Below are 48,719 nucleotides of genomic sequence, written 5' to 3'. Positions count from 1 at the left end.
CGATCCTGATCCCCAAGCACGCCCGGCGTTTTACGGGGTTTGATGACAAGATCATCGCGATGTACGCCCGTGGCATGAGCGTGCGCGAGATCCGGGCATTTCTGGACGAGCAATACGGCACTGATGTGTCGCCGGAATTCATCAGCTCGGTGACCGATGAAGTCATGGAAGAGGTGCAGGCCTGGCAGAACCGGCCGCTGGATCCGATGCTGCCGGTGGTGTTCTTCGACGCACTACGGGTCAAGATCCGGGATGAAGGCCTGGTTCAGAACAAGGCGGTATATCTGGCGCTGGGCGTGCTGCCGGATGGCTCACGCGAGATTCTAGGTTTGTGGATCGAGACCACTGAAGGCGCCAAGTTCTGGATGCGGGTGTTCAACGACCTTAAAACGCGAGGCGTGCAGGACATCCTGATCGCGGTCACCGACGGTTTAAAAGGGATGCCGCAGGCGCTAGAGGTCGTGTTCCCGGCCACGACGCTGCAGACCTGCATCGTGCACCTGATCCGCAACAGTCTGAGCTACGCGGGCTGGAAGGAGCGGCGCACCATCGCCGCGGCACTGCGCCCGATCTACGCCGCCGTGAACGCTCAGGCCGCGCAAGAGGCGCTCGATGAGTTCGCTGCGAGCCCATGGGGACTGAAATACCCCATGATCGTTAAGGCCTGGAAGGACGCGTGGGAGCAGGTCATCCCATTCTTCGTGTTCCCGCCCGCGATCCGCCGCGTGATCTACACGACCAATGCGATAGAGAGCGTAAACGCGCAGCTTCGCAAGATCATCAAAACGCGCGGCCACTTCCCCACCGACGATGCAGCTATTAAGCTGCTCTGGCTGGCGCTCAGAAGCATCGCCGTCAAATGGGGATCGGCCACACACCATTGGACCGAGGCCATGCAGCAGTTCGCCGTCCTCTATGAGGAACGATTTACCCGGCCCCGTATCGACTCGCAGGCGGCTGGATAGCTAATGATGCAACGTCAGAGCAAACGCCTAGAACACAAAAATTCTGACACTCCCACGCGCCGGGCGTCTTAAGAACCACAATCGACACCTAAAACACCCGCCGAGCGCCACAAGAACCACAATCGACACCTAAAACACCCGCCAAGCGCCACAAGAACCGCAATCGACACCTAAAACACCCGCCGAGCGCCACAAGAACCGCAACCGACACCTGCCCCCGACTTTCGCCGAAAATCGATGCGCCTGCCGGCAGACAGCCTCACATCCGCAGCCCATCCCCCTCAACAGCCACCACATCATCCCCGCCAAGCGCCTGATAAACCGTGACCTGATTCACCAACCGATTCAGCATATTCTCATCGCTGGCCACCTCAGCCACCCGCCGCTTCTCCTGCGCATCCAGCCAATCCCGCAGCGGCACCGCCCCCGCCCGATACCTGACTTCGTACAGCCGCTCAGCCTCCCGAGCCGCCCGCAACGACAGATCCAGCTGCTCAGCACGAATCGACAATTGCGTCCGATTCGACAGCGCATTCTCCACATCCGCCATCGCCTGATACAGCGCCTGCCGGAACGTCACCACCCGCTCCTCAAAATCCGCTTTCGAAATCCGGATATTGAGCTGCATCTGGTTCCATTGCAGAAATGGCAACGTCAACCCCGCCCCCAACGTCCCGATCGGATTCTTCAACACATCCGACAACGTCGGGCTAGAAGTGCCCAGCGCCCCCGTCAACGTCACCGGCGGATAAAAGCTAGCCCGCGTCGCATCCACGGTAGCCAGCGACTCCCGCAACCGCAGCTCGGCCGCCCGCAGATCCGGCCGCCGCCCCAGCAACTCCGCCGGCACCCCCGCCCGCGCCTCCGGCAACGCGCTCGACGGCAACCGCATCGGATCCGCCGTGATGCGATCCGGCGGCCCATCGAACAGAATCGTCAACGCATTGATGTACTCCACCCGCTGCTGCACCAGCAGCGCATGCGCCGCCTCCTGGCTGGCAACCGTCTGCTCCGCCTCAGCCAACTCCAGCGCCGACGCCCCGCCCGCCGCGTACTGCGCCCGCACCAGATCCTGCGTGCGCCGCGCGTAGGCAATGCTCTCCTCGCTGCTGGCGATGCGTTGGTTGATGAACGCCGTCTGCCAATACAACGTTGCCGTCGTCCCCACCAGCGACAGCGCCGCGGCCTGGCGGTCCTGCTCCGTCGCCAGCGCCTCCCACTGCGCCGCATCCCGCTGGCGCGCCAGCTTGCCCCACAGATCCACCTGATAGCTCACCGTCAGCTCGGCCGAATTGGCCCGCGTGATTGCGCGATCCCCATACAGATTGCGCACCCGCGACACATTCGCGTCCCCGCCAAACTGCGGCATCAACTGATCGTCCGCCAGCCCCGCCTGGTACTGCGCCCGCCGCACGCGAATCGCCGCCGCCGCCAGATCGTTGTTGCGCGCCAGCGCCGTCTCCACCAACCTGTTCAGCACCGGATCATCGAAATTGCGCCACCAGTCGCCTCCATCGGCCAGCGAAGCCTGCGCGCCCGCATCAGCGCCCGCCCCCGCATAAGTCCAGGACGCCGGCACACTCACCGCCGGCCGCTCGTAATCCGTACGCAGCAGACCGCACCCGCCCAGCGCCAGCAACAGCGCCACGCCCAGCGGCTTGCACACCAGAGAAACTGCTTTCATCTTCCTCATTCCCGGGCCAACGCCTCGACGGGATCCAGGCGCGCCGCGTTGCGCGCCGGCAGATAGCCAAAAATCACACCGATCAGCGTCGAGCACGTGAATGCCGCCACCATCGATGCCGTGGAATAGATCATCTGGAACGAGCCGCCCGTCGCCTTGCTGACCAGCACGCCCAAGCCCAGCGACAACAGGATGCCCACCGCGCCGCCGATCAGGCACACCAGCACCGCCTCGATCAGGAACTGCTGCATGATGTCGCTGCGCCGCGCGCCCACCGCCATCCGCACCCCGATCTCGCGCGTGCGCTCGGTCACCGACACCAGCATGATGTTCATCACCCCGATTCCACCCACCATCAGCGAAATCAGCGCGATCAGCGACACCAGCAGCGTCATCGTCGCCGTCGTGCGCTCGATCGTCTTGCGCACCGCATCCGTGTTGAACACGAAAAAGTCCTTCACCACGTGCCGGCGCGTCAGCACCCGCACGATGGCCTGTTCGGCGGCCGCCGGCGGCGTTGCGTCGTTCACGCGCACCGTGATGCTCTTCAGGTGCTGCTGCCCCAGCACCCGCGACAGCGCCGTCGTATAGGGAATCCACACGTTCAGCGAATCGTTGCTGCCAAACACCGTGTCCTTCTTCTGCGTCACCCCGATCACGCGCGCCGGCATCGATCCCAGGAAAATCACCTGCCCGATGGGCTCCGTATGCGACCCGAACAGCGCACGCCGCGTGCCCTCGTCGATCACCACTTCCTGCGCGCGGCGCGCCACGCTGGTCTCGTCAAAGAACTTGCCCTCGGCCAGCTTGATCGCGCGCACCCGGAAGTATTGATCGCCCACGCCCTGGATCGACCCATTCACCGACACGTTGCGGTAACGCAGCGTATTGCTCGTGCCCACTTCCGGCGTCACGCTGTCCACATAGGACTCGCGCGCCAACGCCTCGGCGTCCGCCGCCACCAGCGTGCGGATGTTCACCGCCTTCTCGTCGCCGAAATCCTTACCCGGAAAAACCTCAACCGTGTTCGTGCCGATTGCGCTGATGTCTTCCAGGATCTTGCGCCGCGAGCCCTCGCCCAGCGCCACCACCGACACCACCGCCGCAATGCCGATGATGATGCCCAGCATCGTCAGCGACGTGCGCAGCCGATGCGCGTTCATCGCCAGCAGCGCCATGCGCAGCGCCTCGCCGCAGCGGTCCAGATACGCCTGCCAGGCCGGCCGCTGGGCCATCGCCGGGGCCTCGTCCAATGCCGTCTGATGGCGCGGCGCGTCCGGATTGCGCTTGTCCGCGACGATCTCGCCGTCACTGATCTCGATGATGCGCTGCGCGTGGCGCGCCACGTTCATATCGTGCGTGACGATGATGATCGTGTGTCCCGCCGCGTTCAGTTCTTCCAGGATGCGCAGCACCTCCTGGCCCGTATGCGTGTCCAGGGCGCCCGTGGGCTCGTCGGCCAGGATGATGTCGCCGCCGTTCATCAGCGCCCGCGCGATACTCACACGCTGCTGCTGACCGCCGGACAACTGGCCGGGCCGGTGTTCGGAACGATCGGCCAGGCCCAGGCGCGCCAGCAAGGCCGAAGCCCGCTCCAGCCGCGCCTCGCGGCGCTTGCCCGCGTAGACGGCCGGAACCTCCACGTTGCCCTGCGCGCTCAGGTCCGCCAGCAGGTGATAGCGCTGGAAGATGAACCCGAAGTGCTCCCGGCGCAGCTCCGCAAGTTCGTCGGGATCCAATTCGCCCGTGCTGCGGCCGTCGACCTTGTAATCGCCGCGCGTGGGCCGGTCCAGGCAGCCCAGGATGTTCATGAGCGTCGACTTGCCCGAACCGGACGCCCCCACGATGGCGACCATCTCGCCCGCCTCGATCGTCAGGTTGACGTCTTTCAGGACCGCGATCGTCTGGTCGCCCGCCGGAAACTCGCGGCGCACGCCCGACAGGGAAATGAGCGGACCGCTCATGTCAGGCTCCCGGCTTGGCGGCGGCCGGCGACGAATCCGCCGACACGACGCGTTCGCCCACCTCCAGGCCTTCCAGCACCTGCGCCTGCACATTGTTGTTCATGCCGATGCGGACCTGGCGCGTCTCGGTCTTGTTGCCTTCCCCCACCACGCGCACTTCGTAGCGCCCGTCCGCGCCCCGCTTGCCCAGCGCCGACGCCGGCACCACCACCGCCCCCTTGGCCTCGCCCAGCACGATGAAGACCTGCGCCGTCATCGAGATGCGCAGCTTCTCGTCGGGGTTGGGCACGTCGAACAGCCCGTTGTAATAGACCGCGGCGCTGGTGGACGTGCTGGTCGAGGACGTCAGCGACGACGCCGCGTCATCCTTCTGGATGGAATCCGGGGCCGGTTCCACCGCGCGCAGCGTGGCGCGGTAGCGCTCGTCCGGTTCGCCCAGGATGGTGAAGTAGACCGGCAGCCCGGGCTTGACCCGCGTCACATCGGCCTCGGAGATCTGCGCCTTGATCGTCATGGTGTCCACCTGCGCCACCTTGATGATGGTGGGCGCGCTCTGGATGGAGTTGACCGTCTGGCCTTCCTTGGTCACCACCGCCACCACCATGCCGTCGATCGGCGACACGATGCGCGTGTAACCCAGGTTGACCCGGGCCGTGTCCACCTGGATCTCGGCCTGCGCGATCTGCGCGTCGAGCGACGCGATCTCGGCACGGGTCACGGCCAGCGTGGCCTCGGCGGTCTCATAGGCCTCGCGCGAGCTGGCGTCGGCCGCCAGCATCATGCGCTGGCGCTTGAACGCCAGTTCGGCCTGCTTCAGCGTGGCGACCTTGGCCGCCCGCTCGGCGCGCCGCGTCTGCAGCGCCGCTTCGGCGTTGCGCAGCTCGTTCTGCTGGGTCAGGTCATCGATCTCGGCGACCAGTTGTCCTTTCTTGACGCGATCGCCCAGTTCCACCTTCAGGGACTTGAGCTGGCCCGTGGCCTGCGCGCCGACGCTGACGCGTTCGATGGCGTCGATGGTGCCGCTGGCCAGGACGCTGTCTTCCAGATCGGCACGGGACACCTCGGCCACGGCGAAGGTTGGCGGCGGCGGGGCCGAGAAGAATGCGGCGCGCGCACCAAAGACAAGAAGCAGGAGGATGACGGCTATCAGGACGTAGCGCTTGAACTTGCTGCGGGACTTTTTCATTGAACCTGGACGATGGGAACGGCAAGGCGCCACGGGCGGCGCCGGTAATGCTGCAAACAAACGGCGCAATTCGCTGGTGAATTGCACCGGGCGGACGTGTTCCGTTGCGTGAACGATACAACGATCCCAGGACGGTTGCGGAACCGTTTTACCGCACCTGCCGCGAACGTGCCGTCATCTTGCCGAATAAGCGCGAGACTTGTCCGGTAGAGACCGTTAACTTCGCAATGTGACTAGTCACTGTCCGCTGCAGCGCAAAATCGCATCGCCTCGACATAGCCGGACGTTACGAACAGAATGAATGCAGTTAAGCCGTGTCTACCTCCAACAGATCCCCCTCCTCGCCATCCAGTTCCCCGGAATTTTCCGGGGCGGTGCTTTTGTGCCTGCTGGCAATGATGAATCATGTGGCGCTGACCGGGGGACGGATCACCGTTTCCCTGACGGCGCTGCAGATGGGGCTGTCCACATTCACGGTGGGCACGCTGGTGGCGGTGTTTGCAGTGCTGCCCATGCTGTTTTCGGTCCGCGCGGGTCGCTGGGTGGACCGGGTCGGCATCGTCCGTCCGCTGGTCATCGGCACCACATTGGTGGCTTTCGGCACGCTACTCCCCGCTATTTCACAAACCCAGTCCGCGCTGCTGGTGGCGTCCTGCTGCATCGGCATCGGCTTCATGCTGCATCAGGTCGCCACGCAGGATCTGCTGGGACACGCCGAACCCGAGAAGCGGCTGCGCAATTTCTCGTTCATGTCATTGGCCCTGGCAGGGTCGGGATTTTCCGGTCCTTTGATCGCCGGTCTGGCCATTGACCACCTGGGTACGCGCACGGCCTTCGGCCTCCTCGCCGTCGGGCCCCTGCTCTCGGGAATCGGCCTGTATGCGCTGCGGCATCAGTTGAAGGCGGTCGACGCTGCCATCACCGGCGTGCGAGAGGCCCAGCGCCGCCGGGTGACCGAGTTGCTCGCCGTGCCCGCCTTGCGCCGAGTCCTGATGGTGAACACCATCCTGTCCGGCGCGTGGGATACCCACCTGTTCGTCGTACCGATCTTCGGCGTGGCGATTGGCTTGTCCGCCACCACCATCGGCGTCATTCTTGCGTCGTTCGCGGCGGCAACTTTCGTTATCCGGCTGGCTTTGCCGCTGATCCAGCGCCGGGTGCGATCCTGGACGCTGGTGCGCGTGGCCATGGCCACCGCGGCAATCGACTTCGTGCTTTACCCGCTGTTCACCGACGTTACCGTCCTGATCGTGCTGTCTTTCATCCTGGGACTGGCGCTGGGCTGTTGCCAACCCAGCATGCTGTCCCTGCTGCACCAATACTCACCACCGGGCCGCGCCGCCGAAGCCGTGGGCCTGCGCATGGCGCTGATCAACGGTTCGCAGGTGTCCCTGCCGTTGACCTTCGGCGCGCTGGGTGCGGTAATTGGCGTTGCCCCGCTTTTCTGGGCCTATTCCGTGGCACTGATGGCCGGGGGCTGGGCCAATCGAAATCCTCCGCACGAGCCTGAACGGAAAACGTAGTTGTGAACAAGCAGTCCTCCCCCTCCGACATCTCCGGCGCGTCCTTGCCCTTCCGGCTCTGGACGGCAGAAGAACGCCAAGCCTCGCTCGACGATGCGCTCAAACACTGGCAGGCCGGGGAAGACGTATGGGTATTCGGGTACGGATCCCTGATCTGGCGGCCGGATTTCGACTTCCAGGAACGGCGCCTGGCCACGCTGCGCGGCCACCACCGGGCGCTTTGCCTGTGGTCGCGGGTGAACCGGGGCACGCCCGAATGCCCGGGCCTGGTGTTTGGACTGGATCGCGGCGGTTCCTGCCGGGGTGTGGTCTACCGCCTGGCCGGCGACCAGGTCCCCAATTACTTTCCCGCCCTCTGGGAACGCGAGATGTCCACGGGCGCCTACCTGCCCCGCTGGATCAACTGCGCCACGGACGAAGGGGTCGTCCGCGCACTGGTCTTCATCATGAACCGCAGCAATCCCGCCTATATCCGCGCACTGCCCGAGCCGGAACTGCTGGAGATCGTGCGCCGCGCGGCGGGACGCTACGGCCCGTGCACGGACTATGTGGTGCAGACCGCCCAGGCCTTGCGGTCCGCCGGCATCCACGACGCCCGGCTCGACGCGATCGCACGCCGGCTGGAACTGGACGGCCACCCGCTGCCCGAAGGTCCCTGACGCCCAAGGGGCGAGCAGGCCCGGCGAACTTGTCCGGGGCCTGCGCGGGGTCAATGAGGGGCCGGTCTTCCAGGCGGTATAAACTCCCTGTTATCAACGCTGAACCCCTAAGACCATGTCCGTCTCTGATCTGCGTCAAAGCTACGAAAAGAATGTGCTCCTGGAAAGCCAGGCCGCCCGCTCCCCGTTCGAGCAATTCACCCGCTGGTTCGACGAGGCCCTCGCGGCCAAGGTGCCCGAACCCAACGCCATGACCCTGGCGACGGTGGATGCCAGCGGCCAGCCCAGCGCCCGCATCGTCCTCATCAAGGGCTTTGACGACCAAGGCTTCACGTTCTTCACCAATTACGAATCGCGCAAGGGCCTGGACCTGCTGGCCGAACCGCGCGCCAGCCTGCTGTTCTTCTGGCAGCCGCTGGAGCGCCAAGTCCGCATCGAGGGCGTGGTGGAAAAAGTGGCCGCCGAAGAGTCGGACGCCTACTATCACAGCCGCCCGGCCGGATCGCGCATCGGCGCCTGGGCTTCGCGCCAGAGCCAGCCCATCACCCGCGAAGAACTGGAAGCCCGCGAAAAGGAATTCCGCGAACGCTTCGGCGAACAGCCGCCCCGCCCGCCGCACTGGGGCGGCTACCGTCTGAAGCCCACCGCCTTTGAGTTCTGGCAGGGCCGGCCGTCCCGCCTGCACGACCGCCTGCGCTACGTCGCGGACGGCGCGGACTGGAAGATCGAACGCCTGTCTCCCTGATACAGGCGCCCCCGACGTGGGGCGTCCCCACGCCGGGCGCCTCCCGCGCCCGACCGAACTGTCTACTGCATGTCCGCCTCCTCCCCTGATTTCGATTCCGTCTTCTTTCGCACCGCATTGGGCCGTTACGCCACCGGCGTGACGGTCGTGACGACCGCCGGCCAGGACGGCGCGCCCATCGGCCTGACGGTCAGCTCGTTCAATTCGGTCTCGCTGAACCCGCCGCTGGTGCTGTGGAGCCTGTCGCTGGGCTCCTCGTCGCTGGAGGCCTTCGAACAGTGCGAGCGCTACGTGGTAAACGTGCTGAGCGCGGATCAGATCGCGCTGGCGCGGCGCTTCGCGACCGGCAAGACGCCGGACCGCTATGCCGGACTGCAGGTGCATTACGCGCCGGGCGGCACGCCGATGCTGGACGGCCACTGCGCCGCGTGGTTCGAATGCCGCAACCGCAGCCGCTATGTCGAGGGAGATCACGTCATCATGGTCGGAGAAGTCGAACGTTGCGGTCATAGCGGCGAGCCGCCGCTGGTGTTTCATGCGGGCGGATTCGACCTGACGCCGGCCGGCACGCGCGCCGAGAAGGCCAAATCATGAGCGTCGACGTCGATTGCGTCGTCATTGGCGCCGGCGTGGTCGGGCTGGCAATCGCCCGCGCGCTGGCCCAGTCCGGCCGCGAGGTGCTGGTGGCCGAGGCCACCGAGGCCATCGGCACCGGCACCAGCTCGCGCAACTCCGAAGTCATCCACGCCGGCATCTACTACCCCGCCGGGAGCCTGAAGGCGCGGCTATGCGTGCGTGGCAAGCATCTGCTGTACGCGTACTGCGCCGAGCGCGGCGTGCCGCACAAGCGGCTGGGCAAGCTCATCGTCGCCACCAGCCCCGAACAGGCCACGCAGTTGGAAGGCATCGCCCAACGCGCCCGAGCCAACGGCGTGGACGACCTGCAGTACATCTCGGGCGAAGAAGCCATGCGCCTGGAGCCCGCGCTGCAATGCACCGCCGCGCTGATGTCGCCGTCCACCGGCATCGTCGACAGTCACGCGCTGATGCTGTCCTTTCAGGGCGACGCCGAAAACGCGGGCGCCCAGTGCGTGTTCCATACGCCGCTTGTGTCGGGGCGTGTGCGCCCTGAAGGCGGCTTCGAGCTGCAATTCGGCGGCGATGACGCCATGCAACTGACCTGCAACGTGCTGATCAACTCGGCCGGCCTGCAGGCGCCGGCCCTGGCGCGGCGCATCGAAGGCGTGCCCGCAGACAGCATCCCCACCGATTACCTGTGCAAGGGCAGCTATTTCACGCTGTCCGGCCGCGCGCCGTTTTCGCGCCTGATCTATCCCGTGCCCCAGCATGCAGGCCTGGGCGTGCATCTGACGCTGGACATGGGCGGCCAGGCCAAGTTCGGCCCCGACACCGAATGGGTCGGCACCGAGGACTACACGCTGGACCCGTCCCGCGCCGAGGTGTTCTACGAAGCCGTCCGCAGCTACTGGCCGGCCTTGCCGGACGACGCGCTGGCGCCCGGTTACACGGGCATCCGGCCCAAGATCTCGGGGCCGCACGAACCGCCCGCCGACTTCGTCATCGCCGGCCCCGCCGTGCATGGCGTGCCGGGCCTGGTGAACCTGTTCGGCATCGAATCCCCCGGGCTGACCTCCAGCCTGGCCCTGGCGGAAGAAACCCTGGCGCGCCTGTCCGCCTGATCTCCGCCCGCTCCCTCTTTCTTATTCATCCATTTCCGCCATGCAGCACAACGACTACATCCTGACCCTGTCCTGCCCCGACCGCACCGGCATCGTCTACCGCGTCAGCGGCCTGTTGTTCGAACTGGGTTGCAACATCCTGGATTCGCAGCAGTTCGGCGACGAAGAGACCGGCCGGTTCTTTCTGCGCGTGCACTTCGACCTGCCGGTCGGCGCCTCGGCCGACGACCTGCGCGCCCGCCTGGACGCCATGTCCGCCGACTACGGCATGGAACTGAAGCTGCACGACGCGCGCCGCAAGGAACGCCTGCTCATCATGGTCAGCAAGCAGGGCCACTGCTTGAACGACCTGCTGTTCCGCGTGCACAGCGGCCATCTGCATGCCGAAGTGGCCGCCATCGTCTCGAATCACAACGACTACGCCGGCCTGGCCGCCACCTACAACATTCCGTTCCACCACCTGCCGGTCACGCCTGACACCAAGCTGGAACAGGAAAAGCAGGTGCTCAAGATCGTCGACGAGGCGAACATCGACCTGGTCGTGCTGGCGCGCTACATGCAGATCCTGTCCGCCGACATGTGCCGCGCCCTGACCGGACGCGCGATCAACATCCACCACAGCTTCCTGCCCAGCTTCAAGGGCGCGCGCCCCTACCACCAGGCGCATGCGCGCGGCGTGAAGATCATCGGCGCCACGGCCCACTACGTGACCTCGGACCTGGACGAAGGCCCGATCATCGACCAGGACATCGAGCGCGTCGACCACACGATGACCGCGCAGGACCTGACGCAGGTGGGCAGCGACATCGAATCCCTGGTGCTGTCTCGCGCCGTGCGCAGCCACGTCGAACACCGCATCCTGCTGAACCGCAACAAGACCGTCGTGTTCCGCTGATCCTCACGCCTTTGACGGGACCGCGGCGGGCGGTTGCAACGGCGGAAACGCCTGGGCCACCAACGCCACCGCGCGCTCCTGCAAGGGCGAGCGCGCCGCATCGGGCCAGATCACCTGGCTGATCGAGCGCGCATCGTGTTCGAACGCAATGAACCGCGTGCCCGCCAGCCCGCTGCGCGACAGGCACGCCGGCACGATCGACACCCCCAATCCCTGCGACACCAGCGACGCCACGCTCAGCCAGTGGCGCACCTCATGCCGGATCGCCGGCATGAAGCCGGCCGACACGCACATGGCCAGCACCGTCTCGTAATAGCTGGGCGAGGCCGCCCGCGCGAAAAAGACAAAGTCATCCTCCGCCAGATCCGCCAGCCGCAGCGTCGTGCGCTGCGCGAGCGGATGCGCGTCCGGCAGACACACGACGAACGGCTCGGCCATCAGATCACGCGCCTGCACGCCGTCCGGCACCGGATTGGCGTGGATGAAGCCCAGGTCCTGCTCGCCGCGCCGCACCGCCTCGATCTGATCATGTGAGTTCAGTTCGGTCAGCACGTGCTCCACGTCGGGCAGTTCCGTGCGCATGGCGCTCAGCAGCGCGGGCAGGCCCCGATACAGCATCGACCCCACGAAGCCGATACGCAGCCGGCCCCGCAGGCCCGCGTCCACCTGGCGCACCAGAGTGCGGACCTCTTCAGCCTGGCGCAGCAGAATCAGGGCCTCGTGGTAGAGCGCCTGGCCGGCGTCGGTCAGCTCGACATGCCGGCTGGTGCGGGCCAAGAGGCGCGCGCCGATGTTCTCTTCCAGCTGGCGGATCGCGTAGCTGAGCGGCGGCTGCGAGATGTGCAGGCGTGCCGCCGCGCGGCTGAAATGGCGCTCTTCGGCCACGGCGATGAAGTAGCGCAGCAGCCGGGGTTCCAAGTCCATGCGTCCCTCCTTAAGGCATATCTATATTTTTTTTGGATTGATCTACATCAAAACAGTATTTGAATAGATAAATCAAGGCCCGCACCATAGGGCATCTCCCCGTCTCGACCCGGATGCCGCCATGGATACCCCTGCCTTGCCCGTTGCCGCCACCGCCACGCCCGTCCCGGATTCCCGCGGGCTGAACCTGTTCAGCGCCGACCCATACGCCGAGGCGCTGAGCCGACGCTACCTGCCGCCCGCCCTGCACGCGCATCTGTTGCCGCACCTGAGCCGGCTGGGCGAACTGGCAGGCGGGGTGATGGACGAACTGGCTTCCGTGGCCGACAAGCATCCGCCCACGCTGTCCGTGCGCACCCGGGCCGGCACGGACGAGTCCCGCATCGACAAGCATCCGGCCTACGTCGAACTGGAACGCCTGGCCTACAGCGAATTCGGTCTGGCCGCCCTGTCCCACCGGGGCGGTGTGCTCGGCTGGCCCGAGCCCATGCCCGCCGCCGCCAAATACGCGCTCAGCCATCTCTTCGTGCAGGCGGAGTTCGGCCTGTGCTGCCCGGTCAGCATGACGGACTCGCTGGCGCGCACGTTGCGCAAGTTCGGCGACCCGGCACTGGTCGAGCGCGTGCTGCCGCAGGTGACGTCGCAGGACTTCGACACGCTGCGCCAGGGCGCCATGTTCATGACCGAACAGGGCGCGGGCTCGGACGTCAGCGCCACCGAAGTCACGGCGCAAGCGCAGGACGACGGCACTTGGCGCATTCACGGCGACAAGTGGTTCTGCTCGAACCCCGACGCCGGCTTTGCGACGGTGCTGGCCCGCAGCGAAACGGATCCCGGCCTGAAGGGCGTGTCGCTCTTTCTGCTGCCGCGCGACCTGGCGGACGGCACGCACAACCACTACCGCATCCTGCGCCTGAAGGACAAGCTGGGCACGCGCTCCATGGCCAGCGGCGAAATCCGTCTGGAAGGCGCGGTGGCCTGGCTGGTGGGCGAACGCGGCCGCGGCTTCAAGCACATGGCCGACATGATCAACAACTCGCGCCTGTCCAACGGCATGCGCGCCGCGGGCCTGATGCGCCGCGCCGTCACCGAGGCCGTCTACGTGTCGCAGCATCGCCGCGCCTTCGGCAAGCGGCTGATCGACATGCCGCTCATGCAGCGTCAGCTCGTCAAGATGATCGTGTGGGCCGAACAGGCGCGCAGTGTGATGTTCCAGACGGCGCGCGCGCTGGCCGATGCCGATCAGGGTGCGGCGGCCCCCGCGCTGGCGCGCATCCTGACGCCGCTGATCAAGTTCCGCGCCTGCCGCGACGCGCGCAAGGTCACCGGCGACGCGATGGAAGTGCGCGGCGGCTGCGGCTATATCGAGGAGTTCACCGAACCGCGCCTGGTGCGCGACGCGCATCTGGGCTCCATCTGGGAAGGCACCAGCAACATCGTCGCGCTGGATGTCCTGCGCGCCATCAAGAAAGAGCATTCCCTGCCCGCGCTGCGCAGCCACATCGACCGCCTGCTGGCGGACGGCGCGCCCTGCCCGCCCGAACTGGCCGATCTGCAGGCCAGCGCCCTGGAAAAGACCTACGCGCTGGCGGAACATGCCGCGCAAGGCGACCATGCCCAGCTGGCGCGCCAGGCCGCATCGCTGCTGTATCACGCGGTGTCCATGGCCGCGTTGCGCTGGGAAGCCACCGGCCCGGGTCTGGAAAGCCGCGCGCGGCTGGCCGACCAGGTGCTGCTGCACCGCCTGGCGCCGCGCGATCCCTATGCCATCCCGCCTGACGAAAGCGCGGCCTGCCAGGCCATCCTGCAGTACGCGCTGTAACGCCCATCCGGCTTTTGCAGTAACCCGACGCCGGCGGCACAGCCGGCGCGCCATCCACTGGAGACATGCTTGAAACGCTATTTCCCCCCCCTGTTCCTGGCGGCCGCCGCCATCGTCGCGGCCACGCCGGCCGTTGCCGCAGACGCCTACCCCACTGCGCGGCCGGTCACGCTGGTCGTGCCCTTCCCGCCCGGCGGCCCCACCGACGCGCTGGCCCGCCGCCTGGCCGAAAAGCTGCGCGAGCCGCTCAAGCAGAACGTCATCGTCGAAAACCGCAGCGGCGCGGGCGGCAACATCGGCTCTGAATACGTCGCGTCCGCCAAGCCCGACGGCTACACCATCCTGTTCGGCACGTCCGGCCCGCTGGCCATCAACGTCAGCCTGTACAAGAAGCAGAACTACAACCCCGAGACCAGCTTCGCGCCCATCATCCGCATCGGCCACCTGCCCAACATCCTGGTCGTGAACCCTTCGGTGCCCGCCAACAACATGCAGGAGCTGATCGCCTACGCGCAGAAGAATCCGGACAAGCTGAGCTACGCCTCGTCCGGCAACGGCGCGTCGTCGCACCTGGCCGGCATCCTGTTCAACCGCATGGCCGGCACCAAGATCATGCACATCCCGTACAAGGGCACGGGCCCCGCGCTGAACGATCTGCTGGGCGGCCAGGTGTCGATGTCGTTCACCGACATCCTGACCGCGCTGCCGTACATCAAGGCGGGCAAGCTGCGCGCCATCGGCCTGGCCAGCGCGCAGCGTTCCGACGCGCTGCCCGAGCTGCCGACGCTGTCCGAGCAGGGGCTGAAGGGCTATGACGTCAGCGTCTTCTTCGGCATCGTCGCGCCCAAGGACACCCCGGCCGATGTGGTGAACACGCTGAACCAAGCCTTCAAGACGGCGCTGTCCGATCCCGCGATCGAGCAGACGCTGCGCATGCAGGGCATCGTCGAAGCGCAGGACAAGACGCCGCAGGGTCTGTCCACCTTCATCACCACCGAAGTCCCCAAGTGGCGCGAGCTGATCCAGAGCGCCAACGTTTCCATCGACTGACGCGAAGAATTCCATGGCTCACACCCTACCCAATGCCGGCGCCCTTGCGGGCTGCAAGGTGATCGATCTGTCACGCGTGCTGGGCGGTCCGTACTGCACGCAGATCCTGGCCGACCACGGCGCCGACGTGCTGAAGATCGAGCCGCCCGGCGGCGACGAGACGCGCGGCTGGGGCCCGCCCTTCCTGGGCGAGACGGCCTCGTACTTTGTCGGCGTGAACCGCAACAAGGACGGCATGACGCTGGACCTGTCGCAGCCCGCCGGGCAGGAACTGCTGCGCCACCTGCTGGCCGACGCCGACGTGCTGGTCGAGAACTTCAAGCCCGGCACGTTGGAAAAGTGGGGCCTGGGCTATGAAGACCTGAAGGCGGCCTTCCCCGCGCTGATCCATTGCCGCGTCAGCGGGTTCGGCTCGGACGGCCCGCTAGGCGGCTTGCCCGGCTACGACGCGTGCGCGCAGGCGATGTGCGGGCTGATGAGCGTAAACGGCAATGCGGACGGCGAAGCGACGCGCGTGGGCCTGCCGGTGGTGGACATGGTGACGGGGCTGAACGCAGCGGTGGCGATCCTGCTGGCGCTCAACGAGCGCACGCGCAGCGGGCTGGGGCAGTTCCTGGACATCACGCTGTATGACTGCGCGCTGTCGCTGCTGCACCCGCATGCGCCCAATTACTTCTACAGCGGCAAGGTGCCGCAGCGCAGCGGCAACGCGCACCCGAATATCGCGCCGTACGAAACCTTGCCGACCGCCAGCGGGCCGATCTTTCTGGCCGTGGGCAACAACCGCCAGTTTGCGATGCTGGCGCAGACGCTCGATGCGCCGGCGCTATCGGCGGACGCTCGCTACGCCACGAATGCGGACCGTCTGCGCCATCGCCAGGCGCTGCGCGACGATCTCTCTGCGCTGCTTGCCCGCCACGAAGCCGCCGCGCTTGCCGACCAACTGCTGCGCGCCGGCGTGCCTGCCGCCGCCGTGCAGACGGTCGATCAGGCGCTCGCGCATCCGCATACGCGGCACCGCGGCATGGTGCTGGAACAGGGCGATTACAAAGGCGTGGGCTCGCCCATCAAGCTGTCGCGCACGCCCGCCACGCTGCGCAAGCTGCCGCCAGACCTGGCGCCGCCAGCCGGGCAGGACTGATCCCGCATCGATGACCCCGCCCGGCGCCCGCCGGGCTTTTTTTGCTGCAGCGTTTCCGCTTGGCCAGGTGTCAGACACCCGCATATCCGGTGTCACAGGCTGACGGCCCTCTCGCCCGGGTGTCTGACACCGTCCGAAGTGGACTGCTATCCCCGCGCGCAACAACTTAGACATTTGGTTTCAGCACACCGCCCTATTGCCGCCGTAGACTTTTTTTGCATTTTGCGTCGCATCTGCACGCTTTCCCGAGCCACATAAAAAGGCGAGCCACATAAGAGGAAATAAAAGACTATGGCCACGACAGACTCACAAGACCACGGCCAGCTGAAACGGGTGATGGGCCCGAAGCTGCTTCTGCTATTCATTGTTGGCGACATCCTGGGCACCGGCGTCTACGCACTGACAGGGCAAGTGGCCGCTGAAGTCGGCGGCGCGGCCTGGCTGCCGTTCCTGGTCGCCTTCGGGGTGGCCCTGCTGACCGCGCTGTCCTACCTTGAATTGGTGACCAAGTACCCGCGCGCCGCCGGCGCCGCGCTCTACGTCCACAAGGCGTTCGGCGTGCACTTCCTGACGTTCATCGTCTGCTTTACCGTCATGTGTTCCGGCCTGACGTCGGCCGCCACCGCCTCGCAGGCCTTCGCCGCCAACCTGTTCGCCGCGATGGGCATCGAGGCCGAAAAGCACTGGATCACGCTTGGCGCGCTGGGCTTCATGACGCTGGTCATGCTGGTCAACTTTCGTGGCGCGACTGAAAGCGTCCGGGCCAACGTCGTGCTTACGCTGATCGAGCTGTCGGGTCTGCTGATGGTCATCCTGCTGGGCTTTTACGCCATCTCCGGCGGCCAGGCGGACTTCTCGCGCGTCGTCGCGTTCGACACGCCCGAGGACAAGAGCGTGTTCCTGGCCGTGACCTCGGCCACCGCGCTCGCGTTCTTCGCCATGGTCGGCTTCGAGGATTCGGTCAACATGGCCGAGGAAACGCACGATCCCAGCCGCATCTTCCCGAAGGTCATGCTGACCGGCCTCGGCATCACGGCACTCATCTATGTGCTGGTATCCATCTGCGCCGTTGCGCTGGTGCCGGTGGGCGAACTGGCCAAGAGCAGCACGCCGCTGGTGCTGGTGGTCAAGCGCGCCGCGCCGGATCTGCCCGTGGAGTACATCATGCCGATCATCTCGATGTTCGCCGTGGCGAACTCGGCGCTGATCAACATGATGATGGCCAGCCGCCTGTTGTACGGCATGTCGCGTCAGGGCGTGCTGCCGTCGTTCCTGGCGCACGTGCACCGCAAGAACCAGACGCCGTGGACGGCCATCCTGTTCACGACGGCGCTGGCCTTCGGCCTCATCATCCTGGTCTCGCTGACCGACTCGCAGGCGATCCGCGCGCTGGGCGGCACCACCGCGTTGCTGCTGCTGGGCGTGTTCGCGTTCGTGAACGTCGCGGTGCTGGTGCTGCGGCGTGACAAGGTCAAGCACAAGCACTTTTCCATCAACCGCATCGTCCCGTGGCTGGGCGCCGCGGCCTGCCTGTTCCTGGTTACGCCGCTGACGGGCCGTGACGTGATCCAGTATCAGGTCGCCGGCTGGCTGCTGCTGCTGGGCGTGGTGATGTGGTTCGTGACCTGGCTGGCGCGGCGCCGCGAGGCCAAGATGGAGCTGGATCCCTCGGCGCTGGAGTGATGCGTGGCGCCACGGCTGAGGCACCCTCAGCCGGGCGCCTCAGTCTCACGTGCTGGCCGCGGCGTCTCAGCGAGGACGCCCCCGCCGGGCCTGGCGCCGCAGCGCGGCGTCAGCCGCCCACCGCCAGCCCTTCGCGGCGCGGGTCCGCGCCGCCTTGCAGGCCCTTCGCGTCGATGACGATGCCGTGGATGCCGCTGGGAAACTCGGTGATGCGCACCGGGTGCCCCATGCTCTCCAGTTCCAGCGCCAATGCTTCCAGCGCCGTGCCCTTCTCCAGTTCGGTTTCCTTGTTGCGACTGCCCATGTTGGGCAGGTCGATTGCCGACTGAATATCGAGATTCCAGTCCAGCACGCCCACGAGCGTCTTGGCGACGTAGTTGATGATTGCGCTGCCGCCCGGCGAGCCCACCAGCACGTAAGGCTTGCCATCGCGTAGCACCATCATCGGCGCCATCGAGCTGCGCGGGCGCTTGCCCGGCTCGATGCGGTTGGCGACGAGCCGGCCTTCCGGGTCCTTGAACGACGACGAAAAATCGGTCATCTCGTTGTTCAGCAGAAAGCCTCGCACGAAAATCTTGCTGCCAAATTCGCTTTCGATGGTCGTCGTCATGGTGAGCGCGTTGCCTTGCGCGTCGACCGCCACGAGGTGGCTGGTGGACGGCAGTTCCAGCGCGTTGTCCTTGCCCAGCGACAGCAGCTTGCCTTCGGGGTCACCGGGCAGCGCGACCTTCATGCTGCGATCCGGCTGGATCAGCGCGCCGCGCGCGCGCAGGTAGGCGGGGTCCAGCAAGGCGCGTACCGGGACGCGCACGAAGTCCGGGTCGGCCACGTAGAAATCGCGGTCGGCGAAGGCCAGCCGGCCGGCTTCCGAAAAATAATGCACCGCCTGCGCCGTGCCCGGCGCGTAGCGGCTCAGCGGAAACTGCTCCAGCTCGCCCAGCATCTGCAGGACGGCGATGGGACCGCTGCTGGGCGGACCCATGCCGCAGAGTTGATAGGCGCGGTACGCGCCGCACACGGGGTCGCGCGTCTTCGCGCGATAGTCTGCAAGGTCCGCAAGGGTAAGGTCGCCCGGCTTCTCATGCTTTTGCACCGCGGCCACGATGTCGCGCGCGATATCGCCTTGGTAGAACGCGTCGGCGCCTTGCGTTGCCACCGCGCGCAGGGTGCGTGCAAATTCCGGGTTCTTCAGCACGTGGCCCACGGGCCAGGGCGCGCCGTCCGGCGCATAGAAATACGCGGCCGCCGCGGCCTGCTGCGGCAGCGCCTTGTTGCCGGCCAGCAGCGAATGCAGGCGCGGCGACACCGCAAAGCCCGCTTCCGCCAATTCAATGGCCGGCTGGAACAGGTCGGCCCACGGCAGCTTGCCGTGCGTCTTGTGCGCCAGTTCCAGACCGCGCAACAGGCCGGGCACCGCCACCGACATGCCGTTGTTGACGGCCTGCGCAAAGGGCAGCGGCTTGCCTTCGGCATCCAGGAAGCGATCAGGCCGCGCGGCCGCGGGCGCGGTCTCGCGGCTGTCGATGGTGCGGATCTGGCCGTCCGCCGCGGAGTACAGCACCATGAACGCGCCCCCGCCGATGCCCGACGATTGCGGCTCGACCAGATTCAGCACGAGCTGCGTGGCAATGGCGGCGTCCACTACGCTGCCGCCGCGCCGCAGCATCGCTTCGCCCGCGCGGCTGGCTAGCGGGTTGGCCGACACCATCATGAAATGCGGCGCGCGCACCAGCTGGCGCGCCTGGACGCCGCTGGCGGCTTCGGGATTGATGTCCTCGGCTGCGGGCGGCGTGCGCGCCCAGCTGGCGGAAACAAATGGCAGGCCGGTTATCGCGGCGGCGAGCAGCAGGGCGGCGTGGCGGCGTAGGCGCATGGATGGCTCCGGTGGTCGCCGGACATCCGGCTGGCGTCCATGATAGTCAAAGGGCGGCGCGCGGTACACGGCGCGCGGGGCGCCATCCGGCTTAGAATCGCGGTTTCGGACTCCCCCCGTCTGCGCCATGCGTCTGCGCCACATCGAGATATTCGAAGCGATCCGCCGCACCGGATCCCTGACCGAAGCCGCCGCCGCGCTGCATATTTCCCAGCCCGCCGCCAGCAAGCTGCTGGCGCATGCCGAAAGCCAGCTGGGCTTCAAGCTGTTTGACCGCGTAAAGGGCCGGCTGGTCGCCACGCGCGAGGCCGAGATCCTCACCCCCGAGATCGCGCGTCTGAGCCAGGACCTGAACAGCGTGCGCAGGCTGGCGACCAACCTGCGCGACCGGCCTCACGGCCATCTACGCCTGGGCTGCGCGCCCGCGCTTGGACTTGGCCTGTTGCCCGGCGTGGTGCGCGACAGCCGCAACGCGCAGCCCGGCATCACCTTCGATATCCACACGCACCATAGCGCCGAGCTGGTTCAAGGGCTGCTGACGCGCGAACTGGACCTGGCGGTCACGTTCGACACGAATGACTATCCTGGTCTGACGCGCATGGGACTGGGACACACGGAACTCGTGCACCTGAGCCGCAAGCCCGCGCGAGGCCCGATGCGCTTGTCTGAGCTGTCCGAGGCAACAGGCGGCGATACCGTGGGCGGCGATCCCTCGATAACCGGCATCACGAGCGACACGCTCATCGTGCTGGACGCGGGCGACGCATCGGGCGCCCTGCTGCAACTGGCGCTGGACGCGCAGGGCCTGGCGCCGCAGGTCGCCATCCAGGTGCAGACGCATTACGTGGCCTGCGCGCTGGTCGATGCAGGCTGCGGCGACGCCATCGTTGACGCCATCACCGCGCGCGCCATGCTGCGTCCCGGCATGACCCTGCGCCGTCTGGAACCGGCGCTGCGCGTGCCGATCAGCATCATGACGCGCAACCAGGATCCGCTGTCGGCGTTGCACCGCGATCTGATCGAGCGCCTGCGCGCAGCCTGCGCCGCGCTGCTCGAAGGCCTGGACGCGCCCGTCTGACCAACCGCGCGCGGCCCGCAAAGCACAACGGGCGCCCGAAGGCGCCCGTTGCTGTGTCGATCGGGGCAACCCAGGCCGCCCCGCGCAGCATCAGTCCAGCTTGATGTTCTGCTTCTTCACGACGTCCTGGGCCCAGTTGAACTGTTCCTGGATTTCCTTGGCGAACTCTTCCGGCGTGTTGCCCGACGGCGCCGAGCCTTGCTCGTCCAGCGCCTTGATGACCTTCGGGTCCTTCAGGGCCACGACGGCGGCGTCACGCAGCTTGTTCACGACTTCCATCGGCGTGCCCTTGGGCGCCAGCAGGCCGTACCAGACGGGCTGGTTCAGCACCGGGAAGCCGGCGTCCTTGAAGGTCGGCACGCCCTTGACGGCGGCGATCTGCTCGGGCCACGCGATGGCCATGGCGTTCAGCTTGCCGGCCTGGATCTGCGGCATCGAGGACGGCAGGTTGTCGAACAGGATTTCGATCTGGCCGCCGACGGCATCAGCCAGCGCCGGGCCCGAACCCTTGTAGGGCACGTGCACGATGTCGGTGCCGGTGGCCATCTTGAACGATTCGCCCATCAGGTGCAGCACGCCGCAGGTGCCCGAGCTGCCGTACGAATACTTGCCCGGGTTCTTCTTCAGCTCTTCGATGAAGCCCTTGAAGTCCTTGGCGGGGAACTTGGGGTTCACGGCCACGACGTTGGCGGTGTTGGCGAAGTTGGTGACCGGCTGGAAGTCCTTGATCGGATCGTACGGCAGGTCCTTCGGACGGCATGCTGGGTTCACAGCCATCGTGGAGACGGTGGCGATGGACAGCGTGTAGCCGTCGGCCGGTGCGCGCGCGGCTTCGGCCGCACCGATGGCGCCGCCGGCACCGCCCTTGTTTTCAACGACCATCGGCTGGCCGAGTTCCTGGCTCATGCGCTGCGTCACAAGGCGCGCAATGATGTCCGTGGAACCGCCAGGCGCGAACGGAACGATCACGCGGATGGCCTTGCTGGGGTACTTGTCTGCGGCGTGCGCGACCGAAGCGCCCAACGTGCCGGCAGCACCGGTAGCAAGGGCGATGGCCACTGCCAGGGAGCGGACCTTATTCATAGTTGTGTTTCCTCCAAGATTGCGAGCCCGTGTGTAGACGGACCGTTGTGTGTTGTGCCCGCCTGTAGACGGACCAGCAGATAACGGTGCGGGCGCATTGCTTGTGCGCAGCGTGTCTACGCCGCATTTATAGGTTGCTTGTGGCACACGCGCCCGCCAGAATGACGGAGAATAGCAGCAAATGCTTACACCCGCATAGCGCGCCCGACGCCGCCCGGCGCCAGACGAAAAACCACTCCCTCATGTCTGTTGCACTCCTGGTTCTCCCCGATTTCATGCTGGTCGCGCTGGGTTGGGCGCTACGTCACAAACTGGGTTTCTCACGCGAGTTCTTCGCCGGCACGGAACGTCTCGTGTACTTCGTGCTGTTCCCCGCGCTGCTGTTCCAATCGATCCTGCGCACGCCCATCACGGCGGGCAACGCGGCGCTGCTGCTGCAGGCCACCGCGTCGGTCATTGCCGCCGGCGTCGCGATGGCGTGGCTGGCGGGCCTGGCGCTGCGGCCCTCGTCGCTGGGTCTCGCCTCCTCCGCCCAATGCGGGTACCGCTTCAACACCTACATTGGCCTGGCGCTGTCGGCCAGCCTGGCGGGCGCGCCGGGCCAGACCGTCATGGCGCTGATCGTCGGCTTCGCAGTGCCCATGGCCAACGTCGCCGCCGTCTATGGCCTGGCGCGCCACAGCGGCGGCAACCTGCTGCGCGAACTCGCGCGCAATCCGCTGGTGATTTCCACGCTGCTCGGCCTGGCCTGCAATCTGGCGGGACTGCAGCTTCCCGGCCCCGTCGACACAGTGTTCGCGCGCTTGGGCGCGGCGGCGCTTGCGCTGGGCATCATCTGCGTGGGCGCCAGCCTGGCGTGGGAAGGCGGCAAGGGTTATGGATCTCTGATCGCGTGGATGCTGACGGTCAAGCTGGTCGCGCTGCCCGCGGTGGCGCTGCTGGTGGCGCACCTGCTCGACCTGCCCCCGCTCGAAGCGCGCATGCTGCTGCTGTTCGCGGCGCTGCCCACGGCATCCGCGGCGTATGTGCTGGCGATGCGCATGGGCGGCGACGGCCGCATGGTCGCCGTGCTGATCTCGCTGGGCACGTTGTTCTCGGCGCTCACGATCCCGTTGTGGCTGCTCGTGGCGGGCGGCTAGCCCGCTCACAAGAAAAATGGCCGCCCTTTGCGGGGCGGCCATATTCATGGGACCGGCGGCGCGGGCCGGCGTGTGACGTTTACGACGGCTTGTGCGCGTTCGTCATCGAGCCCGGCACAACCCATTCGGCAAACTGCGCTTCGGTCACAAAGCCCAGCGCCAGCGCCGATTCCTTCAGCGACAGGCCTTCCTTGTGCGCCTTCTTGGCGATCTGCGCGGCCTTGTCGTAGCCGATGTGCGGATTCAGCGCGGTCACCAGCATCAGCGAACGGTCCACCAGTTCCGCGATGCGCTCGTGGTTGGGCTCGATGCCCGCGGCGCAATGCTGGTCGAAGCTGGCCATGCCGTCCGTGAGCAGACGCACCGATTGCAGGAAGTTGTGGATCACCAGCGGCTTGTAGACGTTCAGCTCGAAATTGCCGCTGGCGCCGCCGATGTTGATGGCCACGTCGTTGCCCATGACCTGCGCGGCCAGCATCGTGATGGCTTCGCACTGCGTCGGGTTGACCTTGCCCGGCATGATCGAGCTGCCCGGTTCGTTCTCGGGGATGCTGATCTCGCCCAGGCCCGAACGCGGACCGCTCGACAGCCAGCGCACGTCATTGGCGATCTTCATGAGACCCGCCGCCAGCGACTTCAGCGCGCCGTGCGCGAACAGCAGCGCTTCGTGCGACGCCAGCGCCTGGAACTTGTTGGGTGCGGAAACAAACGCCGTGCCGGTGGCATGGGCCAGTTCGGCCGACACCTTGGGGCTGAATTGCGGATGGGCGTTCAGGCCGGTGCCCACTGCCGTGCCGCCGATGGCCAGTTGGTGCAGACCGGGCAGCGTGGCGCGGATCTGCTGTTCGGCCAGATCCAGCTGCGCCACGTAGCCGGACAGTTCCTGGCCCAGCGTCAGCGGCGTGGCGTCCTGCAGGTGGGTGCGGCCGATCTTGACGATGTCGTAGAACTTGGCGCTCTTGGCCGCCAGCGTGGCGCGCAGCGCCTTCAGCGACGGCAGCAGGCGGTGTTCGACTTCCACGGCGGCCGCCACGTGCATCGCGGTCGGGAAGGTGTCGTTCGACGATTGTCCGCGGTTGACGTGGTCGTTCGGGTGCACCTTGCGCTCTTCGCCGCGCACGCCGCCCAGCAATTCCGAGGCGCGGTTGGCCAGCACCTCGTTCATGTTCATGTTGCTTTGCGTGCCCGAACCGGTCTGCCAGACGGACAGCGGAAACTCGTTGGGCCACTTGCCCGCGACGACTTCATCAGCGGCGCGCATGATCGCGTCGGCGATCTTGGGGTCCAGCTCGCCCAGGTCGGCATTGACCTTGGCCGCCGCACGCTTGAGCCTTGCCATCGCATTGACCAGCGGCTCCGGCATCTTCTCGGTGGAAATCGCGAAGAAATGCAGGGAGCGCTGCGTCTGCGCGCCCCACAGGTGGTCTTCCGGCACCTCGATGGGGCCAAAGGTGTCTTTTTCGATGCGGGTCTTCATGGCGCGTACAACTCCGTGGCGGCGTCAGTCGCGGGCGGCGGAAGGCCGCAAAGTCGCGACATTATTGAGAATAGCAATCGTTATAGGTTAGCAGAAACCCGCATTCCTATAATTGCTCCCATCTGTGCTCCGATCCTCGTTTTTTACCACTGCTCCCGCGCCATGTCCGCCCCCCTTGCCACCCTGACCCTGCACCTGCCCGACGAAGCCGCCACCGAGGCGCTGGCGCGCCAGCTTGCCCCGATGGTCACCGGCGCCAAAACCGGCCTGCCAGGCGCATGTATTCATCTTCGAGGGGACCTCGGGGCAGGAAAGACGGCCTTCTCCAGGGCATTGTTGCGGGAAAGCGGCATCACAGGCCGAATCAAGAGTCCAAGCTACGCGCTGCTTGAATCCTATAAAGTTTCTAACTTATACTTCTATCACCTTGATTTTTATAGATTTAGTGATTCGCGCGAATGGTTGGACGCAGGATTCCGGGATTTACTGCGTGACGAAGCAGTCGTTTTGATCGAATGGCCAGAGCGGGCGGAGGGTCTTTTGCCCCCGCCCGACCTGCTGATCTGCCTGGACTATGCAGGCGACGGACGTGACGCCAGCCTGACCGCGTACACCGCTCGAGGACAAACATGGTTGAACGCGATTGTCCCCCCGCCCCTGACGGCGCCCTCCCCTCGGCAGGCGCCACCCGCCGACGCCTGATCAGCGTCGCCGCCACCCTGCTCGTCCTGCCGGTCGTGCCAAGGCTGGCGCAGGCTGCAACGATCCTGGCTGTCCGGACCTGGCCGGCAGACGAATACACCCGGGTCACGCTGGAACTCGACAGCGAACTCAAGGCCGAACAATTCACCCTTGAAAATCCCCACCGCCTGGTGGTCGACATCGAGGGACTGACCCTCAGCGCGGCACTAAACGACCTGGTTTCGAAGGTCCGGCCCGACGACCCCTACATCCAGAGCCTGCGCGTGGCGCAGAACCGTCCGAACGTGGTGCGGCTGGTGTTCGACCTGAAGCAGCCCGTGGCGCCGCAGGTGTTCACGCTCAAGCCGGTGGCCGATTACCAGTACCGCCTGGTGCTCGACCTATATCCCAAGATCGCGCAGGATCCGCTGATCGCGATCCTGAACAAATCCAGCGGTCCCGACGTGGACGATCCGCTGGCGCGCATCCTCGAAGACATCCAGCGCAACCCGGTGACCCGCGCGGATCCGCCCGAGCCGCCGCGCGTGCGCGGCCAGCAGCCGGCGCCCGCGCTGCCCACCCCGCCCAAACCCCCCGCCACCGCCAGCCGCGGCAAGCCGCGCATGCTGACCATCGCGCTGGATCCCGGGCACGGCGGCGAAGACCCGGGCGCCATCGGCAAATCCGGGCTGCGCGAAAAAGACGTGGTCCTGCGCATTGCGCGGCGCCTGAAGGCGCTGATCGACAGCCAGCCCTACATGCGCGCCTACCTGACGCGCGACGACGATTACTTCGTGCCCCTGCACGTGCGCGTGCAAAAGGCGCGCCGCGTGCATGCGGACCTGTTCATCTCGATCCACGCGGACGCCTGGGTCAAGCCCTCGGCCAACGGCTCGTCGGTATTTGCGCTGTCCCAGCGCGGCGCCACCAGCGCGCAGGCCCGTTGGATGGCCGACAAGGAAAACGCGGCCGACCTGATCGGCGGCGTCAACCTGGGCAGCCACGATCGCCAGGTCGCGAAAGTGCTGCTGGACCTGTCCACCACGGCCCAGATCAATGACTCGCTCAAGGTTGGCAACGCCTTCCTGGACGAGATCAAGAAGATCAACCGCCTGCACAAGAACAGCGTCGAGCAGGCCGGCTTTGCCGTGCTGAAGGCGCCGGACATCCCGTCGGTGCTGGTCGAAACCGCCTTCATCAGCAATCCGCAAGAAGAAGCGCTGCTGCGCAGCTCCTCGCACCAGGACAAGCTGGCGCAGGCCATGATGACCGGCATCCAGCGCTACTTCACGGCCAATCCGCCGCTGGCCCGTTTGGGCGATCTGAGCTAGCCGGGGTCGGCCCCGCGCTCGGACTCATTTCAGGGTCCATGAAAAAAGGCTATGCACCTTCCGGCGCATAGCCTTTTTGTTTGCGCAGCGCGGACGCTATTGCGTGCGGCGCGCGCGCACCAGCTTGAGGACACCCGCCCCCACTACCGGCACGACCGCCGCCGCCAGGCCCACCAGCACGATGGTGTTCAGGTGATCGCGGATGATCGGGATGTTGCCAAAGAAGTAACCCGCCGCCACCAGGCTGATCACCCACAACAGCGCGCCCATGATGTTGAACAGCTGGAAGCGCGCCATCGACATCTCGGCCACGCCCGCCACGAAGGGCGCGAAGGTGCGCACCACCGGAATGAAGCGCGACATCACGATCGTCTTGCCGCCGTGCTTTTCGTAGAACGCGTGCGTGCGCATCAGCGCGCCCCGGTCCAGAAAGCGCAGGTTCATCGAGAACACCCGCGGCCCAATGTAACGGCCGATGGCGTAGTTCAGCGAGTTGCCGGTCACGGCGGCGACGATGAGCAACACCGACATCAAAACGGGGTCGATATTCCCTGTCGCGCCGAAGGCTCCGGCGATGAACAGCAGCGAGTCGCCCGGCAGGAAGGGCAGCACGACCAGCCCCGTCTCCGCAAAGACGATGAGAAACAGCACCAGGTACACCCACACGCCGTACTGCTCGACCCAAAGGCCAAGCGTCTGGTCGATGTGAAGCACCATATTGAAAAACTCAAGCATTGAAGCGGCCCTGATATCCGAGTGGAATTTGTCAGCGACTATAGCCGACCGGGGCATGACGCTAAAATCGTCCGCACTGCTACATAAGATCTGGGCCTCATGACCGAACGTCGTTCCATCCTTGCGCTTCCCGACCTGCTGATCAGCCAGATCGCCGCTGGCGAGGTCATCGAGCGCCCCGCGTCCGTGCTCAAGGAAATCCTTGAAAACGCCATCGACGCGGGCGGGCGCGCCATCGAGGTCCGCCTCGAAGGCGGCGGCATCCGGCGTATCGCCGTCACGGACGATGGCGGCGGCATTCCGCCCGAGGAACTGCCCCTGGCGCTGGCCCGCCACGCCACCAGCAAGATCCGTTCGCTGAACGAGCTGGAATCGGTCGCTTCCATGGGGTTTCGCGGCGAAGCACTGGCGTCCATTGCTTCGGTAGCCCAGGTGTCCATCATTTCCCGCACCCGCGACGGCGATCACGCCTGGCAGATCGACGCGGGCAGCATGCAGGTCGGCCCCGCGTCCGGCCCGCCCGGCACCACGGTCGACGTGCGCCAGCTGTTCGACGCCGTGCCGGCCCGCCGCAAATTCCTGCGCTCCGAAGCCACCGAATTCGGCCATTGCGTCGACGCCATGGAGCGCATCGCGCTGGCGCATCCGCAGATCGCCTTCCGCCTGTTCCACCACGACCGCGCACAGCGCCAATGGCTGCCGGCCGACCCGCCGCAGCGCATCCGCGACGTGCTGGGCGCCGAGTTCGCCGAGCACGGCCTGCTGCTGTCGCATTCGGTCGGCACAGTCAGCCTGGCCGGCATGATTACCCGGCCGACCGCCGCCCGCGCCCGCGCCGACCGCCAATACCTCTACGTGAACGGCCGCTACGTGCGGGACCGCACCGTCAGCCACGCGCTGCGCTCGGCCTATGCCGACGTGCTGCACGGCGACCGCCAACCCGCGTACGTGCTGTTCCTGGACATCGACCCCGCCGCCGTGGACGTGAACGTCCACCCGGCCAAGCACGAGGTCCGTTTCCGCGACAGCGGCGCCGTGCACCGCTTTGTCTCGCACGCGGTCAGCCAGACGCTGGCCCAGATGGGCGGCTCGTCGGCCGTCGCGCCTGCGGGGCACGCTGAAGACGCCGAATTTGAAACCGTGGCGCGCCCGGCGGGCGACGCGGCCTCGACCGACTCCGCCGCACCGGCTTACCGGCCGGCCTCGCCGTCCACGACGGAATCTCCGCGCCCGGGCTACGGCGGCGTGAATGGCGGCTACGACGGCACGAATGGCGGCAATGGCGGCTTGAACGGCGCCGCGGCTGGCGGCTCGAATGCCGGCGCTTACCCTGGCGCGAGCGGCCACGGCAACGGCGCCGCCTACGGCCTGCGCCCCTCACCCGCCCCCCAGCGCCCGCACACCCAGGTCCCCTTCCGCCTGCACGCCGAACCGGCCGGGATCCCGGCCGCCGACTGGCAATCGCTTTATCGCCCGCTGACTGACGACACCACGGCCCGCACCGCGCCCCTGCGCGAACCGGCGCCCGCGTCCGCCGCGTTACCGGCCGATGAAGAACATCCGCTGGGCATGGCGGTGGCGCAACTGCACGGCGTCTACATCCTGGCGCAGAACCGCCGCGGCATGGTGCTGGTGGACATGCACGCCGCGCACGAGCGCGTGGTCTATGAACAGCTCAAGCAGGCCCTGGACGCGCGCAGCCTGCCGCGCCAGGACCTGCTGGTGCCCGTGGTGTTTCACGCGCAGGAAAAGGACGTGGCGCTGGTCGAGGAGTTCGAAGAACAGTTGAACGACCTGGGTTTCGAGATGCGCCCGTCAGGCCCCACGTCCATCGCCGTGCGGTCGGTGCCGGCCATCCTGGCGCGCGGCGACATCGAAACCCTGGCCCGCGCCGTGCTGCGCGACCTGGGCGCCGTCGGCGTGTCGCGACTGCTCACCGAACAGCGCAACGAACTGCTCTCGACCATGGCCTGCCACGGTTCCGTGCGCGCCAACCGCAAGCTCACGCTTGAAGAGATGAACGGCTTGTTGCGCCAGATGGAAACCACGGAACGTGCCGACCAGTGCAATCACGGGCGGCCCACCTGGGTGCAGTGGTCCATGTCGGACCTGGACAAGCTCTTTCTGCGCGGACAATAGCTTGTCGTCTTCCCAATCTCCCGCATCGCTGCCGGTCATCTGCCTTGCCGGCCCCACCGCGGCCGGCAAGAGCGCGTCCACGCTGGCGCTCGCCGAACGCTGGCCGCTCGAAATCGTCAACGTGGATTCGGCCACGATCTACCGCGGCATGGACATCGGCACGGCCAAGCCGTCGGCAGAAGAGCAGGCCCGCGTGCCGCAGCATCTGCTGGACATCCTGGATCCTGCCCAATCGTATTCGGCCGCGGAATTCCGCGCCGACGCGCTGCGCCTGATCGGGGAGATTCGCGCGCGCGGCCGCATTCCGCTATTGGCGGGCGGCACGATGATGTACTACAAGGCGCTGCGCGACGGCCTGGACGATCTGCCGCAGGCCGATCCTGCCCTGCGCGCCGAACTGGAAGCGCGCGCCGCCCGCTTGGGCTGGCCCGCCCTGCATGCCGAGCTGGCGGTGCTGGACCCCATCACCGCCGCGCGCCTCGCGCCCAACGATAGCCAGCGCATCCAGCGCGCCCTGGAAATCTGCCAGCTGTCCGGCCAGCCGATGTCGGCGCTGCTGCAGCGGGCCGAGCGCAAGCCGGACGATGACGCCAACCGGTATCTGACCATCAGCCTGGAACCTTCGGACCGCGCCGCGCTGCACGCGCGCATCGAACAGCGCTTTGACGTCATGCTGCGGCAAGGCCTGCTTGACGAGGTGCGCGGCCTGCACGCCCGCGCCGACCTGCATCCGGGCCTGCCGTCGGTGCGGTGCGTGGGCTACCGGCAGATGTGGGCGCACCTGGACGGCGAGATCGACCTGGATACCGCCCGCGAACAGGGCATCGCGGCAACGCGGCAGCTGGCCAAGCGTCAGATCACCTGGCTGCGCGCCCAGCCCGAGCGTGTGATCGTGGACTGCCTGGCCGCCGACGCCGTCGCGCAGACGATCGACGCCGTGGCGGTAGCGCTGGCGGACTGACGGGCGGCAACACTTCCTGATTCGAGAGAGTGCCGCCCAGGCGACCGCTCGCGCCACAAAAAAATGACCGCCATCACGGCGGTCCTTTCATTTCAGCGCTATCGCCGCGGCATCACACCACGAAGGTCTGCGCCATGCCGGCTTCCTGGGGAACGATCTCGCCCAGCTTGCTGACCGTCTCGCCCTGCTCGCGCAGCGTGGCGGCGATGGCGTCGGCCTGGGCCGGGTCCACCACCAGCACCATGCCGATGCCGCAGTTGAAGACGCGGTACATCTCGGTGTCTTCAACGCCGCCCTGCTCCTGCAGCCACTGGAACAGCTTGGGCATTTCCCAGGCGTCGCGGTGCAGCTTGGCGGCCAGGCCGTCCTGCAGGATGCGCGGCACGTTGTCCAGCAGGCCGCCGCCCGTGATGTGGGCCAAGCCCTTGATGTCGGTGCGGTGCTTGGCCAGCGCAGCCAGCACCTGCTTCACGTAGATGCGGGTCGGGGCCATGACCACGTCCACCATCTTCTGGCCGTGGAAATCGTCGTCCGGCTTGGCGCCGGCGCGTTCCAGGATCTTGCGCAGCAGCGAGTAGCCGTTGGAGTGCGCGCCGCTGGACGCCAGGCCCAGGACCACGTCACCCGCCTTGATGGACTTGCCGTCGATGATCTTGGACTTTTCCACCGCGCCCACCGCGAAGCCGGCCAGATCGTATTCGCCGTCCGGGTACATGCCCGGCATTTCGGCGGTTTCGCCGCCGATCAGGGCGCAGCCCGACAGTTCGCAGCCCTTGGCAATGCCGCCCACCACCGCCGCCGCCGTGTCCACCGACAGCTTGCCGCAGCCGAAGTAGTCCAGGAAGAACAGCGGCTCGGCGCCCTGCACCAGGATGTCGTTGACGCTCATGGCGACCAGGTCGATGCCGACCGTGTCGTGGCGGTTCCAGTCGAACGCGAGACGCAGCTTGGTGCCCACGCCGTCGGTGCCGGAAACCAGCACCGGCTCCTTGTAGGTCTTGGGCACTTCGAACAGGCCGCCAAAGCCGCCGATACCGGCCAGCACCCCGGGACGCATGGTGCGCGCGGCAAGGGGTTTGATTCGGTCGACCAGGGCGTCGCCTGCGTCGATGTCGACACCGGCGTCGCGGTAGGTCAGGGGGGCTTTAGGTTGGTTCGTCATGAGAAATGCCGTGGGGTATGTAACAATTGCTGGGATTTTGGTGGAACGCCCTGCATTTTACGATGACGCGGGCACGGACAGGCGCGTAAGGCGCAAACCCACGCCAAGCCGAGCGTTCCGACGCGACATCAGCGCCCCAGGTGGTTTAAAGTGTAGGGTTGGCCGGTATTGATTTTGCCAGTTTCTACATGGCCCTTGCATCACCGATTTTTCTTGGCTTTTTTCCTGGCTTTTTGTGGCGCCCCGAATTGGCTATTCCGGCGCCTTTGAAAATGGCTCTTCCGGCGCCCCTGAAAAGCCCGATTGCTAACTCTCATGAACCGCCAGCTGCTGCTTGACGTTCTCCCCGCGCCAGCGCCATCGCTGAACAACTACATCGCCGGCCCCAACGGAGAAGCGGTGGCGGCCGTGCGTGCGCTCAAGCCCGGACGGGCCCTGTACATCTGGGGCGCCGCCGGCTGCGGCCGCACCCACCTCTTGCGCGCGCTGACCGCCCGGCCCGATGCCGTCTACGTCGACCCCGCCAACGGCGAAAACATGCTGCGCCGCCTGGCCGAGGCCGATTCCAAGTCGCCCATGCCCAAATTCGTGGCGGTCGACGACGTGCACCGCATGGACGACAGCCGCCAGGCTGCCCTGTTTGCGCTGTACAACCGGTGGCGCGAATCCGCCGCCACGCAGCGCGCCTTTGCGCTGGCGCTGGCCGGCGACCGCGCGCCGCTGTCGATGCCGCTGCGCGAAGACCTGCGCACGCGCCTGGGCTGGGATCTGGTGTTCCGCCTGGATCCGCTGTCCGACGCCGACAAGCTGGCCGCACTGTCCGCGCAGGCCGCCGAACGCGGGCTGCATCTGGCGCCCGAAATCATCAACTGGATGCTCACGCACCACGAACGCGACATCCGCAAGCTTGCCGCGTTGCTCGACGCGCTGGACCGTTATTCATTGGCCACCGGCCGCCCCATCACCCTCCCCCTGCTGCGCGCCATGCTCGCAGATCCTGATTCACAACGCACATGACCACCCGACGTCTCGCCCTGTTCGACCTGGATCACACCTTGCTGCCGCTCGACAGCGACTACCAATGGGCCGACTATCTGGCGCGCACAGGCCGCGCGGGCGATCCCGTCGAAGCCCGCCGTCTGAATGACGATCTGATGGACCGCTACAACCGCGGCGAACTCACGGCCGAACAGGCCGCGGAATTCATGCTGGGCCTGCTGGCCGCGCATTCGCCGTACGACCTGGCTGCCTGGCACGAAACCTTCATGGGCGAAGTCATCCGCCCGTCCATCACGCCGGCTGCCCGCGACCTCGTCGACAGCCACCTCGAAGCCGGCGACCTCTGCGCCATCGTCACGGCCACCAACAGCTTCGTCACCGCCCCGATCGCCCGCGCCTTCGGCGTGCCCCACCTGGTCGCGACCGACGCCGAGTACCTGCGCGGCCGCTACACCGGCCGCATCCTGGGCACGCCCAGCTTCAAGGAAGGCAAGGTCGTGCGCGTCAACGACTGGCTCGCCGGCATGGGGCTGGGGGTTGCGGATTTCTCCGAATCGTTTTTCTATAGCGATTCGGTCAATGATGTGCCGCTGCTCGAAAAAGTGACCCGTCCGATTGCCGCCAACCCCAGCCCCACCCTGCGCGCCATCGCACAGGAACGCGGCTGGCAAGTGATCGACCTGTTCGACCACATGGAAGATTCGAAGTCCTAAATGATCACTGAAACCATAAGAAAATTCGTCGGCCGGCTCTTCGCGCCGACACCCAAGGGGCCGTTGCGCATCGGGCGCGACAAGCACGGAATCGACCGCCGCAACGTGTCGCGCCACGCCATCAAGGTGTGCGAGGTGCTGCGCCAGCATGGCTACGAAGCCTATATCGTCGGCGGCGCGGTGCGCGACCTGATCGTCGGACTGGAGCCCAAGGACTTCGACGTAGCCACCAACGCCACGCCAGAACAGATCCGCCCGTTGTTCCGCCGCGCGCGCATCATCGGCCGCCGCTTCCAGCTGGTGCACGTGGTGTTCGGCCAGGAAATCATCGAGACCTCCACTTTCCGCGCGCCCGCCTCGGAAGACCAGGAGACCGACGAGCACGGCCGCATCCTGCGCGACAACGTCTTCGGTTCGCAGGAAGAAGACGCCAAGCGCCGCGACTTCACCATGAATGCGCTGTACTACGACCCGCACAACGAAGAAGTCATCGACTACCACGACGGCGTGGCCGACCTGAAGAAGCGCCAGATCCGCATCATCGGCGACCCCGTCAAGCGCTACCGCGAAGACCCGGTCCGCATGCTGCGCGCGGTGCGCTTTGCCGCCAAGCTGAACGGCACGATCGACCCGGCCACGCGCCAGCCCATCAGCACGATGGCCGACCTCATCGAAAACGTGCCGGCCTCGCGCCTGTTCGACGAGATGCTCAAGCTGCTGACCTGCGGCCATGCCATGGACTGCCTGCGCCAGTTGCGCGCCGACGGCCTGCACAACGGCCTATTGCCGCTGCTGGACGTCGTGCTTGAGCAACCCGGCGGCGAACACTTCGTGGAACTGGCGCTGGAACGCACCGATGCGCGCGTGCGCGCCGGCAAGACCATCAGCCCCAGCTTCCTCTTTGCCGCGCTGTTGTGGCAGCAGGTGGACGTGCGCTGGAAGCAGCTGCGCGCCCAGGGCGAGCACACCATCCCCGCGCTGTCGGCGGCGGCGGACTCGGTGCTGGACGAACAGACCGAGAAGCTCGCCATCCAGCGCCGCTTCTCGTCCGACATGCGCGAAATCTGGTTCATGCAGCCGCGTTTCGAGCGCCGCATGGGCAAGACCATCTACCGCATGATCGAGCAGCCGCGCTTCCGCGCCGCCTGCGACTTCCTGCAGCTGCGCGCCGCCGCCGGCGAGTTCGACAGCGTGCTGGCGCAGTGGTGGATGGATCTGGCCAATGCCGACGACGACACCCGCGCCGAGATGATCGAGGAAATCTCGCGCCAGCCGCGCGAAGCCTCCGATGCGGCCACGGGCACGGCCTCTCCCGCGCGCCGGCGCCGCCGTCCGCGCCGCAGCGGACCGCGCAGCGCGCCCGCCGGCGAGTAACCCATGCCGCAGCCGTCCGTGCGCGCCTACGTCGGCCTGGGCGCCAACCTGGGCGACAGCGCGGCCACCCTGCGCCAGGTCCTGGCGCAGTTGCAGGCCACCCCGGGCATCACCGGGGTAACGTCCTCGCCGTTCTACCGCAGCGCGCCGGTGGATGCCACCGGCCCCGACTTCATCAACGCCGTGGCAGCCGTGGACACCGTCCTCGCGCCACTGGCATTGCTGGACGTCCTGCAGGCGCTTGAAAACGAACACGGCCGCCTGCGCCCCTACCGCAATGCCCCCCGCACCCTCGATCTGGATCTGCTGCTGCACGGCGATACGCGGCTGGATGACGCGCGGCTGATCCTGCCGCATCCCCGCCTGCATCTGCGCGCCTTCGTCCTGCTGCCGCTGCGCGATCTTGCGCCCGGCTTGGCCGTGCAAGGACAGCCGCTTGACGCGTGGATCGACGCGATCCACGATCAGCCGATCGAACGAATCGCGCCCTGAGCGCAGGATCAGCAGCGCGGCGCAATGCGCGCCCGCGCAATCGCGCGGCACATTGCGCGGCACATCGCGCAGCACATGACGCGACACATAGCACGACACATAGCGCGACACATGGCGCGCCGCGTGCCAGCCGTCACGCCTTCGGCGTAAACGCCATCATCGCCCGCTCGACGTCTTCCACGCCCGGCAGCCCCGCCTCGTTCCCCAGATGCTGGATCTTGTGCGCGGAGGCCGCCCGTGCAAACGTGAAATGCTCGATCCAAGGCTGGTCCGGCCGCGTCAGGTAGGACCACACATACGCGCCGTGAAACACGTCGCCCGCGCCCGACGTGTCGATGATGCGCGCAGCCGGCACGTCAAGCGACGGCAGCACGTCGACGCGCCCCGTCTCGTCGTACCACAGCATGCCGCGCTCGCCGAGCGTCACCGCGCCGATGCGGCAGCCGCGCGCCTTCAGCAGATCCAGCAGCCCCTCGGGCGACAGACCTAGCTGCTCGCACATGCGCTCGGCGCACACGGCCACGTCGATATGGCGCAGCAGTTCGTCGGTGTTCTCGCGCATGCCGCCCCCGTCCAGCGAAGTCAGCACGCCGGCCTGGCGGCAGGCGCGCGCGTAATGCAGCGCGGCGTCGGGCTGATGACCGTCCAGATGCAGGGCGCGATAGCCGCTAATGTCCAACCGGGGGAAGTCGTTCAGGTAGCCCGCGTCGCGCGCGCGGACGATGGCGCGCTTGCCGTGGTTGGGCATGATGAACGACAGCGAGGAGCGCCGCACCTGGCGCGCGTGCAGCGTGACGCCATGCGCGGCCGCCATGTCCGAGTACATGTGGCCCAGCCAGTCGGGCGCCAGCGAGCAGATCAGATCAGGCGGCAACCCCAGCCGCGCGCAGGCAAACGCCGCCGTCACCGCATTGCCGCCGAACGAGACCGCGTAGTCGCGCGCCACGCTTTTCTGGTCGCCCGTGGGCCATTCGTCGGCCAGCACGGTGACGTCGATGTAGGTATGTCCGATGAAAAGCGCCTCGCCCATGGGCCCGCCTTGTCAGGTTGTATGCGCGGGGCGCCTCGGCGCAGGGTCTGGACGAGGCGCCGGCGCGGGATTCAGCCGCGCGCGGATTCGCCCGCCTGCGCCAGCACCAGCCGCGCTCGTGCGATGACAGGTGCGTCGACCATCTTGCCATCCAGCATGAACGTGCCCGCGGCCGTGTCGCGGTGCGCGGCGATGACGCGCCGCGCCCAGTCGAGTTCCTGCTGGGCCGGCACGAAAGCGGCGTGGATGACGGGCACCTGCGTGGGATGGATGCACAGCATGCCGCCAAAGCCCATCTGCTGCGCGCGGCCGGCTGCCGCGGCCAGTCCGGCCTGATCCTGCACACCGGGAAAGACGCCATCCAACGCAGGCGCCAGGCCTGCGGCACGGGTGTGCAGCAGCACCTGCACCCGGGCGTGGTCCAGCACGGTTTCGGCGCCCGGCGTGTCGGGCGTCAGGCCCAGGTCCAGGCCGTAATCCAGACTGCCGAACGCCAGCCGCGCAACACCAGGGGTGGCGGCGATCTCGCCGGCATTGAGAATGCCCTGCGCGGTTTCAAGAATGGGAATCACGGGACAGCCGGTCTGGGCCGCGTGCCGCACCTGCATCATGCTTTCGGCCTTGGGCAGCAGGATGCCCGCCACGCCGGCCCTGCCGCGGCAGGCCTTCAGATCGTCGTCGTGCCAGGACGTGGAGGCGTCGTTGATGCGCACCCAGAGCCGGGCCTCGCGATTCAAGCCCAGGAAATCGCACAGGGCTTCGCGGGCCGACGCCTTGGCCAGGTGCTCCACGGCGTCTTCCAGGTCCACGATGACGGCGTCCGCGCCCGCAGCCAGCGCTTTGGGGATGCGTTCGGGCCGCGAGGCCGGCACAAACAGGGCGCTACGAACGACGGGATGCGTCACACAACCTCCGAGGCATGGAGCTGCGCCACCTGATCCGGCGCGTATCCCAGAGATGCTAGCACCGCATCGGTATTTTGGCCCACCGCGGGCACAGGCCCCATGTGCGCCGTGAACGCGTTGCTGGTGGCGGGCGGCAGCAGTGCCGGCAGCATGCCGGCGGGGCTATCGACCTCGCTCCAGCGCTGGCGCGCCTGCAATTGCGGATGCGCCCACACGCCGGCCATGTCGTTGACGCGCGCATTGGCGATCTGGGCGTCTTCCAGGCGTTGCGTCACCTGCTCAATGGACAGGTCGGCAAACGCGGCAACGATCAGCGCGCGCAGCGCGTCGCGGTTGGCGGTGCGCAGCGAATTGGAGATGAAGCGCGGGTCCTCGGCCAGCTCGGCCTGGCGCAGCACCTGGGCGCAGAAGACGCGCCATTCGCGTTCGTTCTGCAGGCCCAGCATGATGGTCGAACCGCCGCCCACCGGGAACGGCCCGTACGGATAGATGGAGGCATGCGCCGCGCCCGCGCGCACGGGCGGCGCGGCGCCGTCAAAGGCGTAGTACATGGGGAAACCCATCCACTCGACCATGCTTTCCAGCATGGAGACGTCCAGGCGGCTGCCCAGGCCCGTGCGCTGGCGCAGCAGCAGCGCGTTCAGGATGGCCGAATAGGCGTACATGCCCGCGGCGATGTCCGCGATGGAACATCCTGCCTTGACCGGATCGTCCTTCGTGCCGGTGACCGACAGGAAGCCGCTTTCGCTCTGGATGAGGAGGTCGTAGGCCTTTTTGTCCTGATAAGGACCGCCCTCGCCGTAGCCCGAAATGTCGCAGACGATGAGGCGCGGGTATTTCTGGTGCAGCGCCTCGAACGACAGGCCCAGGCGCGCCGCGGCGCCGGGCGCCAGGTTCTGCACCAGTACGTCGGCCGATTCCAGCAGACGGTCCATGATGCCGCCGGCTTCGTCGCGCTTGAGGTCCAGCGTCAGGCTTTCCTTGGAGCGGTTGGTCCAGACGAAGTGCGAGGACAGGCCCCGCACGCGCTCGTCGTAGCCGCGGGCGAAGTCGCCGGTCCCGGGGCGTTCGATCTTGATGACGCGCGCGCCCATGTCCGCCAGTTGGCGGGTGCAGAAAGGCGCGGCGATGGCGTGTTCCAGGCTGACGACGGTGATGCCGTCCAGCGGGCGGGAGGCCTGCATGTTCATTCGGTGAACCTCAATTCGGCTTGATGGGCCAGCGTGCCGTCCTGCTCGGCCCAGAGCTGGGCGACGCCCGGCTCGGACAGGCGGCCGGCAACCTGGAAGGGCGCGGGGGAAATCAGCGGACGCAGGCCGCGGTAGGCAAGATGCGTGAGGCGGGCCTTGGGATGCGCGCGCACAAAGGCGGCGACCATCTCGGTGGCGATGAGCGGGCCGTGGACCACCAGGCCGGGATAGCCTTCGACGCCGGTGACATAGGGATGGTCGTAGTGGATGCGATGGCCGTTGAAGGTGACGGCCGAATAGCGGAACAGCAGCACCGACGTGGGATTGACCGTGTCGCGCCATTGCGCCTGCGGCGCCGGCTCGCTGCCCGTGAGCTTGGGCGGCGTGGGCTGGCGGTACACGATGTCCTGCTCTTCCAGGATGGCCACTTCGCCTGCCTGCCGGTATTCATGCTGCACGGTCACGAACAGCAGGGAGCCGGTGCGGCCGGTCTTTTCCTTGACCTCGGCCACGGTGGACACGCGCTCGGCCGGCACGCCGACCTTGAGCGGCTGGCGGAATTCGACCCGGCCGCCCGCCCACATGCGGTTGCGGTCCTGCGCGGGCGGCAGGAAACCGCCGCGCGACGGGTGGCCATCCGTCCCCAACCCGTCCACGCCCACGGTGGAGATGAAGAACGCCCATTGCCACAACGGCGGGAGGTCGTCGCCCTCGGCCGGCACCGGACCGCCCAGGGTGGCGGCGATACGCGCGGCGTGGCCGGGATCCATGGCGTCCGCCTTGCGTTCGCCGCTGCCGATCCACGCGGCCGGATCTGTAGATGTCATGCCGAGTTCCTCTGGTGGTGTTTTTACAGCCTGAAGCATGCCCGCAAGCCGTCGGGCGTGTGAATTCGTTTTTCCTCAAGGCGGGGTTTGCTGCGCCTGAATCGGCCATCCGCGCCGGCGCCGGCCGCCGTAATATATGGCCCATGCACTTCGACCTTGCCGACCTCCGACTGTTCATCCACATCGCCGAATCCCCCAGCCTGACGCAGGCAGCCAAGCGGGCGCATCTGTCCCTGGCCGCGGTCAGCGTGCGAATCAAGGCGCTGGAGAACCAGCTCAATTCCCGCCTGCTCTACCGCGACAGCCGCGGCGTCGAAATCACGCCTGCCGGGCAGAAACTGCTGCAGCATGCGCGCGTCATCATGCGGCAGGTGGATCACCTGAAACACGACTTCCAGGAACAGGCCGACGGCGACGCCGGCCACATCCGCATCTTTGCCAACACCACGGCCGTCACGGAATTCATGCCGGACATCCTGGCGCAATTCCTGTCGGGCCATCCGGGCGTCACGGTCGACCTGCAGGAACGCCTGACGCGCGACATCGTGCGCGGCGTGCTGGATGGCACCACCGACCTGGGCATCGTCGCGGGTCCGGTGGATGCACCCGAATTGCAGACCATCCACTTCAGCACCGACCGCCTGGTGCTGGTGGTGCCCAACGGCCATCCGTTGCAGGACCAGGACAAGGTCAAACTGGTGGACGCCGTGCGCTATCCGTTCATCACCATGCACGAAGGCTCCACGCTCGTGGCCTTCCTGCGCGACCAGCTGGAACGCGTCGGCCAGCGCCTGCCGCAGCGCATCCAGCTCTACAGCTTCGACTCGATCTGCCGCATGGTGCAGGCGGGCGTGGGCGTCGGCGTCATTCCCGACTCGGCCGCGCGCCGCTACGGGGCAGACACCAAGCTGCAAGTTGTCGAGCTGGACGAGCCGTGGGTGGTGCGCGAGCGCAAGCTGCTGGTGCGCGACATCGACGCCCTGCCCGGCTGCGCGCGCGAACTCATCGACCAGATCCAGACGCCGCAAACGCCCTGACGTTGCGCCGCGTCATTTGCCGGTGAACGCCGGGGGCCGCTTTTCCGCGAAGGCGCGCATGCCCTCCAGGTAATCGTCGGTGTAGCCCAGCTCGCGCTGCAGGCTGCATTCCAGATCGAACTGCTGCGCCAGCGTGTTGCCGCTGGATGCCTGCAACGCCGCCTTGGTGGCCCCATAGGCGCGCGTGGGGCCGGCGGCCAGCGTGTCCGTCACCTGCTGGATCGTTTCCGCCAGCGCCGCGTCGGGCACCACCCGCCAGATCAGACCCCAGGCCTCCGCCTGCGCGGCCGACACCGGTTCCCCGAACAGCGCCGCGCCCATCGCGCGCGCCGACCCGACCAGGCGCGGCAGGAACCACGTTCCGCCCGCATCGGGCAACAGGCCGATCTTGCTGAACGCCTGCACGAAGCGCGCCGATTCCACCGCAAACACCACGTCGCACGCCAGCACCAGACTGGCGCCCGCGCCTGCCGCCACGCCGTTCATGATGCACACCACCGGCACCGGCAACGCGCGCAGGCGGTTGATGAGCGGGCGATAGCACTTTTCCAGCATCAGGCTCAGATCGCGGCGCGAGCCGTCTTCGGCGGGCTTGCGTTCGCCCAGGTCCTGGCCGGCGCAAAATCCGCGGCCCGCGCCGGTGATCACGAGGCCGCGCAGGTTTTTATGCCCTTCCAGCAGGTCCAGCGCGCGCGACAGCTCGCCGTGCATGACCTCGGTGAAGCTGTTCATGCGCTCAGGACGGTTCAGCGTAATGACGCCCACACCGCGGTCCAGCGTGAACTGGATCTGAGTAAAAGCTGGTACGTGCGCGCTCATGCCAACTCCTCCAGCACGGCCAGCTGCTCGGCCGTATCGCCCATCAATTGATCCACGACGGTCAGGCGCTTGAAATAATCGCCGACCTCCAGTTCGTCCGTCATGCCCATGCCGCCGTGCAACTGCACGGCCAGTTGCGCGACCAGACGGCCGGCGCGCGCGGCTTCCAGCTTGGCCGACGCGATCATGCGGCGCCGCTGCGCCGCGTCGGATTCGGTCAACGCCGCCACCGCCACATAGGCCATGGACAGCGCGAGCTCCTTGGCCACCAGCATCTCGGCCATCCGGTGCTGCAGCGCCTGGAAGGACGCCAGCGGCTGGCCGAACTGCTTGCGGGTCTTCAGGTATTCCACCGTGATTTGCAGCAGCCGCTCCATTGCGCCGGCCGCGTGCGCGCACAGCGCGGCCGTGCCCCATTGCAACGCCTGCGCCAGCGCATCGTCGGCCGCGGCGCCCGCTGCGAGCAGCGCCTCCGCGGGCAGCGTCACCGCATCGAAGTCCAGCCGCGCGCAGCGCGCGCCATCCAGCGTGGGCGTGTCCGTCACGCGCACGCCGGCCGCATCGGCCGGCACCGCCAACAGGACGGTCTGACCATCGCCACCGCGCGCGCTGACGAACCACGCATCGGCGGCCGCGCCGTGCCAGACCAGGTGCTTGGCGCCGTCCAGCCGCCAGCCTTCGGCGGTCTGCGCAGCACGGCAGTCCTGCGGATCAGCCGCATATCGCCGGCCGGGCTCCTGCCACGCCACGCTGACGATGGCCTCGCCCGAGGCAATGGCCGGCAGCCAGCGGCCGCGTGCCGCCTCGCCGCAGCCGTCCGCCAACGCCGCGCCCATCACCGCGCTCGGGATGACCGGCTCGGACACCAGCCCGCGCCCCAGCTCGACATGCACCGGCAGCAGGCTGGCCGGCACCTCGCCAAAGCCGCCGTGGTCCTGCGAAATGGTCAGGCCCAGCACGCCCAGTTCGGCCAGCGCATTCCAGGCCTGCCGGTCCAGCGTGCCCGCGGCCTGGCGGGCGCGCCGCTGGGGAAAGGTCCATGCCTGGTCCACCAGGCGGCGCAGGCTGTCGGCCAGCATGCGCTGTTCTTCCGTGTAGATGAAATCCATGCGTCGTGTTCCTGTCGGGGTTGCGCGGCGGGCCTACACGCCCAGCACGAGGCGGGCGATGATGCCCTTCTGCACTTCGGTCGTGCCGCCATAGATCGAGGTCTTGCGCATATCGGCATAGCCGGCGCCCGCGGCGGCGGTCATCTCGGGGCCGGGGCCGTGGAAATCGTTGCCCGCCACCAGCCAGTCCGGGTCATAGGGCCAGGCGTCCGGGCCCGCGACTTCCATCTGCAGCATGGCCAGGTCCTGCTGGATCTCGGACCCGCGGATCTTCAGCACCGAGGCCTCCGGCCCGGGCGTGCCATCGTTGCTGGCGGCCACGCGCAGCAGCAGCATTTCCAGCGCCATGATGTCGACCTCGATACGCGAGATGCGGTCGCGCATCCGGCTGTCCTGCAGCAGCGGCCTGCCGCGCGACTGCGCACGCGCCGCCATGTCTTTCAGGATGCCCAGCTCGCGGTGGCAATGGCCCAGGCCCGCAATGCCGGTGCGCTCGTGGCCGAGCAGGTACTTGGCGTAGGTCCAGCCCTGGTTTTCCTCGCCGACAAGATTGACAACCGGCACGCGCACGTCTTCCAGCCAGACCTCGTTGACGTCATGGCCGCCGTCCAGCGTGCGGATGGGCCGCACCGTGACGCCCGGCGAGCGCATGTCCAGCAGCAGCATCGAGATGCCGCGCTGCGCGCGCGCATCGGGATCGGTGCGCACCAGGCAGAACATCCAGTCCGCATATTGGGCGAGCGTGGTCCAGGTCTTCTGGCCGTTGACCACATAGTCGTCACCATCGCGCACGGCGCGGGTTTTGAGGGACGCCAGGTCGGAACCGGAGCCCGGCTCGGAATACCCCTGGCACCACCAGTCCTCCACACGGATCATGCGCGGCAGCAACCGGGCCTTCTGCTCGGCGCTGCCGTATTTCATCAGCACGGGGCCGATCATGGACAGGCCGAACGGCAGCAGCCGCGGCGCGCCCGCCTTGAAGCATTCCACTTCGAAGATCAGGCGCTGCAAGGCGTTCCACCCCGTGCCGCCGTGCTCGACCGGCCAGTTGGGCGCGCCCCAACCCTGGTCTGCCAGGATGTTGTGCCACCGCACGTAGTCGTCGCGTTCCAGCCGCTGGTGCCGCAGCACCTTGGCGCGTATGTCTTCCGGCAGCTTCTCGGCGGCGAAGGCGCGCACGGCTTCGCGGAATTGGCGCTCTTCTGGCGTCCAGGTCAGGTTCATGGTCCACCTCCTTTGCCCGGTATCTAGCCACGGCGCGTACGGCCGGACAATCTGCCTCTCCCGAAGACGGGCTTCGCGTTGCGTGTAGGGCGTGCGGTCCACTACGGATTGGCAAAAGTCCTGCTTCAGCAATGAAGAATGGCCGAAGCCGTTGGCAGTGCGGACACTAGGCGCTGTTCAGCTTCACGCTTCAATCACTGGAATCCCATCGCACCATGACTGCTCCCGATCAGACGGATGGCGTCTCGCAAGGCGTCGAGGCGCAATACCGCCAGGCGCTCGACGACGGCCGCTTCCTCATCCAGCGCTGCGGCGGCTGCGACCGCGCCGTGTTCTATCCCCGCATGATCTGCCCGCACTGCGGCGCGGACAAGCTTTCCTTCACGGCGCCCGACGGACGCGGCACCGTCTATTCCACGACTGTCGTGCGGCGCAAGCCCGAGGCGGGTGGCGACTACAACGTCGCGCTGATCGACCTGCAGGAAGGCGTGCGGCTGATGAGCCGCGTCGACGGTGTGGCGCCGGACGCCGTTCGCATCGGCATGGGCGTGCGCGCGCAGGTGATCCAGCAGGACGGCCGCGGGCTGGTCGTCTTTGTTCCCAACAAGGAGGCGGCATGACGCTGAACGAATTGCGCGGCGCCGTGGCGGTGGCCGGCGTGGGCCACGCGGGCCTCGGACAGGCCACGGGCTTTACCGAAATGGAAATCCTGGTGCAGGCAGCGCAGCGCGCCGTGGCGGACGCGGGCCTGACGATGCGCGACATCGACGGCATCTGCACGGCCAGTGTGGCCGCGCCGATGTGGGCCATGCCGGTGATCGAACACCTGGGCATCCGCCCGACGTTCATCGACAGCACCATGCTGGGCGGCTCGAGCTTCGTGGCGCATCTGATGCCGGCGCTGCACGCGCTGGCCTCCGGCCAGTGCAATGCCGTGCTGGTCTGCTACGGCAGCACGCAGCGCACGTCCACGCTCAGCCGCGCCGAGGTGGGACGCGTGCGCAAGCAGTTCGATCCGCAACCCTACGAGTCCCCCTACGATCCGCTCAACCCGTTGTCCTCGTACGCGCTGGCAGCCGCCCGGCACATGCATCAGTACGGCACCCGGCGCGAAGATCTGGCGCGGGTGGCGCTGGCGGCCAACCAGTGGGCGCAGCTCAATCCGGAAGCGCAATTGCGCGAGCCGGCCACGCTGGATCAGATTCTGTCTGCGCGCATGGTGTCCGACCCCTTGAGCGTGCGCGATTGCTGCCTGGTCACCGACGGCGCGGGCGCCTACGTGCTGGTGCGCGCCGACCGCGCGCGCGACTTGCCGCGCCCGCCCGTCTATGTGCTGGGCAATGCGACGGCGGTGTGGAACCGGCAGATCTCTTCGATGGAAGACCTGACGGTCACCGCCGCGTCCGAGTCCGGCCGCCGGGCCTTCGCGATGGCGGGCCTTGCCCCCAAGGACATCGACGTCGTCGAGCTCTACGACGCGTTCACCATCAACACGTTGCTGTTCCTGGAGGACCTGGGCTTCTGCGCCAAGGGCGAAAGCAAGGAGTTCATCGCGGACGGCGCCATTGCGCCCGGGGGCCGGCTGCCGGTCAACACCAACGGCGGCGGGCTGTGCTGCGTGCATCCCGGCATGTATGGCGTCTTCATCATGATCGAGGCAGTGCGCCAGCTTCGCGGCGAATGCGGCGAACGGCAGGTTTCGGACGCACAGCTTGCGCTGGTGCATGGCAATGGCGGTACCCTGTCCAGCCAATCGACCGCCATCCTGGGCACCCAGGCAACTCTTTGATCCTGACGTATCAACCCCATGTCTCACGCAGAACCCATCACCCGCATCCACGACATCCTGGCGCTGCAGGCGCGCCGGCAGCCCGACGCCATCTGCCTGTACGAGGAAGGCGGCGGCACGGTGACCTACGCCCAGTTGTGGCAGCGGGTGCAGGACACGGCGCAATGGCTGCGCGGCCAGGGCGTGCAGCCCGGCCATCGCGTGATGATGGTGGGCGAGAACTGCACGGTGATGCTGGCGGCGCTGTTCGGGTGCGGCGTGGCAGGCGCTTGGCCGGTGGGCGTGAACGCGCGCCTGTCCGGCCGCGAGATCGACAACATCCGCCAGCACGCGCAGCCCGAGCTGGTGCTGTTCACGAGCGGCGTGTCGGCGGCGGCTGCCGCCCATGCCGCCGCGGCGGACGCGGTCGACGCGGACGCGGCCGTCTGGGGACCGGGCGTCGCTGCCGCGCGCGCGGCCGAGCCGACGCACGCTGAAACCGGCGAGCTGGCCGGCGAGGTCGCCACGGTGATCTACACGTCAGGCACCACTGGCGCGCCCAAGGGCGTGATGGTGCCGCATCGCGGGCTGATCCACTTTGCGCGGGTGTCGGCGGCGTCACGCCGGCTGACGCCGCACGATATCGGTTACGCGGCGCTGCCGATGTCGCACATCTTCGGCATCGCGACCGTGTTGATGGCCACGCTGCACGCAGGGGCCAGTCTGGTGCTGCGCAGCCGCTTCGATCCGGAAGACGTGTTCAAGGCGCTGGCGCATCCCGGCGTCAGCATCCTGCAGGGCGTGCCGACGATGTTCAGCCGCCTGATGGCGGTGGCGCCGCCCCGCGCGGAACTGCGCGCGCCGGCCTTGCGCTACCTGTACACGGGCGGCGCGGCGCTGGATCCGACACAGAAGCGCGACGCCGAACGCTACTTCGGCGTGCCGATGCACCACGGCTACGGCATCACGGAGTACGCGGGGTCCATGTTCATCACGGACATCGATTCGCCGCGGGACGATTGCTCGGCGGGGCATGCGGTGGACGGCGTGGAACTGCGTATCGGCAGCCCGGACGCGGTCCCGGCGCCGGGCACGCGCGGCGACCTGCTGATCCGCGGTCCGGGCGTGATGCTGGGCTATTACCGCAATCCGGAACAGACAGCGCAGGCGCTGCTGCCGGGCGGCTGGCTCAACACGGGCGACATCGGCTTTGTCGACGCCAGCGGCGCGCTGTTCATCTCGGGGCGGTCGAAGGACCTGATCATCCGGTCGGGCTTCAACGTGTACCCGATCGAGGTCGAGTCGGTGATCAACGCGTTTCCCGGTGTGCGGCTGTCGGCCGTGGTGGGACGCGACACCGAAGATCACAACGAAGAGGTCATCGCTTTCGTCGAGCCGCTGCCGGGCGCGACGATCGACACGAATCTGCTGATGCTGCACCTGCGCGCCCAGCTTGCGCCGTACAAGCGGCCGGCGCGGATCATTCCCATCGAGACGATTCCCACCACCGTCAGCGGCAAGATCCTGAAGCAGCCGCTGAAAGAAAGGCTGGCGTAGGCGCGGACAGCTGTTCCGCTCTGACGACCGGCCACCTATGCACAAGGAGACAAGAGCGTGAACATCAAGACCCTGATCGCCGCGGCCTCGGCCGTGGCCGCGCTGGCTGGCGCGCAAACCGCGGCCGCGCAGACGTATCCCGACCGTCCCATCCGCCTTCTGGTGGGCTACGCGCCGGGCGGCCCGGTGGACACGACGGCGCGTGTCTTTGCGAAGTATCTCGGCGACAAGCTGGGACAGACCGTGGTGGTGGAGAACCGGGCGGGCGCGAGCGGCATGATCGCGTCGGACGCGACCGCCAAGGCGACGCCGGACGGCTACATGCTGGGCTTTGTCGCCAGCCCGACGCTGACGATGTCGCCGCTGGTCCAGCGCAGCACGCTGTTCGATCCGCGCAAGGATTTTTCGTTGATCGGGCTGGTGGTGGACTATGCCAACGTGCTGCTGATCGGGCCGCAGATTCCAGCGAAGAACGTGGGCGAGCTCGTTACCTATGCGCGGGAGCATCCGGAGGCGGTGTCGTTCGGGTCAGCGGGGATCGGGGCGTCGAATCATCTTTCGGCTGAATTGCTGAAGAAGCAGAGCCAGGCGTCGATGCTGCATGTGCCGTATCGGGGGAACTCACCGGCGATGATGGACGTGGTGAGCGGGAAGGTGACGTTCATGTTCGACATCACGAGCACGGCGATTCCGTTCGTGAAGAGCGGCAAGGCGCGCGCGCTGGCGGTGACGTCGAAGACGCGCAATCCGGAGCTGCCGGACGTGCCGACGATGATGGAGGCCGGCATGAAGGATTACGAGGTGGTGGGCTGGTATGCGCTGGTGGGGCCGAAGAAGCTGCCTGATGCGGTGACGGGGCGGCTGACACAGGCGCTGTCGGAGGTGTCGAAGGATCCGGCTTTCCGCCAGGCGATGTCGGACGGCGGGTACACGATCAACGCGGGCGATTCGAAGGCGCTGCAGGCGCGGATCGACCGCGAGTACGCGTTGTGGTCGGACGTGATCCAGACCGCGAATATTCAGGCCAATTGATTTTCCCCGGAGCATCACGATGAATTCCCCGTCCGCTTTGCGAGACCAGATCCGCCTGCCTGTGATTGGCGCCCCGATGTTTCTGGTGTCGGGGCCGCAACTGGTGGTCGCGCAGTGCGCGGCGGGGATCATCGGGACGTTTCCGTCGCTGAACGCGCGGCCGCAGGAGCAGTTGCACGAGTGGATCACACGGATCGAAGATGGACTGGCGGCGCGGCGTCTAGCGGCGCCATCGCAGAAGGTGGCGCCGTATGGGGTGAACCTGATCGTGCATCCGAGCAATCCGCGCTGGCAAGGCGACTTGGCGATTTGTGCGGAACGGCGGGTGCCGTTGCTGATTACTTCTCTGCACGCGCCGGAGGCTGTCGTGAAGGTGGCGCATGCCTATGGGGGGGTGGTCTATCACGATGTGACGAACGTGCGGCATGCGAAGCGGGCGCTGGATGCGGGGGTTGACGGGTTGATCCTGGTTGCCGCAGGGGCCGGCGGACATGCGGGGCAGATGAATCCGATTGCGCTGGTGAATGAGATACGGGCCTTTTATGACGGGCCGCTAGCGTTATCTGGATGCATCAGCCATGGGAAGGATATTTTGGCTGCGCAGGTGCTTGGATGCGATTTTGCTTATATGGGGACTCGGTTTATTGCTACCCGGGAGTCGCTGGCGGGGGATGCTTATCGGGAGATGGTGCTGGCTGCGCAGGCGGGGGATGTGACTTATACGGCTTACTTTTCCGGGGTGCCGGCGAATTATTTGTCGGCCAGTATTTTGGCTGCGGGGTTGGATCCGGTTGTGTTGGGCAGCAATGGGGTGACGCCGCCTCCGAATATGGATAAGAGTTCTCGGCCTAAGGCTTGGAAGGATGTTTGGAGTGCTGGGCAGGGGGTGGGGGCTGTGCAGGAGGTGTTGGGGGTTGCAGAGCTGGTGGCGCAGTTGGAGGGGGAGTATTGGGATGCTTTCAAGGGGGTTTCCCGACGCTCGGCTTAGCCGCTAGCGGGGATGGTTCTTTTGGCGCCCGGCACGTCGTCGGCCTGGGGCGCGC

43 protein-coding genes are annotated in these 48,719 nt (G+C 67.0%); 27 read left to right on the top strand and 16 right to left on the bottom strand.

From position 1 onward, the window contains the following. Window positions 1-965 (top strand): IS256 family transposase (locus B2W22_RS21200; protein ID WP_286939456.1); only part of this gene is annotated, 965 nt, incomplete at its 5' end. A gap of 259 nt (window positions 966-1,224) precedes the next feature. Here the strand turns inward: B2W22_RS21200 and B2W22_RS21195 are convergent. The 3 genes from B2W22_RS21195 to B2W22_RS21185 are packed head-to-tail and all read right to left on the bottom strand — an operon-like array spanning window position 1,225 to window position 5,799. After that, window positions 1,225-2,649, bottom strand: a complete 1,425-nt coding sequence (locus B2W22_RS21195; RefSeq protein WP_175123246.1) for an efflux transporter outer membrane subunit — start codon at window positions 2,647-2,649, stop codon at window positions 1,225-1,227. Between the two features lie 5 nt (window positions 2,650-2,654). Beyond that, window positions 2,655-4,613, bottom strand: a complete 1,959-nt coding sequence (locus tag B2W22_RS21190) for a MacB family efflux pump subunit (protein WP_175123247.1) — start codon at window positions 4,611-4,613, stop codon at window positions 2,655-2,657. Between the two features lies 1 nt (window position 4,614). Next, a complete protein-coding gene (locus tag B2W22_RS21185) occupies window positions 4,615-5,799 on the bottom strand; it encodes an efflux RND transporter periplasmic adaptor subunit (RefSeq protein ID WP_056568980.1) in 1,185 nt (394 codons plus the stop codon). 314 nt (window positions 5,800-6,113) lie between these two features. On the opposite strand from B2W22_RS21185, the gene B2W22_RS21180 reads away from it, so the two are divergent. The 6 genes from B2W22_RS21180 (at window position 6,114) to purU (ending at window position 11,321) form a co-directional block, all read left to right on the top strand. Next, window positions 6,114-7,322 carry an MFS transporter gene (locus B2W22_RS21180; protein WP_286939455.1) on the top strand — a complete coding sequence of 403 codons (1,209 nt, stop codon included), beginning with the start codon at window positions 6,114-6,116 and terminating at the stop codon, window positions 7,320-7,322. A gap of 2 nt (window positions 7,323-7,324) precedes the next feature. Continuing rightward, complete coding sequence (locus B2W22_RS21175; RefSeq protein ID WP_175123249.1) at window positions 7,325-7,981, top strand: gamma-glutamylcyclotransferase; 657 nt, start codon at window positions 7,325-7,327, stop codon at window positions 7,979-7,981. A gap of 115 nt (window positions 7,982-8,096) precedes the next feature. Then, window positions 8,097-8,726 (top strand): pyridoxamine 5'-phosphate oxidase, encoded by a 630-nt coding sequence (gene pdxH, locus B2W22_RS21170; RefSeq protein WP_175123250.1) that lies wholly within the window; start codon window positions 8,097-8,099, stop codon window positions 8,724-8,726. Between the two features lie 69 nt (window positions 8,727-8,795). After that, window positions 8,796-9,320, top strand: coding sequence for a flavin reductase family protein (locus tag B2W22_RS21165; protein WP_175138841.1), 525 nt, complete (start codon window positions 8,796-8,798; stop codon window positions 9,318-9,320). Continuing rightward, window positions 9,317-10,426 carry an NAD(P)/FAD-dependent oxidoreductase gene (locus B2W22_RS21160; protein WP_286939453.1) on the top strand — a complete coding sequence of 370 codons (1,110 nt, stop codon included), beginning with the start codon at window positions 9,317-9,319 and terminating at the stop codon, window positions 10,424-10,426. Before B2W22_RS21165 ends, B2W22_RS21160 begins: the two co-directional genes overlap by 4 nt. A 40-nt stretch (window positions 10,427-10,466) precedes the next feature. Further along, window positions 10,467-11,321, top strand: coding sequence for a formyltetrahydrofolate deformylase (gene purU / locus B2W22_RS21155; protein ID WP_175184080.1), 855 nt, complete (start codon window positions 10,467-10,469; stop codon window positions 11,319-11,321). A gap of 3 nt (window positions 11,322-11,324) precedes the next feature. Here the strand turns inward: purU and B2W22_RS21150 are convergent, their stop codons facing one another. Further along, window positions 11,325-12,245 carry a LysR family transcriptional regulator gene (locus B2W22_RS21150; RefSeq protein WP_286939452.1) on the bottom strand — a complete coding sequence of 307 codons (921 nt, stop codon included), beginning with the start codon at window positions 12,243-12,245 and terminating at the stop codon, window positions 11,325-11,327. A gap of 121 nt (window positions 12,246-12,366) precedes the next feature. On the opposite strand from B2W22_RS21150, the gene B2W22_RS21145 reads away from it, so the two are divergent. From B2W22_RS21145 to B2W22_RS21130, 4 genes are all read left to right on the top strand, one after another. Further along, window positions 12,367-14,067, top strand: a complete 1,701-nt coding sequence (locus B2W22_RS21145) for an acyl-CoA dehydrogenase family protein (protein WP_286939451.1) — start codon at window positions 12,367-12,369, stop codon at window positions 14,065-14,067. A 69-nt stretch (window positions 14,068-14,136) separates the two neighbouring features. After that, window positions 14,137-15,117 (top strand): Bug family tripartite tricarboxylate transporter substrate binding protein, encoded by a 981-nt coding sequence (locus B2W22_RS21140; protein ID WP_286939450.1) that lies wholly within the window; start codon window positions 14,137-14,139, stop codon window positions 15,115-15,117. Window positions 15,118-15,130: 13 nt separating this feature from the next. Then, window positions 15,131-16,258 (top strand): CaiB/BaiF CoA transferase family protein, encoded by a 1,128-nt coding sequence (locus B2W22_RS21135; RefSeq protein ID WP_286939448.1) that lies wholly within the window; start codon window positions 15,131-15,133, stop codon window positions 16,256-16,258. Window positions 16,259-16,549: 291 nt separating this feature from the next. Further along, window positions 16,550-17,941, top strand: coding sequence for an APC family permease (locus B2W22_RS21130; RefSeq protein ID WP_175123258.1), 1,392 nt, complete (start codon window positions 16,550-16,552; stop codon window positions 17,939-17,941). 109 nt (window positions 17,942-18,050) lie between these two features. Here B2W22_RS21130 and ggt read toward each other — a convergent pair whose 3' ends face one another. Next, a complete protein-coding gene (ggt, locus tag B2W22_RS21125) occupies window positions 18,051-19,814 on the bottom strand; it encodes a gamma-glutamyltransferase (RefSeq protein ID WP_286939447.1) in 1,764 nt (587 codons plus the stop codon). Between the two features lie 127 nt (window positions 19,815-19,941). On the opposite strand from ggt, the gene B2W22_RS21120 reads away from it, so the two are divergent. Beyond that, window positions 19,942-20,892, top strand: coding sequence for a LysR family transcriptional regulator (locus B2W22_RS21120; RefSeq protein ID WP_286939446.1), 951 nt, complete (start codon window positions 19,942-19,944; stop codon window positions 20,890-20,892). A gap of 90 nt (window positions 20,893-20,982) precedes the next feature. Here the strand turns inward: B2W22_RS21120 and B2W22_RS21115 are convergent, their stop codons facing one another. Next, entirely contained in the window at window positions 20,983-21,975 is a 993-nt protein-coding gene (locus tag B2W22_RS21115; protein WP_056569019.1) for a tripartite tricarboxylate transporter substrate binding protein BugE, read from the bottom strand. Between the two features lie 242 nt (window positions 21,976-22,217). Here B2W22_RS21115 and B2W22_RS21110 point away from each other — a divergent pair, with 242 nt between their 5' ends. Then, the gene (locus B2W22_RS21110; protein WP_175123262.1) at window positions 22,218-23,114 is read left to right on the top strand and encodes an AEC family transporter; all 897 of its coding nucleotides are present in this window, start codon (window positions 22,218-22,220) and stop codon (window positions 23,112-23,114) included. A 79-nt stretch (window positions 23,115-23,193) separates the two neighbouring features. Here the strand turns inward: B2W22_RS21110 and fumC are convergent, their stop codons facing one another. After that, window positions 23,194-24,591: a class II fumarate hydratase gene (fumC, locus tag B2W22_RS21105; RefSeq protein WP_175123263.1), complete on the bottom strand. Its 1,398-nt coding sequence runs from the start codon at window positions 24,589-24,591 to the stop codon at window positions 23,194-23,196. Between the two features lie 162 nt (window positions 24,592-24,753). Between fumC and tsaE the strand changes: the two genes are divergently transcribed. Both tsaE and B2W22_RS21095 read left to right on the top strand, forming a co-directional pair. Then, window positions 24,754-25,293, top strand: a complete 540-nt coding sequence (gene tsaE, locus B2W22_RS21100) for a tRNA (adenosine(37)-N6)-threonylcarbamoyltransferase complex ATPase subunit type 1 TsaE (protein ID WP_175123264.1) — start codon at window positions 24,754-24,756, stop codon at window positions 25,291-25,293. Next, the gene (locus B2W22_RS21095; protein WP_175138848.1) at window positions 25,221-26,603 is read left to right on the top strand and encodes an N-acetylmuramoyl-L-alanine amidase; all 1,383 of its coding nucleotides are present in this window, start codon (window positions 25,221-25,223) and stop codon (window positions 26,601-26,603) included. The genes tsaE and B2W22_RS21095 overlap by 73 nt, the downstream gene beginning before the upstream one ends. A 96-nt stretch (window positions 26,604-26,699) precedes the next feature. Here B2W22_RS21095 and B2W22_RS21090 read toward each other — a convergent pair whose 3' ends face one another. Continuing rightward, window positions 26,700-27,338, bottom strand: coding sequence for a VTT domain-containing protein (locus tag B2W22_RS21090; RefSeq protein WP_286939445.1), 639 nt, complete (start codon window positions 27,336-27,338; stop codon window positions 26,700-26,702). 99 nt (window positions 27,339-27,437) lie between these two features. On the opposite strand from B2W22_RS21090, the gene mutL reads away from it, so the two are divergent. Further along, entirely contained in the window at window positions 27,438-29,477 is a 2,040-nt protein-coding gene (gene mutL / locus B2W22_RS21085) for a DNA mismatch repair endonuclease MutL (RefSeq protein WP_286939444.1), read from the top strand. 1 nt (window position 29,478) lies between these two features. Beyond that, on the top strand, window positions 29,479-30,438 hold the full coding sequence (miaA, locus tag B2W22_RS21080) for a tRNA (adenosine(37)-N6)-dimethylallyltransferase MiaA (protein WP_175185924.1): 960 nt from the start codon (window positions 29,479-29,481) through the stop codon (window positions 30,436-30,438). Between the two features lie 112 nt (window positions 30,439-30,550). Here miaA and purM read toward each other — a convergent pair whose 3' ends face one another. Beyond that, window positions 30,551-31,600 carry a phosphoribosylformylglycinamidine cyclo-ligase gene (purM, locus tag B2W22_RS21075; protein WP_286939442.1) on the bottom strand — a complete coding sequence of 350 codons (1,050 nt, stop codon included), beginning with the start codon at window positions 31,598-31,600 and terminating at the stop codon, window positions 30,551-30,553. 315 nt (window positions 31,601-31,915) lie between these two features. Between purM and hda the strand changes: the two genes are divergently transcribed. From hda to B2W22_RS21055, 4 genes are read left to right on the top strand one after another with little or no spacing between them, the layout of a single operon-like run. Further along, entirely contained in the window at window positions 31,916-32,617 is a 702-nt protein-coding gene (gene hda / locus B2W22_RS21070; RefSeq protein ID WP_105237474.1) for a DnaA regulatory inactivator Hda, read from the top strand. Next, window positions 32,614-33,312, top strand: a complete 699-nt coding sequence (locus B2W22_RS21065; RefSeq protein WP_175123270.1) for an HAD family hydrolase — start codon at window positions 32,614-32,616, stop codon at window positions 33,310-33,312. Before hda ends, B2W22_RS21065 begins: the two co-directional genes overlap by 4 nt. Next, entirely contained in the window at window positions 33,313-34,686 is a 1,374-nt protein-coding gene (gene pcnB, locus B2W22_RS21060) for a polynucleotide adenylyltransferase PcnB (protein WP_286939440.1), read from the top strand. It begins immediately after the preceding gene. A gap of 3 nt (window positions 34,687-34,689) precedes the next feature. Beyond that, window positions 34,690-35,178: a 2-amino-4-hydroxy-6-hydroxymethyldihydropteridine diphosphokinase gene (locus B2W22_RS21055; RefSeq protein ID WP_175123272.1), complete on the top strand. Its 489-nt coding sequence runs from the start codon at window positions 34,690-34,692 to the stop codon at window positions 35,176-35,178. A gap of 133 nt (window positions 35,179-35,311) precedes the next feature. On the opposite strand, the gene B2W22_RS21050 is transcribed toward B2W22_RS21055, so the two are convergent. From B2W22_RS21050 to B2W22_RS21035, 4 genes are all read right to left on the bottom strand, one after another. Then, entirely contained in the window at window positions 35,312-36,208 is an 897-nt protein-coding gene (locus tag B2W22_RS21050; protein ID WP_286939439.1) for a sugar kinase, read from the bottom strand. Between the two features lie 71 nt (window positions 36,209-36,279). After that, window positions 36,280-37,113, bottom strand: coding sequence for an HpcH/HpaI aldolase/citrate lyase family protein (locus tag B2W22_RS21045; RefSeq protein WP_175123274.1), 834 nt, complete (start codon window positions 37,111-37,113; stop codon window positions 36,280-36,282). Continuing rightward, the gene (locus B2W22_RS21040; RefSeq protein WP_286939438.1) at window positions 37,110-38,303 is read right to left on the bottom strand and encodes a CaiB/BaiF CoA transferase family protein; all 1,194 of its coding nucleotides are present in this window, start codon (window positions 38,301-38,303) and stop codon (window positions 37,110-37,112) included. Before B2W22_RS21040 ends, B2W22_RS21045 begins: the two co-directional genes overlap by 4 nt. Next, window positions 38,300-39,130 carry an FAS1-like dehydratase domain-containing protein gene (locus B2W22_RS21035; protein ID WP_286939437.1) on the bottom strand — a complete coding sequence of 277 codons (831 nt, stop codon included), beginning with the start codon at window positions 39,128-39,130 and terminating at the stop codon, window positions 38,300-38,302. Before B2W22_RS21035 ends, B2W22_RS21040 begins: the two co-directional genes overlap by 4 nt. A 143-nt stretch (window positions 39,131-39,273) precedes the next feature. Here B2W22_RS21035 and B2W22_RS21030 point away from each other — a divergent pair, with 143 nt between their 5' ends. Further along, the gene (locus B2W22_RS21030; RefSeq protein ID WP_175123277.1) at window positions 39,274-40,167 is read left to right on the top strand and encodes a LysR substrate-binding domain-containing protein; all 894 of its coding nucleotides are present in this window, start codon (window positions 39,274-39,276) and stop codon (window positions 40,165-40,167) included. Window positions 40,168-40,179: 12 nt separating this feature from the next. On the opposite strand, the gene paaG is transcribed toward B2W22_RS21030, so the two are convergent. The 3 genes from paaG to B2W22_RS21015 are packed head-to-tail and all read right to left on the bottom strand — an operon-like array spanning window position 40,180 to window position 43,319. Further along, a complete protein-coding gene (paaG, locus tag B2W22_RS21025) occupies window positions 40,180-40,986 on the bottom strand; it encodes a 2-(1,2-epoxy-1,2-dihydrophenyl)acetyl-CoA isomerase PaaG (protein WP_175123278.1) in 807 nt (268 codons plus the stop codon). Further along, window positions 40,983-42,095, bottom strand: a complete 1,113-nt coding sequence (locus tag B2W22_RS21020; protein WP_286900357.1) for an acyl-CoA dehydrogenase family protein — start codon at window positions 42,093-42,095, stop codon at window positions 40,983-40,985. Before B2W22_RS21020 ends, paaG begins: the two co-directional genes overlap by 4 nt. A 33-nt stretch (window positions 42,096-42,128) precedes the next feature. After that, on the bottom strand, window positions 42,129-43,319 hold the full coding sequence (locus B2W22_RS21015) for an acyl-CoA dehydrogenase family protein (RefSeq protein ID WP_286939436.1): 1,191 nt from the start codon (window positions 43,317-43,319) through the stop codon (window positions 42,129-42,131). A 215-nt stretch (window positions 43,320-43,534) separates the two neighbouring features. Between B2W22_RS21015 and B2W22_RS21010 the strand changes: the two genes are divergently transcribed. Genes B2W22_RS21010 through B2W22_RS20990 form a run of 5 tightly spaced genes read left to right on the top strand, consistent with a single transcriptional unit; the run spans window position 43,535 to window position 48,664 of the window. Further along, window positions 43,535-43,939, top strand: a complete 405-nt coding sequence (locus B2W22_RS21010) for a Zn-ribbon domain-containing OB-fold protein (protein WP_175123281.1) — start codon at window positions 43,535-43,537, stop codon at window positions 43,937-43,939. Next, window positions 43,936-45,108, top strand: coding sequence for a thiolase (locus tag B2W22_RS21005; protein WP_175123282.1), 1,173 nt, complete (start codon window positions 43,936-43,938; stop codon window positions 45,106-45,108). The genes B2W22_RS21010 and B2W22_RS21005 overlap by 4 nt, the downstream gene beginning before the upstream one ends. 18 nt (window positions 45,109-45,126) lie before the next feature. Continuing rightward, on the top strand, window positions 45,127-46,644 hold the full coding sequence (locus B2W22_RS21000) for a class I adenylate-forming enzyme family protein (protein ID WP_286939435.1): 1,518 nt from the start codon (window positions 45,127-45,129) through the stop codon (window positions 46,642-46,644). Between the two features lie 57 nt (window positions 46,645-46,701). Then, window positions 46,702-47,676 (top strand): Bug family tripartite tricarboxylate transporter substrate binding protein, encoded by a 975-nt coding sequence (locus B2W22_RS20995; RefSeq protein ID WP_286939433.1) that lies wholly within the window; start codon window positions 46,702-46,704, stop codon window positions 47,674-47,676. Between the two features lie 19 nt (window positions 47,677-47,695). Beyond that, window positions 47,696-48,664, top strand: a complete 969-nt coding sequence (locus B2W22_RS20990) for an NAD(P)H-dependent flavin oxidoreductase (protein WP_286939432.1) — start codon at window positions 47,696-47,698, stop codon at window positions 48,662-48,664. The last annotated feature ends 55 nt before the right edge of the window (window positions 48,665-48,719 follow it).

Origin of the sequence: Achromobacter sp. UBA4530, from assembly GCF_002388205.1 — a bacterium.
Lineage (GTDB): Bacteria > Pseudomonadota > Gammaproteobacteria > Burkholderiales > Burkholderiaceae_B > Achromobacter > Achromobacter animicus.
This window is presented reverse-complemented; position numbering and strand designations above follow the sequence as displayed.

Coding starts and splice junctions, on each gene's coding strand:
- B2W22_RS21055 (WP_175123272.1), top strand. CDS start 34,690: ATGCCGCAGCCGTCCGTGCGCGCCTACGTCGGCCTGGGCGCCAACCTG.
- B2W22_RS21035 (WP_286939437.1), bottom strand. CDS start 39,130: ATGACATCTACAGATCCGGCCGCGTGGATCGGCAGCGGCGAACGCAAG.
- fumC (WP_175123263.1), bottom strand. CDS start 24,591: ATGAAGACCCGCATCGAAAAAGACACCTTTGGCCCCATCGAGGTGCCG.
- B2W22_RS21090 (WP_286939445.1), bottom strand. CDS start 27,338: ATGCTTGAGTTTTTCAATATGGTGCTTCACATCGACCAGACGCTTGGC.
- hda (WP_105237474.1), top strand. CDS start 31,916: ATGAACCGCCAGCTGCTGCTTGACGTTCTCCCCGCGCCAGCGCCATCG.
- B2W22_RS21160 (WP_286939453.1), top strand. CDS start 9,317: ATGAGCGTCGACGTCGATTGCGTCGTCATTGGCGCCGGCGTGGTCGGG.
- B2W22_RS21030 (WP_175123277.1), top strand. CDS start 39,274: ATGCACTTCGACCTTGCCGACCTCCGACTGTTCATCCACATCGCCGAA.
- B2W22_RS21040 (WP_286939438.1), bottom strand. CDS start 38,303: ATGAACATGCAGGCCTCCCGCCCGCTGGACGGCATCACCGTCGTCAGC.
- B2W22_RS21190 (WP_175123247.1), bottom strand. CDS start 4,613: ATGAGCGGTCCGCTCATTTCCCTGTCGGGCGTGCGCCGCGAGTTTCCG.
- purM (WP_286939442.1), bottom strand. CDS start 31,600: ATGACGAACCAACCTAAAGCCCCCCTGACCTACCGCGACGCCGGTGTC.
- B2W22_RS21015 (WP_286939436.1), bottom strand. CDS start 43,319: ATGAACCTGACCTGGACGCCAGAAGAGCGCCAATTCCGCGAAGCCGTG.
- paaG (WP_175123278.1), bottom strand. CDS start 40,986: ATGAGCGCGCACGTACCAGCTTTTACTCAGATCCAGTTCACGCTGGAC.
- B2W22_RS21120 (WP_286939446.1), top strand. CDS start 19,942: ATGCGTCTGCGCCACATCGAGATATTCGAAGCGATCCGCCGCACCGGA.
- B2W22_RS21130 (WP_175123258.1), top strand. CDS start 16,550: ATGGCCACGACAGACTCACAAGACCACGGCCAGCTGAAACGGGTGATG.
- B2W22_RS21050 (WP_286939439.1), bottom strand. CDS start 36,208: ATGGGCGAGGCGCTTTTCATCGGACATACCTACATCGACGTCACCGTG.
- purU (WP_175184080.1), top strand. CDS start 10,467: ATGCAGCACAACGACTACATCCTGACCCTGTCCTGCCCCGACCGCACC.
- B2W22_RS21185 (WP_056568980.1), bottom strand. CDS start 5,799: ATGAAAAAGTCCCGCAGCAAGTTCAAGCGCTACGTCCTGATAGCCGTC.
- pcnB (WP_286939440.1), top strand. CDS start 33,313: ATGATCACTGAAACCATAAGAAAATTCGTCGGCCGGCTCTTCGCGCCG.
- B2W22_RS21020 (WP_286900357.1), bottom strand. CDS start 42,095: ATGGATTTCATCTACACGGAAGAACAGCGCATGCTGGCCGACAGCCTG.
- B2W22_RS21135 (WP_286939448.1), top strand. CDS start 15,131: ATGGCTCACACCCTACCCAATGCCGGCGCCCTTGCGGGCTGCAAGGTG.
- B2W22_RS21145 (WP_286939451.1), top strand. CDS start 12,367: ATGGATACCCCTGCCTTGCCCGTTGCCGCCACCGCCACGCCCGTCCCG.
- B2W22_RS21195 (WP_175123246.1), bottom strand. CDS start 2,649: ATGAAAGCAGTTTCTCTGGTGTGCAAGCCGCTGGGCGTGGCGCTGTTG.
- pdxH (WP_175123250.1), top strand. CDS start 8,097: ATGTCCGTCTCTGATCTGCGTCAAAGCTACGAAAAGAATGTGCTCCTG.
- B2W22_RS21065 (WP_175123270.1), top strand. CDS start 32,614: ATGACCACCCGACGTCTCGCCCTGTTCGACCTGGATCACACCTTGCTG.
- mutL (WP_286939444.1), top strand. CDS start 27,438: ATGACCGAACGTCGTTCCATCCTTGCGCTTCCCGACCTGCTGATCAGC.
- B2W22_RS21165 (WP_175138841.1), top strand. CDS start 8,796: ATGTCCGCCTCCTCCCCTGATTTCGATTCCGTCTTCTTTCGCACCGCA.
- B2W22_RS21005 (WP_175123282.1), top strand. CDS start 43,936: ATGACGCTGAACGAATTGCGCGGCGCCGTGGCGGTGGCCGGCGTGGGC.
- ggt (WP_286939447.1), bottom strand. CDS start 19,814: ATGCGCCTACGCCGCCACGCCGCCCTGCTGCTCGCCGCCGCGATAACC.
- B2W22_RS21095 (WP_175138848.1), top strand. CDS start 25,221: ATGGTTGAACGCGATTGTCCCCCCGCCCCTGACGGCGCCCTCCCCTCG.
- B2W22_RS21115 (WP_056569019.1), bottom strand. CDS start 21,975: ATGAATAAGGTCCGCTCCCTGGCAGTGGCCATCGCCCTTGCTACCGGT.
- B2W22_RS21150 (WP_286939452.1), bottom strand. CDS start 12,245: ATGGACTTGGAACCCCGGCTGCTGCGCTACTTCATCGCCGTGGCCGAA.
- B2W22_RS21010 (WP_175123281.1), top strand. CDS start 43,535: ATGACTGCTCCCGATCAGACGGATGGCGTCTCGCAAGGCGTCGAGGCG.
- B2W22_RS20990 (WP_286939432.1), top strand. CDS start 47,696: ATGAATTCCCCGTCCGCTTTGCGAGACCAGATCCGCCTGCCTGTGATT.
- B2W22_RS21110 (WP_175123262.1), top strand. CDS start 22,218: ATGTCTGTTGCACTCCTGGTTCTCCCCGATTTCATGCTGGTCGCGCTG.
- B2W22_RS21000 (WP_286939435.1), top strand. CDS start 45,127: ATGTCTCACGCAGAACCCATCACCCGCATCCACGACATCCTGGCGCTG.
- tsaE (WP_175123264.1), top strand. CDS start 24,754: ATGTCCGCCCCCCTTGCCACCCTGACCCTGCACCTGCCCGACGAAGCC.